This is a genomic window from Synechococcus sp. PCC 7336 (genome assembly GCF_000332275.1).
Taxonomy (GTDB): domain Bacteria; phylum Cyanobacteriota; class Cyanobacteriia; order Thermostichales; family PCC-7336; genus PCC-7336.
In genome coordinates this window covers 3,758,365-3,814,711 of the sequence record NZ_CM001776.1, presented here as the reverse complement: position 1 = coordinate 3,814,711, position 56,347 = coordinate 3,758,365, and the positions used below count along the sequence as shown (strand labels likewise).

The 56,347-nt window shown below is 53.7% G+C and carries 57 protein-coding genes (2 of these 57 running past the window's edge); 29 read left to right on the top strand and 28 right to left on the bottom strand.

The genetic code is table 11. The annotated features are described in order from the left end of the window. The 3 genes from SYN7336_RS18175 to SYN7336_RS18165 all read left to right on the top strand — a co-directional run. On the top strand, positions 1 to 567 hold the final stretch of the coding sequence (locus SYN7336_RS18175; protein ID WP_017327366.1) for a form I ribulose bisphosphate carboxylase large subunit. It extends 864 nt beyond the left edge of the window; 567 of the gene's 1,431 nt are visible here — the last part of the coding sequence; its start codon lies off the left edge, out of view; the stop codon is at positions 565 to 567. Positions 568 to 673: 106 nt separating this feature from the next. After that, a complete protein-coding gene (locus SYN7336_RS26610; protein ID WP_017327365.1) occupies positions 674 to 1,147 on the top strand; it encodes a chaperonin family protein RbcX in 474 nt (157 codons plus the stop codon). A gap of 58 nt (positions 1,148 to 1,205) precedes the next feature. Continuing rightward, the gene (locus SYN7336_RS18165) at positions 1,206 to 1,535 is read left to right on the top strand and encodes a ribulose bisphosphate carboxylase small subunit (RefSeq protein ID WP_017327364.1); all 330 of its coding nucleotides are present in this window, start codon (positions 1,206 to 1,208) and stop codon (positions 1,533 to 1,535) included. Positions 1,536 to 1,757: 222 nt separating this feature from the next. Here SYN7336_RS18165 and SYN7336_RS18160 read toward each other — a convergent pair whose 3' ends face one another. From SYN7336_RS18160 to SYN7336_RS26605, 3 genes are all read right to left on the bottom strand, one after another. Continuing rightward, a complete protein-coding gene (locus tag SYN7336_RS18160) occupies positions 1,758 to 2,213 on the bottom strand; it encodes a carboxymuconolactone decarboxylase family protein (RefSeq protein WP_017327363.1) in 456 nt (151 codons plus the stop codon). A 99-nt stretch (positions 2,214 to 2,312) separates the two neighbouring features. Further along, positions 2,313 to 2,678 (bottom strand): SDR family oxidoreductase, encoded by a 366-nt coding sequence (locus SYN7336_RS18155; protein WP_017327362.1) that lies wholly within the window; start codon positions 2,676 to 2,678, stop codon positions 2,313 to 2,315. 83 nt (positions 2,679 to 2,761) lie between these two features. After that, positions 2,762 to 3,700: an ROK family protein gene (locus SYN7336_RS26605; RefSeq protein WP_017327361.1), complete on the bottom strand. Its 939-nt coding sequence runs from the start codon at positions 3,698 to 3,700 to the stop codon at positions 2,762 to 2,764. A gap of 112 nt (positions 3,701 to 3,812) precedes the next feature. On the opposite strand from SYN7336_RS26605, the gene SYN7336_RS18145 reads away from it, so the two are divergent. Continuing rightward, positions 3,813 to 4,211, top strand: a complete 399-nt coding sequence (locus SYN7336_RS18145; protein WP_017327360.1) for a YkvA family protein — start codon at positions 3,813 to 3,815, stop codon at positions 4,209 to 4,211. A 21-nt stretch (positions 4,212 to 4,232) separates the two neighbouring features. Here SYN7336_RS18145 and SYN7336_RS26600 read toward each other — a convergent pair whose 3' ends face one another. Genes SYN7336_RS26600 through SYN7336_RS18125 form a run of 4 tightly spaced genes read right to left on the bottom strand, consistent with a single transcriptional unit; the run spans position 4,233 to position 6,840 of the window. Then, positions 4,233 to 4,682, bottom strand: coding sequence for a hypothetical protein (locus SYN7336_RS26600; protein ID WP_017327359.1), 450 nt, complete (start codon positions 4,680 to 4,682; stop codon positions 4,233 to 4,235). Between the two features lie 11 nt (positions 4,683 to 4,693). After that, positions 4,694 to 5,092 carry a YtxH domain-containing protein gene (locus SYN7336_RS18135; RefSeq protein ID WP_017327358.1) on the bottom strand — a complete coding sequence of 133 codons (399 nt, stop codon included), beginning with the start codon at positions 5,090 to 5,092 and terminating at the stop codon, positions 4,694 to 4,696. Positions 5,093 to 5,136: 44 nt separating this feature from the next. Then, complete coding sequence (locus SYN7336_RS18130) at positions 5,137 to 5,628, bottom strand: tRNA (cytidine(34)-2'-O)-methyltransferase (RefSeq protein WP_017327357.1); 492 nt, start codon at positions 5,626 to 5,628, stop codon at positions 5,137 to 5,139. Positions 5,629 to 5,661: 33 nt separating this feature from the next. Continuing rightward, entirely contained in the window at positions 5,662 to 6,840 is a 1,179-nt protein-coding gene (locus tag SYN7336_RS18125) for a YihY/virulence factor BrkB family protein (RefSeq protein WP_083885806.1), read from the bottom strand. A gap of 69 nt (positions 6,841 to 6,909) precedes the next feature. On the opposite strand from SYN7336_RS18125, the gene SYN7336_RS26595 reads away from it, so the two are divergent. Further along, a complete protein-coding gene (locus SYN7336_RS26595; protein ID WP_017327354.1) occupies positions 6,910 to 7,590 on the top strand; it encodes a ComF family protein in 681 nt (226 codons plus the stop codon). A gap of 352 nt (positions 7,591 to 7,942) precedes the next feature. Continuing rightward, positions 7,943 to 11,398: an AAA-like domain-containing protein gene (locus SYN7336_RS18110; protein ID WP_017327353.1), complete on the top strand. Its 3,456-nt coding sequence runs from the start codon at positions 7,943 to 7,945 to the stop codon at positions 11,396 to 11,398. On the opposite strand, the gene SYN7336_RS18105 is transcribed toward SYN7336_RS18110, so the two are convergent. From SYN7336_RS18105 to lspA, 5 genes are all read right to left on the bottom strand, one after another. After that, on the bottom strand, positions 11,395 to 12,756 hold the full coding sequence (locus tag SYN7336_RS18105) for an AAA-like domain-containing protein (protein WP_017327352.1): 1,362 nt from the start codon (positions 12,754 to 12,756) through the stop codon (positions 11,395 to 11,397). The genes SYN7336_RS18110 and SYN7336_RS18105 overlap by 4 nt on opposite strands. Before the next feature lie 173 nt (positions 12,757 to 12,929). After that, the gene (gene smpB / locus SYN7336_RS18100) at positions 12,930 to 13,394 is read right to left on the bottom strand and encodes an SsrA-binding protein SmpB (RefSeq protein ID WP_017327351.1); all 465 of its coding nucleotides are present in this window, start codon (positions 13,392 to 13,394) and stop codon (positions 12,930 to 12,932) included. A gap of 404 nt (positions 13,395 to 13,798) precedes the next feature. Then, complete coding sequence (locus SYN7336_RS18090; protein ID WP_017327349.1) at positions 13,799 to 14,611, bottom strand: PEP-CTERM sorting domain-containing protein; 813 nt, start codon at positions 14,609 to 14,611, stop codon at positions 13,799 to 13,801. A 332-nt stretch (positions 14,612 to 14,943) separates the two neighbouring features. Continuing rightward, positions 14,944 to 15,645 carry a 7-cyano-7-deazaguanine synthase QueC gene (queC, locus tag SYN7336_RS18085; RefSeq protein ID WP_017327348.1) on the bottom strand — a complete coding sequence of 234 codons (702 nt, stop codon included), beginning with the start codon at positions 15,643 to 15,645 and terminating at the stop codon, positions 14,944 to 14,946. Positions 15,646 to 15,682: 37 nt separating this feature from the next. Further along, entirely contained in the window at positions 15,683 to 16,144 is a 462-nt protein-coding gene (gene lspA, locus SYN7336_RS18080; protein WP_017327347.1) for a signal peptidase II, read from the bottom strand. 240 nt (positions 16,145 to 16,384) lie between these two features. On the opposite strand from lspA, the gene SYN7336_RS18075 reads away from it, so the two are divergent. Then, a complete protein-coding gene (locus SYN7336_RS18075) occupies positions 16,385 to 16,735 on the top strand; it encodes a hypothetical protein (RefSeq protein WP_017327346.1) in 351 nt (116 codons plus the stop codon). Between the two features lie 8 nt (positions 16,736 to 16,743). Next, positions 16,744 to 17,109: a hypothetical protein gene (locus SYN7336_RS18070; RefSeq protein WP_156820213.1), complete on the top strand. Its 366-nt coding sequence runs from the start codon at positions 16,744 to 16,746 to the stop codon at positions 17,107 to 17,109. Positions 17,110 to 17,255: 146 nt separating this feature from the next. On the opposite strand, the gene SYN7336_RS18065 is transcribed toward SYN7336_RS18070, so the two are convergent. Beyond that, the gene (locus SYN7336_RS18065; RefSeq protein ID WP_017327344.1) at positions 17,256 to 17,732 is read right to left on the bottom strand and encodes a hypothetical protein; all 477 of its coding nucleotides are present in this window, start codon (positions 17,730 to 17,732) and stop codon (positions 17,256 to 17,258) included. Between the two features lie 89 nt (positions 17,733 to 17,821). On the opposite strand from SYN7336_RS18065, the gene SYN7336_RS18060 reads away from it, so the two are divergent. The 6 genes from SYN7336_RS18060 (at position 17,822) to SYN7336_RS18025 (ending at position 21,450) form a co-directional block, all read left to right on the top strand. Then, complete coding sequence (locus SYN7336_RS18060; RefSeq protein WP_017327343.1) at positions 17,822 to 18,295, top strand: hypothetical protein; 474 nt, start codon at positions 17,822 to 17,824, stop codon at positions 18,293 to 18,295. A gap of 58 nt (positions 18,296 to 18,353) precedes the next feature. Further along, positions 18,354 to 18,983, top strand: coding sequence for a hypothetical protein (locus tag SYN7336_RS18055; RefSeq protein ID WP_156820211.1), 630 nt, complete (start codon positions 18,354 to 18,356; stop codon positions 18,981 to 18,983). A 249-nt stretch (positions 18,984 to 19,232) separates the two neighbouring features. Next, positions 19,233 to 19,697: a helix-turn-helix domain-containing protein gene (locus SYN7336_RS18045; RefSeq protein ID WP_017327340.1), complete on the top strand. Its 465-nt coding sequence runs from the start codon at positions 19,233 to 19,235 to the stop codon at positions 19,695 to 19,697. A 168-nt stretch (positions 19,698 to 19,865) separates the two neighbouring features. Then, complete coding sequence (locus SYN7336_RS18040) at positions 19,866 to 20,171, top strand: hypothetical protein (RefSeq protein WP_017327339.1); 306 nt, start codon at positions 19,866 to 19,868, stop codon at positions 20,169 to 20,171. A gap of 176 nt (positions 20,172 to 20,347) precedes the next feature. After that, entirely contained in the window at positions 20,348 to 20,857 is a 510-nt protein-coding gene (locus SYN7336_RS18030; protein ID WP_017327337.1) for a Dps family protein, read from the top strand. A gap of 89 nt (positions 20,858 to 20,946) precedes the next feature. After that, positions 20,947 to 21,450 carry a DUF1269 domain-containing protein gene (locus SYN7336_RS18025; protein ID WP_017327336.1) on the top strand — a complete coding sequence of 168 codons (504 nt, stop codon included), beginning with the start codon at positions 20,947 to 20,949 and terminating at the stop codon, positions 21,448 to 21,450. A 440-nt stretch (positions 21,451 to 21,890) separates the two neighbouring features. Here SYN7336_RS18025 and SYN7336_RS31785 read toward each other — a convergent pair whose 3' ends face one another. The 8 genes from SYN7336_RS31785 to SYN7336_RS17990 all read right to left on the bottom strand — a co-directional run bounded on the left by SYN7336_RS31785 (position 21,891) and on the right by SYN7336_RS17990 (position 28,305). Further along, positions 21,891 to 22,328, bottom strand: coding sequence for a hypothetical protein (locus SYN7336_RS31785; RefSeq protein ID WP_026101127.1), 438 nt, complete (start codon positions 22,326 to 22,328; stop codon positions 21,891 to 21,893). Between the two features lie 24 nt (positions 22,329 to 22,352). After that, positions 22,353 to 22,700, bottom strand: a complete 348-nt coding sequence (locus SYN7336_RS18015; protein WP_017327334.1) for a hypothetical protein — start codon at positions 22,698 to 22,700, stop codon at positions 22,353 to 22,355. Positions 22,701 to 22,760: 60 nt separating this feature from the next. After that, positions 22,761 to 22,904 carry a hypothetical protein gene (locus tag SYN7336_RS31155; protein WP_017327333.1) on the bottom strand — a complete coding sequence of 48 codons (144 nt, stop codon included), beginning with the start codon at positions 22,902 to 22,904 and terminating at the stop codon, positions 22,761 to 22,763. A 66-nt stretch (positions 22,905 to 22,970) separates the two neighbouring features. Then, a complete protein-coding gene (gene glgB, locus SYN7336_RS18005) occupies positions 22,971 to 25,253 on the bottom strand; it encodes a 1,4-alpha-glucan branching protein GlgB (RefSeq protein ID WP_017327332.1) in 2,283 nt (760 codons plus the stop codon). A gap of 147 nt (positions 25,254 to 25,400) precedes the next feature. Next, on the bottom strand, positions 25,401 to 25,982 hold the full coding sequence (locus tag SYN7336_RS18000; RefSeq protein ID WP_026101126.1) for an Npun_F5749 family FMN-dependent PPOX-type flavoprotein: 582 nt from the start codon (positions 25,980 to 25,982) through the stop codon (positions 25,401 to 25,403). Then, positions 25,979 to 27,031, bottom strand: a complete 1,053-nt coding sequence (locus SYN7336_RS26590; RefSeq protein WP_156820210.1) for a DMT family transporter — start codon at positions 27,029 to 27,031, stop codon at positions 25,979 to 25,981. The genes SYN7336_RS18000 and SYN7336_RS26590 overlap by 4 nt, the downstream gene beginning before the upstream one ends. Before the next feature lie 141 nt (positions 27,032 to 27,172). Then, positions 27,173 to 27,343: a hypothetical protein gene (locus SYN7336_RS31150; RefSeq protein ID WP_156820209.1), complete on the bottom strand. Its 171-nt coding sequence runs from the start codon at positions 27,341 to 27,343 to the stop codon at positions 27,173 to 27,175. Between the two features lie 194 nt (positions 27,344 to 27,537). Further along, complete coding sequence (locus SYN7336_RS17990) at positions 27,538 to 28,305, bottom strand: proteasome-type protease (protein ID WP_017327329.1); 768 nt, start codon at positions 28,303 to 28,305, stop codon at positions 27,538 to 27,540. Between the two features lie 272 nt (positions 28,306 to 28,577). Between SYN7336_RS17990 and SYN7336_RS17985 the strand changes: the two genes are divergently transcribed. Both SYN7336_RS17985 and SYN7336_RS17980 read left to right on the top strand, forming a co-directional pair. Next, positions 28,578 to 28,883: a nucleotidyltransferase family protein gene (locus tag SYN7336_RS17985; protein WP_017327328.1), complete on the top strand. Its 306-nt coding sequence runs from the start codon at positions 28,578 to 28,580 to the stop codon at positions 28,881 to 28,883. Then, positions 28,873 to 29,259, top strand: a complete 387-nt coding sequence (locus SYN7336_RS17980; RefSeq protein ID WP_017327327.1) for a DUF86 domain-containing protein — start codon at positions 28,873 to 28,875, stop codon at positions 29,257 to 29,259. Before SYN7336_RS17985 ends, SYN7336_RS17980 begins: the two co-directional genes overlap by 11 nt. Positions 29,260 to 29,314: 55 nt before the next feature. Here SYN7336_RS17980 and SYN7336_RS17975 read toward each other — a convergent pair whose 3' ends face one another. Next, positions 29,315 to 29,926 (bottom strand): zinc ribbon domain-containing protein, encoded by a 612-nt coding sequence (locus SYN7336_RS17975; protein ID WP_038027256.1) that lies wholly within the window; start codon positions 29,924 to 29,926, stop codon positions 29,315 to 29,317. Between the two features lie 280 nt (positions 29,927 to 30,206). Beyond that, positions 30,207 to 31,988: an arginine--tRNA ligase gene (gene argS / locus SYN7336_RS17965; RefSeq protein WP_026101124.1), complete on the bottom strand. Its 1,782-nt coding sequence runs from the start codon at positions 31,986 to 31,988 to the stop codon at positions 30,207 to 30,209. Positions 31,989 to 32,362: 374 nt separating this feature from the next. Here argS and SYN7336_RS17960 point away from each other — a divergent pair, with 374 nt between their 5' ends. The 3 genes from SYN7336_RS17960 to SYN7336_RS17950 are packed head-to-tail and all read left to right on the top strand — an operon-like array spanning position 32,363 to position 37,023. Then, a complete protein-coding gene (locus tag SYN7336_RS17960) occupies positions 32,363 to 34,537 on the top strand; it encodes an ATP-binding protein (protein ID WP_017327323.1) in 2,175 nt (724 codons plus the stop codon). Positions 34,538 to 34,540: 3 nt separating this feature from the next. Beyond that, entirely contained in the window at positions 34,541 to 35,899 is a 1,359-nt protein-coding gene (locus SYN7336_RS17955) for a DNA double-strand break repair nuclease NurA (RefSeq protein WP_017327322.1), read from the top strand. Further along, the gene (locus SYN7336_RS17950; RefSeq protein WP_017327321.1) at positions 35,899 to 37,023 is read left to right on the top strand and encodes a DNA methyltransferase; all 1,125 of its coding nucleotides are present in this window, start codon (positions 35,899 to 35,901) and stop codon (positions 37,021 to 37,023) included. The genes SYN7336_RS17955 and SYN7336_RS17950 overlap by 1 nt, the downstream gene beginning before the upstream one ends. Positions 37,024 to 37,114: 91 nt before the next feature. On the opposite strand, the gene SYN7336_RS17945 is transcribed toward SYN7336_RS17950, so the two are convergent. Beyond that, a complete protein-coding gene (locus SYN7336_RS17945; protein ID WP_017327320.1) occupies positions 37,115 to 38,869 on the bottom strand; it encodes a peroxidase family protein in 1,755 nt (584 codons plus the stop codon). Between the two features lie 283 nt (positions 38,870 to 39,152). On the opposite strand from SYN7336_RS17945, the gene SYN7336_RS17940 reads away from it, so the two are divergent. The 9 genes from SYN7336_RS17940 to SYN7336_RS17905 all read left to right on the top strand — a co-directional run bounded on the left by SYN7336_RS17940 (position 39,153) and on the right by SYN7336_RS17905 (position 48,531). Beyond that, the gene (locus tag SYN7336_RS17940) at positions 39,153 to 40,079 is read left to right on the top strand and encodes a hypothetical protein (RefSeq protein WP_026101123.1); all 927 of its coding nucleotides are present in this window, start codon (positions 39,153 to 39,155) and stop codon (positions 40,077 to 40,079) included. Next, on the top strand, positions 40,072 to 40,236 hold the full coding sequence (locus tag SYN7336_RS31145) for a hypothetical protein (protein ID WP_156820208.1): 165 nt from the start codon (positions 40,072 to 40,074) through the stop codon (positions 40,234 to 40,236). Before SYN7336_RS17940 ends, SYN7336_RS31145 begins: the two co-directional genes overlap by 8 nt. A 20-nt stretch (positions 40,237 to 40,256) precedes the next feature. After that, positions 40,257 to 41,813 (top strand): NADH:flavin oxidoreductase, encoded by a 1,557-nt coding sequence (locus SYN7336_RS17935; protein ID WP_017327318.1) that lies wholly within the window; start codon positions 40,257 to 40,259, stop codon positions 41,811 to 41,813. A gap of 72 nt (positions 41,814 to 41,885) precedes the next feature. Then, entirely contained in the window at positions 41,886 to 43,310 is a 1,425-nt protein-coding gene (locus SYN7336_RS17930) for a c-type cytochrome (protein ID WP_017327317.1), read from the top strand. Positions 43,311 to 43,397: 87 nt separating this feature from the next. Beyond that, complete coding sequence (locus SYN7336_RS17925; RefSeq protein WP_017327316.1) at positions 43,398 to 44,840, top strand: hypothetical protein; 1,443 nt, start codon at positions 43,398 to 43,400, stop codon at positions 44,838 to 44,840. A gap of 57 nt (positions 44,841 to 44,897) precedes the next feature. Continuing rightward, positions 44,898 to 45,344 (top strand): hypothetical protein, encoded by a 447-nt coding sequence (locus SYN7336_RS17920; RefSeq protein WP_017327315.1) that lies wholly within the window; start codon positions 44,898 to 44,900, stop codon positions 45,342 to 45,344. Between the two features lie 83 nt (positions 45,345 to 45,427). Then, positions 45,428 to 47,080 (top strand): lipoxygenase family protein, encoded by a 1,653-nt coding sequence (locus SYN7336_RS17915; RefSeq protein ID WP_017327314.1) that lies wholly within the window; start codon positions 45,428 to 45,430, stop codon positions 47,078 to 47,080. A gap of 16 nt (positions 47,081 to 47,096) precedes the next feature. Next, entirely contained in the window at positions 47,097 to 47,522 is a 426-nt protein-coding gene (locus SYN7336_RS26585) for an SRPBCC domain-containing protein (protein WP_017327313.1), read from the top strand. After that, on the top strand, positions 47,515 to 48,531 hold the full coding sequence (locus tag SYN7336_RS17905; RefSeq protein WP_017327312.1) for a trans-acting enoyl reductase family protein: 1,017 nt from the start codon (positions 47,515 to 47,517) through the stop codon (positions 48,529 to 48,531). The genes SYN7336_RS26585 and SYN7336_RS17905 overlap by 8 nt, the downstream gene beginning before the upstream one ends. 241 nt (positions 48,532 to 48,772) lie before the next feature. Here SYN7336_RS17905 and SYN7336_RS17900 read toward each other — a convergent pair whose 3' ends face one another. Genes SYN7336_RS17900 through SYN7336_RS17885 form a run of 4 tightly spaced genes read right to left on the bottom strand, consistent with a single transcriptional unit; the run spans position 48,773 to position 53,989 of the window. Next, positions 48,773 to 50,494, bottom strand: coding sequence for an Hsp70 family protein (locus tag SYN7336_RS17900; RefSeq protein ID WP_017327311.1), 1,722 nt, complete (start codon positions 50,492 to 50,494; stop codon positions 48,773 to 48,775). A 48-nt stretch (positions 50,495 to 50,542) separates the two neighbouring features. Continuing rightward, entirely contained in the window at positions 50,543 to 51,085 is a 543-nt protein-coding gene (locus tag SYN7336_RS26580; protein ID WP_038026090.1) for a nucleotide exchange factor GrpE, read from the bottom strand. Positions 51,086 to 51,133: 48 nt separating this feature from the next. Next, complete coding sequence (locus SYN7336_RS17890) at positions 51,134 to 51,427, bottom strand: DnaJ domain-containing protein (protein ID WP_026101121.1); 294 nt, start codon at positions 51,425 to 51,427, stop codon at positions 51,134 to 51,136. A gap of 36 nt (positions 51,428 to 51,463) precedes the next feature. Beyond that, the gene (locus tag SYN7336_RS17885; protein ID WP_017327309.1) at positions 51,464 to 53,989 is read right to left on the bottom strand and encodes a tetratricopeptide repeat protein; all 2,526 of its coding nucleotides are present in this window, start codon (positions 53,987 to 53,989) and stop codon (positions 51,464 to 51,466) included. 314 nt (positions 53,990 to 54,303) lie between these two features. Between SYN7336_RS17885 and bchH the strand changes: the two genes are divergently transcribed. Beyond that, positions 54,304 to 56,347, top strand: the 5' portion of a protein-coding gene (gene bchH / locus SYN7336_RS17880; RefSeq protein ID WP_017327308.1) for a magnesium chelatase subunit H. It continues 1,742 nt past the right edge of the window; only the first 2,044 of its 3,786 coding nucleotides appear in the window; the start codon lies at positions 54,304 to 54,306; its stop codon lies beyond the right edge, outside the window.

Genomic DNA, 56,347 nt, shown 5'->3' with positions numbered 1-56,347 from the left:
GGCCTGTTGCTGCACATCCACCGCGCCATGCACGCGGTCGTCGATCGCCAACGCAACCACGGTATGCACTTCCGCGTTCTGGCTAAGTGCTTGCGCATGTCTGGTGGCGACCACATCCACACCGGTACGGTTGTGGGTAAGTTAGAAGGCGATCGCGAATCCACCTTGGGCTTCATCGACCTGCTGCGCGAAGACTACGTCGAGCGCGACCTCTCCCGTGGCATTTACTTCACCCAAGACTGGGTATCTATGGGTGGTGTGATGGCTGTTGCTTCCGGCGGTATCCACGTCTGGCACATGCCTGCGCTGGTTGACATCTTTGGCGATGACTCCGTACTGCAATTTGGTGGCGGGACCTTGGGTCACCCCTGGGGTAACGCTCCTGGTGCAACCGCCAACCGTGTTGCTCTAGAAGCTTGCGTCCAAGCTCGTAACGAAGGTCGCGACCTCATGCGCGAGGGCGGCGACATCATCCGCGAAGCGGCTAAGTGGTCTCCCGAACTGGCCGCTGCCTGCGAGCTGTGGAAAGAAATCAAGTTCGAATTCGAGACGATGGACAAGCTGTAAAGCCAATGCCAGCGCGCGGCGACCGAGGTTTTTCTCGGCCCGCAACCAGGTTCGGAGGGGGGCTTTCTGCTTTTCCACTGCGGCGTAGAAGCGACCGCATTGACCGATGGATCGCAAACACATCGCGAAAAAGACAGCCGAAGTTATCATCAGCTATCTGACCTATCAAGCAATGCGGACGGTTCGAGAGCAACTGCGCGAGGTCCATCCCGTCAAGGCGGTATGGCTCGGCCAGTTTTCTTCCCAAGGCAAGCTGCAAGACGGCGAAGCCTATTTGGAGGAACTCGTGGCCGAAGACCGCGAAATTGCTCTGCGCATTATGACAGTGCGACAGCATTTGGCGGATGAAATTGTCGAATTCTTGCCCGAAATGGTAAGCCTCGGCATTCAGCAGGCCAATATGGACCGTCGCCGCCGCTTGCTCGAACGCATGACACAAGTGCAGCCTGTCGATGAGGTGGCACACGAGGAAGAGCGCGTCCCAGCTCAACCGGAACCAGAACTCCAGTCTGGCTTGGAGACCTCTTCCCCAGCAGACGGCCCAACCGACCCCACCAGCCCCGAAGCTGACGGCGACTAATGCCCGCAGCACCACAATCTTCTGAAGACGGCCCTTTTCATTACTAAGGATCTAAACCATGCAAACTCTGCCTAAAGAGCGTCGCTACGAGACGATGTCTTACCTGCCTCCTCTGAGCGATGCTCAGATCGAGCGTCAAATTGCTTACTACCTAGACCAAGGGTTCATCCCTGCGATTGAATTTGACGAAGTTGCCGACCCCGCCACCTACTTCTGGACTCTGTGGAAGCTGCCCTTGTTCGGCGCTAGCTCCACCCGCGAAGTTCTGCAGGAAGTCAACAACTGCCGCAACGAGTACCGCAACTGCTTCATCCGCGTTGTGGCGTTCGACAACATCAAGCAGTGTCAAGTGGCTAGCTTTATTGTGAACAAGCCCTCTGGTTTCTAAAACCGACGGGCTGCTCGAACGAATTTCGGAGCGGCGATCGGCGATCGCCCTCGCGAGTGCTAGACTCGCAAGCCCTCAGATGTGCTGGAGAAGCAAGGTTGACCGACTTCTCCAGCACATTTTTATGGCCTGCTGTCGATTAGAGAAGACCCTTTCGACAATCAGGCCCGTGTACTCTCTGACATTAGAAAGTCAGCCCACACTTCTGTTAGTCGATTATGGTTAAGGTTTGACAAGATATCGACTGGGAATGGCAATCCGATTCCAAGCATTGATAACAACTCCAAGCCATTCAACTGCTGAGATTTCTTCATCTGAAAGCACTGCGGAAGCATCGGCGTAGATGGATTCGGGAACTTGACCTTCTCCGATCGAGGTCACCGCCTCGATGAGTGCCAGCGAAGCGCGCTCCTTATCACTGAAGTACTGTGATTCGCGCCATGCTGGCAATAAACTGATGCGGTCGTAGCTCTCGCCACTGGACAAAGCGTCCCGTGTGTGTAGTCTGATGCAATAAGCGCACTGATTCAGCTGAGATGCGCGGAGGCGCAGTAGATGTGATAAACCTTCAGAGACTCCCGCAGATGCTACGAGATCGCTTGCAAGGCGATCGAGCTGAACGACGGTCTGATATAACTCCGGTGCGGTCTTTCCCAGATTGATACGGCTTGCCTGCATAGCGACTCCTTTACGTGCCATCCGACTGACGCTTGAGCTCAATACAGCGGAGTGAAGCGAGCTGTCCGCTGCGGTGCCTTGTAGGGCGACATAAAACCATCAAAACGCACTTTTCACGACACCACCATCCACACGCAAGACCGCACCAGTTGTTGCTGATGCGAGTGGGCTAGCGATGTAAGTGACCAGTGAAGCTACCTCCTCTGGTGTAGCAAAGCGCTGTATAAGCGATGTCGGACGCACCTCATCAAAAAATACCTTCTCATACTCTTCAAACGATTTCCCCTCTTCGCCCGCAAGAGCGCCAACAAAGTCGACAATTCCACGAGACTTCGTTGGACCCGGAAGTACGCTGTTTACTGTGATGGCGGTACCTTCCCGAGCAAGTGTTGTGGCAATTGCTTGTCCGATACCAGCCGTACTTCCGGTGACCAGCGCCAATTTGTTCGTTAAATTGAGATCCATGTTCTACCTCGTACTGTCTGTTAGCTCCCAACAATCAATTTGTAACCTAAATGCGTGAATTCCCTTTTGCATAAGGGCCTGGGCTAAATACCAGAAAATATTTTTGCGCCAGCCAAGCCCGCTGACTGTGGGTTCCACAGATCGAACGCCAACCTCGCTGCTCCTACACAGCCCGCTCGATTCCCCAACTGGGCAGGCACGACTTTGAGATTGACGCGCGAGCTGGGCAAGACGCGCCGCTCGATTTCGGCGATCGCCGCTGGCAAAAACAAATCCGCGCACTTCGAGATCCCCCCTCCAATCGCAATCACCTCGGGGGTCAAAACGTAAATCAGACTGCTCAGACCGATACCCAGATCTTTGCCGATCTCTGTCCAATGGGCGATCGCCTGCTCGTCCCCAGCCCGTGCTTTTCGATCCAACTCGTGACCTCCCATGCCCGTCCGCCGCCGAATCGCCGTTGCCGATACATATTGTTCTAGCGAGCCGCGATTGCCACTGTTGCACTCTGGCCCATCGGGATGAACTGCAATCAGTCCCAATTCCCCCCCCGCCCCATGCGGTCCTGTAAACAATTGACCATCTACCACCACGGCACCGCCAACGCCCGTCCCCAGGGTCAGCAGCATAAAGAGGCGACTGTTGCGCCCCGCCCCCAACCAAGCCTCTCCCAGTCCCGCACAATTGGCGTCATTGGCCAGCTTCACGGGTCGATCCACCAGAGATTCTAAGCGATCGGCGAGGGGCACATCGGTCCAGCCGTGTAAATTAATCGCCACTAGGGCCTTGCGCCCTGCCACATCTGTCGGTCCCGGTACGCCGATCCCAACTGCGACCGCCCTGCGATCGGGATCGAGAACTGCGACGATCTCGGCCATTTGCTCGATGACTACTTCCGGCGCAGCAGGCTGTGCCGTTTCCAGCTTTTGCCATGCTAAACAAGTACCATCGACATTAAACCGTCCCGCCTTGATATGGGTACCTCCCACATCGATGGCAATAACTTCAGCGCGATCGCCCACAATAGTCCCTCTGTCTGCCCAGCTCGGATAATCTCGTCCCCAGCCTGCCCGCAGCGATCGTAGCGCGGATAATCGGTTTGATGCTGTTAGAGCTTGATGCTGTTAGAGCTTGATGCTGCCAGAATGGATCTCGAATCGCATTTGCGATCGCCCCCTCGTTCCATTGGCTGGCATGAACATCTCCCCTCCCCCCCTCTATCGCTGGTTTCGTCAAGGATTGCGCAATCCCGCCACTCGCTCGTGGGTGGTGGCTGGCGTCCTCATTTATTTGATTAGCCCCATCGACATCATTCCGTCGTTTTTCCCCGGCGTTGGAGAAATTGACGATGTGGTATTGCTGGGCTTACTCCTCTCCGAATTAGCACAGATCTGGTTGGGCCATTGGTTTGCCCCGCCTGCGGAGATGGATGCCGCTGCCCCTGCTGGGGCAACTGGACCGCAGCCAACTGGAGCCGATAAGCCTCCCAACCAAGCGGTGGTGGATGTGGATGCTGTGGCGGTAGAAGATTGAGGCTGGATGCAATTGTTCGATCTAGGGGCGATCGAGTTGACGCGGGCCCGCGTCGGAATTCGATCTTGGCGAGTCTTGCGACGTCAGGGCTCGCTCTCCCCTATCGCGTTCCTCCAGAAAGACTTTCCAACCCGCCCGCACCCCTGCAACCACACTGCGGGCTGCGACCCCAGCATCGCGAGCCTGAGTGCGAGTACCCTCAAGACCGTCATCCACGCGCTTGACAATCCGACCGGCACTTTTCACGCCATCGTCCACACTGTCGGCAATATCGCTCACTTCCAAACTGGTCAGCCGCAGAGCCTCTAGGGTAGGGGGCAGATCCCGTTGCAGCAGGTTGAAGAATTGTTTGACACTGCGGGCAGCTTCGGCCAATTCTTTGGCGGCGGGGACTAAAGCAACAAAGATAGCTAATATGCCGGCAGCCACCAGACCGACTGACAGACCCAACCAAAATACCGGATCGCTCATGACGTTCGGCCCTACGGTGCAACGGACGGAGAAGATGGGGAGGCACTCTCGCGATCGCCTTCAGCGGCAGCGATTTGGGGCTGAAATGGCGCGTCGTCCTCCAGGGATAAAGCCTGTTTTTTGAGTTCTTTTTGCTTTTGCAGCATGGTTTCTTTACCCACCGCCACCGCATCCTGAAGGCGATCGAAGGTATCGTCGAGACTGTGCTGGGCCGAATCGAGCAACTTTTCAGTTTGGTACTGCACGCTGGTTTTCAAGTCTTGAGCCACATCCGGCAGGGCTTGGGCCGTTTTTTTGAGAAAGCGGCGGGTGTCCCGACCGCTGCGGGGGGCCACCAACAGGCCAATTGCCGTTCCCACTGCCGTTCCCAACACGAGACCGCCGAGAAAGGCTCCCGCTCGATTTCCCATAGCCAATGCTCCTTCCTTTGCCCCGTATCTGCGATCGCTCGCTTCTATTGTATGTTGCTTCCACGACTGTACCCGCTTCTGTCTACTCGACACTCCAGTTGCTGTTGGCGCAGGGCTTCGAACAAGGCGATCGCCACACTGCTGCCTAGGTTGAGGCTGCGGACGGGGCCGCTGAGGGGAATGCGTACAGTGGGATAGCGAGCTAACAGTTCGGCGGGCAAGCCGCGACTTTCGCTGCCAAACACCAACCAATCGTCCGGTGTATAAGCAATATCCGTATAGCTGCGATCGCCGCGAACGGAGAAACACCAACAGCGACCGGCAGATTTTGCCTGCTGGAATGCCTCCCAAGAGGAGTGGCGGTGCAGATCGACCGCAGGCCAATAATCTAAGCCGGCTCGCTTGAGCTGGCGATCGCTCAATTGAAATCCCAACGGGTCGATTAAATGTAACGGCGTCTGCGTGGCGGCACAAGTGCGGGCCACATTGCCCGTATTGGGGGGAATTTCTGGGGCGACTAAGACGACCTGAACCACCGCTAGATCTCCTCGGGAGACTGTCAGAACAATTTAGGCTTGAGGGCGATCGGGCGATCGGGCAGGAGGCTCTGCCGGCGGAGGAGAAGATTCCCCGTGCGATGGCAGAGAGAGCCTCGGTCGCTCGGCTGGCAGGAGCGACTGTTCCGTTTGCTCTGCTTGCCTCTTTTGCTCTCGGTGGCGCAACCGCAAGATGTGAATGGCGGCATTCACCTCCGCCCCCAATAAAATGCCGAACGCACTCAAGTAGAGCCACAGCAGTAAAACGATTGCGCCACCAATACTGCCGTAAATGGCCTCGTAACGCCCGAAGTTGCGCACGTAAATGCGAAAGAAGGAGGATACCACCAGCCAGATTGCTCCTCCTGCGATCGCCCCCGGCCAGACGGGGGCAAGTGCCGGTTGCTGCGACGGACCCAAGCGATAGATGAACGCCAGAGCCAAGACAATACTCCCCATCGACAGCGGCCAAATGCTTAATTGCCCCCAACCCACTAATAGCTGACTCCAGCCCGCCTGCGAGGCTCCCCAATCCAAGACCGATCGCCCGATTAAGACCAAAAATGAGGCGCTCAATAACAAACCCATCGTACCGATGAAAATCCCCACTGCCAGCAGTCGATTCAGCCACCAAGGGCGGCGTCGATGCAGCGGCACGCCATAGGAGTTATTGAGGGCGCGAATGACCGGAGCCAAAAAGGCTGACGCCACCCACAGCAGTGTCACAATACCGATCGAGAATACTTGCCGATCGGCCCCATCCGCGAGCTCCTCTAGCCCGCGATTGAGCACACTGGCGACATCGCCGGGAACCACCTGCTGCAAGGTTGTTACCATCAAGGTCAGGACTGGCCGAGAAGTGGCTAACCGACCGATCGCCGCCACCACCAGCAAGAGAATGGGAAATAGAGACAGCATGCCGTTGAAGGCCATTTCTGAGGCAGAGGATGAAATTTGGTTGCCGATCGCCTGTTTCGTCACCTGACGCACCAACTCGTAAACCCACTGCACCCCCTGCCATGCCAGTCCCCAGAACTTCTCGACTAGCGGCTGAGCCCCATCTAGCTGTTCGCGAGCGCGTTGCAGGAGAATCTCGAACTTCAGCCTGAATGTCATATCTCTACCGAAATCCTCGGCTGAATAGCAGATCCGATCGCCCTGACGATATCGACCGATGAGTGCGGAGGAGAGCGGTGGATTAGAAAGCCCCATGTCTCTGGGACTGCAATCGGGCAGCAGTTACACTGCGATCGCATCAGTTGCCTCGAAAAAATTTTATCAATGACCTGGCTCGATTGGTTGTTTGCCCCCACTTGTCCCCTCTGTCAGCGCCCGACTGCCAGCGGTGCGGGCTGTTTCTGTCGCGACTGTGCTGCCCAGCTCCACCCCATTCGCCAATCCGACTGGGTTCGGACTGCTCTCAACGGCAGCCCCGCTCCGCTGCCGGTCTTCGGCTGGGGTCTCTATCGAGGCCCGATACAGCGGATGCTGCGCAGTTTGAAATACGACTGCCATCCCGAAGTTGGCGATACTTTAGGCCAATGGCTCGGGCTGCGCTGGCAACACAACTCCCCGTTTCAGCATTCCCCATCTGAACGTCCATACACCGTTGTGCCTATCCCTCTCCATCGAGAGCGGCGTCAGGAGCGGGGTTTCAATCAAGCGGAGGTGGTGAGCCGCGCTTTTTGCGAAGTGACGGGCGATCGCCATCGTCCCCGGCTGTTGCGCCGCGTTCGAGCGACCACTCCCCAATACGGTCTCTCTGCTGCCGAGCGCAGTGGCAATCTCGTTGGGGCGTTTGTGGCGACCGAGGCAGCCAGTGGCGATCGCTCTCCCATTTTGTTGGTGGACGATATTTTTACCACGGGTTCGACGTTGGCTGTGGCTCGCCAAGTGTTGCAGCAGCGGGGGTGGAGGGTGGCTGCTGCGGTTGTTGTTGCTTGTGCTGCGCTCGATACTTAAGCGTCCTCACTCCGGCCCCTCTCCCTGGGGAGAGGGGAGAAAAAGCCTTTAATCCTTGCCCTTGGAGATGCTGTTGTCGAACCTGAGTTCGATGACTCTGCATTGCCCTCACCCCCGGCCCCTCTCCCAAGTTTGGGAGAGGGGAGAAGCAGCCTCAAACCTGCAATCTACCGTTCTATTCCCCTTCCCCCAATTTTGGGGGAAGGGGTTAGGGGATGGGGGCCAGTCCCTTGTCGAACTCACGTTGTCGAAGGCGAGTGCCCAAAGGCCATTCAATCTGGAGAGGAAAGGCGATCGCCCGCCGCTCCTAGCCCCCTGAGATACGCTAAAAAGACGCTCGCGAATTTCTGCAATGCCAACGCGGACCTATGACTATCAAGTGGGTGGCAGCCTGCCCGCCGACGCCCCCACCTACGTGCGGCGGCAAGCGGACGATCGCCTCTACGCCAAACTCAAAGCGGGCGAGTTTTGCTACGTGCTCAACTCCCGCCAAATGGGAAAATCCAGCCTGCGCGTACGCACCATGCAGCGGCTGCAGCAAGAAGGAGTCGCCTGTGCGGCGATCGAACTCACCCAAATTGGCAGCCAGCAAATCACTCCCGAAACTTGGTACGCTGGATTTATTCGCAACTTAGTCTTCAGTTTCGGCCTCGGCGATCGCTTCAACCTGCGCAGTTGGTGGCGAGATCTGAACCTGATTTCCCCCGTCCAGCGCTTCAGCGAATTCCTCGAAACCGTTTTATTAAAAGAAGTCAACTCCAATATTGTTATCTTTATCGATGAAATTGACAGCCTATTGCGCCTCGACTTTAAAGACGACTTTTTTGCCGCCCTGCGCGCCTGCTACAATCGGCGATCGCAACAGGCCGCCTTCCAACGACTCTCGTTTGTCCTCCTCGGCGTCGCCACACCCTCCAGCCTGATTCAAGATAAATCTCGCACCCCCTTCAATATTGGTTCGGCGATCGAACTCTCCGGCTTTCAAGCCTACGAAACTCGACCCCTAGCCATCGGCCTAGCCCGCAAAACCGATCGTCCCGATCGCGTCCTCAATGCCATTTTGGAATGGACCGGCGGACAGCCGTTTTTAACCCAAAAAATCTGTCAGGCGATCGCCGATTCCCCCGCCCCTTTGCCGTCAGAACCAGCGGCGATCGTCATTTGGCTAGAACAATTTATCGGCCAAAGCATCCTGCTCAATTGGGAATCGCGAGACGAACCCGAACACCTGCGCACCATTCGCAATCGCCTGCTGCAAAACGAACAGCGGGTAGGCCGATTGTTGGGAGTCTATCGGCGCATTTTGAAACAGGGCAGCATTCGCTCGGACGGCAGTGCCGAACAGGTGGAACTGCGCCTGTCCGGCTTAGTAGTGAAGCGATTGGGCGAGTTGGTGGCCTACAATCGCATCTATCGCGAAGTGTTCAACCTGAATTGGGTAAACGAAGTCCTGTCCAACTCGCGTCCGCCCTTTTATGTCGATGCCCTCAATCACTGGCTGCAGGAGGAACGAAGCGATCGCACCCCATTCCTCCTCGGAGAACAGCTCGCGGCAGCGCAACAGTGGGCTGCAGGCAAGCAGTTGAGCGATGACGACTATCAATTTTTGGCTGCCAGCCAGCAGGCAGATGCTGCGGCAATTTTGACCAGGGCGCAGCACAGAGCCCGCAAGACCACCTATCTCGGTCTGGGCATCCTCGCGGTACTGGCCGTAGCCGCTGGGCTGACGATCCGGGTGACTGGCAAGACCATCCAGCAGGCGCAACAAATTACCAGCATCGAACGGGATACGCGGCAGGCGCTGCAGCAGTACGAATTCAAACAGTTGGAGTCATTGGTGCTGGCGGTGGGCGCGGGCCGCGCAGTGCAGGTGCTCAGTCGCGATCGCTACCCCAACCCGGACTATCCCACCCTGACTCCCCTACTGGCGCTGCAGCAAATCTTAGATGCCATTCGCGAACAAAATCGCATCCACGCCCACCAGGGGTCGGTGCGAGCGGTCAGCATCTCGCCGGACGGTCGCACCATTGCCACCGCCGGACAGGACGGCTTTGCTCGCCTCTGGAATGTGACGGGTCAATTGCAGCGGGAACTGGAGGGCCATCGCGAGTCGGTGGTGGATATCAGCTTTAGCCCCAACGGACGCTATGTGGCGACGGCCTCCACTGACGGTGCAGCGATTGTCTGGGACATCGAGGGGAATGCGGTGGCGGTCATGCCCCACGAGGCCCCCCTCAAAGGGGTCAGTTTTAGCCCCGACAGCGATGCGATCGCCACCGTTTCCAGCAAAGGCACCCTGCATCTTTGGAACTTAGACGGCACCCCCACTTTAAACATTCAGCCCTACAACGAACCCTTCGAAGACGTAGAATTCAGCCCCGACGGACAATATTTGGCTACAGCAGTTGGCAATCGAGCGCAGTTGTGGGATCTCGACGGTCGCCAAAAAGTTGTCTTCGCGGGCCACAGCGATCGCATCTCTCGACTCGCCTTTAGCCCCGATGGCCAAACCTTAGCCACCGTCTCCGACGACAGCAATATTCGCCTCTGGACTCGGCAGGGCCAGCCCCTGCGAGTCCTCAGGGGCCATCGGCTATCGGTGTTCGGCATCAGCTTCAGCCCTGACGGCCAAACTCTCGCGTCCGCCTCTGCCGATCGCACCGTCCGTCTTTGGAGCACTGACGGCGAATTCCTCGATAGCTTCCGCACCCACCAGGATTGGGTGCGCGATGTCACCTTCAGCCCCAACGGACGCTACGCTATCTCCGCCTCTGACGATCGCACCGTCCGTCTTTGGAATCTGCAGCAAAAAGGCCCGATCCATACCTTAGAGCACCCCAATAGCGTCTTGGGACTGGATTTCATGCCTGACGGCAGACAACTGGCTACATCCAGTAGCGATGGCGCAGTGCGAGTCTGGACGATGGACGGCAGGCTGGTGGTAGAGGCAGGCCGCCATTCCGAACCGGTGTGGGATGTCAGTTTGAGTGCGAGTGGCGATCGGATTGCAGCGGCTTCGGGCGATCGGACCGCGCAGCTGTGGGATCGGAATGGCAATCTGCTGGCGGTGTTGAGGGGACATCGGGGGGAAGTGTACGGGGTCAGCATCGATCCGCTCGAACGCTATGTTGCCACGGGAGCCCGCGATGGGACGGCGCGATTGTGGGATATGCGGGGCAGATTTGTGCGGGAGTTCAGCGGTCACAGCAATGCCGTTTGGGGGGTGGCGTTTAGCCCAGACGGACGCTTGCTAGCCACCGCATCCGTCGATCGCACGGTGCGCATTTGGACGTTGGAGGGTCGGGAGGTGGCTGAATTCATCGGCCACCAAGGACGAGTTTGGGAAGTGGAATTCAGTCCGAATGGACGACAAATCGCCACGGTTTCTGATGATGGCACCGCAAAATTATGGGACGTGCAGGGAAATCTGCTGACAACCTTCGAGGGACATTTGGGCGCGGTGCGAGGCGTTGACTTTAGCCCGGACGGCCAGCATGTGGCGACGGCTTCGGAAGACGGCACCATTCGCATGTGGGATTTGCGAGGCCGCCAGGTGGCTGAGTTTCACCATTTTGACAGTCGCATCTTTGCGGTCAGTTTTAGCCCCGACGGTCGCTTTTTAGCCTCTGCCTCAGAAGATGCCGCCGTCAGGCTGTGGGCCTTAGAAGATTTAAAGTTATCGACACTCCTCGATCTGAGTTGCAATTGGCTAGAGCTCTATCTCAACAATCCCACCGCGACTTTATTGCCTGAAGAACGTCAGCTCTGCAGCCCCGCCCCAGCTCGTTCCAGCCTGTTGGCTCGCTAACGGTTGTCCGCCAGCGTCCGAAAGTAGTCTCGATAGAGATTGCAGCGAGGCACGACGCGATTGTCTCGATATTCGATCGCCCCCATACTGTGGAGCTTGTAGGTGACGATGGGGTTGAGGGACACGGGATCGGAGGAATTGACAACTGTTTCTAGAGCCTGTAGAAGTTCCGCATTATCCTGTAGAGCCACCCACAATCGCCGCAGGTGGTCGCTGTAGATTCCCGGTTCGGCGCAAGCATCTTGCAAGAGGCGATCGAGGGGAATCTGTTTGGTGCTCGATTCCTGCAGGGCCAACCGCACGAGATAGGGATGCCCCCCCACCATTGCTTGTAGGGCATCAATGTCGGCGGAGTCGAGATCGAGCTGTTGCAGTTTGGCGATCGCCGCGATCTGTTGGCGATCGAATTCGGGTAGCTCGATGGGAATGCCGGTATTGAAGGGGGATTGATTGTAGTCGAGGGGAATATAGGCTTCAGTGGAATGGGAGAGAATGAGGCGTAAATTTTGCCAGATTTGTGCAATCCGCCCCTTCTCGTGCCAACTGCGCAATAACCCGAAAAAATCATCAATAATTTCCCGTTGGGGAAAGATTCGATCGACATTGTCCAGAGCGAGCACGAGGGGGCGATCGAGCTGCGAGAGTAAATATTCTTCAAAATAGGCCGTGCAGTTATCGTTACTGCCAAAAATTTCCGAGTCCCAATAGTCATTCAGGCGGTTGGGCAATTTCAATCGCCGACTGACTGCGGCACAAAGCCAGCGCAGCAGCCGTTCCAGATCGGCCACAATCGATGTATCGATACTGTGCAAGTCGAGATAAACGGTCGAATATTCCCGCTCTTCAGCGTAGGCCAATAACGTATAGACCAAAGAGGTTTTCCCCATCAAGCGGGGAGCCTTAATCCGAATGAGCGAGCCGGACTTCACGACTGACTTAAAGCCCAACGCTTCCACATTCTCGCGCCTGACATAAAAAGGCGACTGAGGGGGAACGGGGCCTTCTACAAAGGTCTCTTCAGCGTCGATCTCGTCGGCGTCCAGAATCCCAGAGGACTGCCCGATCGCCGTCTGGCGTTTTAAGCGCGATCGCCGCAACGCCTCGCTAAAGCTAACCTTACTGACCTTCTCTCCCAGCGCTTTCGATAACTTCTTCCATAACGGATTGCCAATATCGCGATTGAGATAGCCCGCACCGTAATTGTATAGCTGCGCCATCTCGTCGTAGGTGAGCTTGTCCCATGCCCCGCGCAAGACCTTCACTTCCAGATCGGTCAGGTGTTTCGCAGTCTGTTCGAATACGATCCGATCGGCAAACCCGCACGCATCCTCCCAAGTGAATTCAGACTGTTCGGCCATATTGCCTAAAGGACTCGCAGATCAATGCAGATCGATAATGTACCCATCCGGTCGTTCAATGCCTTAAAGGTGCTGTGCCCGAGCGGTGTGACATCTGGAGACATGCCCCTAGGCGATCTCCTTCACGCTCTATCCGAAATTCTAGCTCCAATTCCTCGGACATCGGGGTGAACTCATACTCTCTCTTTGAGTGCCCGCTGAGTCTCCCGCTTCACCTGCTTTTCTTTGAGCGACTGGCGTTTGTCGTAGAGCTTCTTACCTCGCGCAACTGCCATATGAATTTTGATCCAGCCATTGCTCAAAACCAGTCGCAGCGGCACGAGGGTCAACCCTTTTTGCTGCAGTGCCGCGGCAATCTTGTTGATTTCCTTTTTGTGCAGCAGCAGCTTTCTCCGCCGCGTGGGGTCGTGATTGAAGCTGCGACTGGCGGTTTCGTGCGGGGCAATGTGCATGTTGAGCAGCCAAGCTTCTCCATCCCGTACTAGCGCAAAGGCATCCTGCAAGTTCACCCGTCCGCTGCGGATCGACTTCACCTCCGTTCCCATCAGCTCCAGCCCCGCTTCGTAAGTGTCTAGCAGCTCGTACTCGAACCGAGAGCGGCGGTTGTCCACCAGAGTTTTGTAATTTTTCAGACTCATACGAAAGGCATTCCCGCTTGGACGTAATGGGCGTAACGACTATTATCGCCGTCGATCGATGGTTCCAGGCAGCCACTCGATCGCAAAAAGACGCGAGTTCGACAAGGGACTGGCCCCATCCCCTAACCCCTTCCCCCAAACTTGATGCTGCTGGCGAAATTCATATTCCGAAACATTGGCCATTTGTCTAGATGCCTGTGGCCCCCTTCCCCTAACCCCTACCCCCAACTTTGGGGGCAGGGGAACAAGGCCCCGTAAGGATTTTCGGCTGTTTCTCCCCTCTCCCAAATTTGGGAGAGGGGCCGGGGGTGAGGGCAATGCAGAGTCATCGAACTCAGGTCAAACAAGGTTCTTGCCGGAGGAAAGCAAGAACCTCGAGTTGATGGCTCGATCGCGTTGCCGCTCTAATGAGTCGATGGGCGATCGCCGTCGTTAGCTTGGCTTCTCTTGCGCTTGAGGATATAACTACCTCCTAAAGCCGCCAGAGAGCCCAAAACTGTTGTAGGTTCTGGAATTTGCGTACCGACAAACAAGAAGTCAGAAGCTCTGCGGGGCTGGTTGTGACTCGTTCCCACCCCATTGTTCTCGTGGGTCAACCAGCCGCGCCCGACAAAAACATCTTGGGGTGTCGAACCTAAGCGGTGGCCATCTGCCGCGAAGATAAAGCTGGTGCCGTCAGATTTGAGAAATTCTCGGAGTAAGAAGATGTCGTTGGCGAAAAAGTCATCATTGCCATCGCCATCGAAGTCAAAGTCTTCCACGAGGGTGAGCGAACCTGTATGCGTGGGTGGCCCCGGATCGACCTTTATCCCCTGGGCGACATCTACGATGCCAGTGCTGTAAGTAATCAGAAGGTCAAATAATGCTTCGTCAGGGCGCTGATTGCTCGGGTCTGGGGCGCTGTTTCCCAGATCGAGTCCGCCTCTAACTGTGCCCTCAATTGTGATGCTGGAGCCATCGTATGTCAGGAAAACGCCAGGATCGAAGCTGAACGTGAAGACATCACTTGCATCATCCGTGAGCAGTCCGTCAAGCCGCAATCCGTAGGTAGGGGGCGCGGCACCGCCAAAGGGATGATCCTTCAAGCGATATTGGCCAACCTCTAGGCCCACTCCTGCCAGAGAAGCAGTTGCAGAGCCAGCCAAAAGGCCGAGGCTGAGGATGACTGTCTTGGCGGCGAATAAAAACGATCGATCGGTAATACGTTCCCGAATCATTGCCTGCTTAACCTTAAATGTAAATGTTCTAACTGAACCAACCTGTCGGGGGATAACTGTAACGAACCTCAGTAGAAATACGTAGTCTACATCCAAGTATTAAGATAGACATTACCGGGCCGGCCTGTCTCGATCGCGTAATAATACGTAAATAACTCAACTCTCAAGGGGATTTGAACGCTACTATTTACATATTTATGGAGTGCTTAGGGCGTCAGCTCAGTACTATTACGAGTTCCCCTGGGGCTCGGTCGATACTTACCGCAGCATGTTGCCCGTACTGAGGAATCGCCGAAGACAGCGCCATTGACCGCTATATTGACACCGCCGCCTTAGATCGGAATTGCATAGGGAATCGGATCGGTGCGACCGAGATTTTCAAAAGCCGCTCGGCGCAAGAGACAGGAATCGCATTCGCCGCAAGCTGCCGATCCTCCCGCATAGCAGCTCCAGGTCAGCTCCCACAGCACCCCCAGGCGATCGCCCAACTCGATAATTTCAGTTTTTTTCAACTCGATTAGGGGGGTGTGAATCGAGATCGGGTTTCCTTCGCGACCCTGTTTAGTGCCCAAATTGAAGACCGATTGCATGGCTTCGATATAGTCCGGGCGACAGTCGGGGTAGCCGGAATAGTCGAGGGCATTCATGCCCGCATAGACTCGCTCGGCTCCGATCGCCTCAGCGTAACTGAGGGCAAAACTCAAAAAAATGGTGTTGCGGGCGGGAACGTAGGTCGGGGGAATGCGCTCGGCCATTGCGGCAGGCGATCGCCCTTTCGGTAGGTCGAGATTGTCCGTAAGTGCCGAGCCGCCCCACTGACGCAAGCTAAACTCCATCACCTGGTGGGGAATCGTGTGGGAGCGAGAACGGTTGAGGGCTTGAATAATCGTGCGGGCGGCTTCTAGTTCGCGGCGATGGCGTTGCTGGTAGTCAAACGAGAGGGGGTAACAGTCACAGCCATCGGCGATCGCTCGGTACAACACCGTGGTGGAATCTAAACCACCTGAAAACAACACCACAGCTTTGACGGACATAGGGCGAATACACGAGAGCTTTGCTTGCCCATCTTAGTCACTCTCGTTCGGGTTTGGCAGAGGCAAACGTACCGACAATCAGACAGGCAACCCCAATGTTGATGGCCACATCCGCCACATTAAAGATAGGAAAGTCAATCGGCACAAAGTCGAGAAAATCCACCACAGCGCCTGACATAAAGCGATCGACCCCGTTTCCGATCGCCCCTGCCAGAATGCAACCGTAGCCCAATTGCTCCCAACGGCGCATGGGTTGTCCGAAGAGGGCCATTGCCACCAGTACGAGTGCCACCACCAGCGAGATCCATTTCAAAAAGCCCCCCGACTCTCGAAACAAACTCCAGGCTGCCCCAGTATTTTCGATGTAGGTGAAGCGAAACAGCCCCGGGATGGCGGGCAAACTCTGGCCCAACTCCATTGTGTTCGCCACCCACAGCTTGGTGAATCGATCGATCGCAATACCCACCAGCGCTGCCACCCAAAAACCAGCGTTTTTCATATCGTGCCTTTAATCGATCCCTCTCATTGTGCAGGCTGGCGGCGCACCTCCTCATACCCGAGCGCTGTTTTTGGGCGGGGGGGGGATTGTGGCAAACCGATTGCAGCTCAGCGCAGTTATGACTTCCGTTAGGCTGTTTTTTTTGTACAGGCAGTAGCGGCCTTCTGTGCGGGGTTGAATATAGAGCTGTTTGGCCCCCGAACCCTATGCTTGGCTCATAGTTGTTTCGGAGCTCAATCAATGGCTTTTAAATCCATTGCGCTTGGTACAATCGCGACCCTGGGATTGGCGGCGGCTGCCTCTGCTGATGTGGTCCAAACCAACACTGCTATTCAGCAATCCGATCAGTTTCAATTTGCCGAGGGAGTGGGCGAGGTTATTCAGAACAGCACTAACGTACAGCAGCTAGGCCAGCGGTCTGCAGTCGGTCGTCGCGGTCGTCGCAGCCGCAGCGATATCTCAATCCAGCAGACCAACACGGGCGTGCAACAAAGCGTTCAGTCCCAAGAGGCCCTGAGTGGCCGTCGCATTCGCCAGAACAGCATCAACGTTAACGATCTGATTCAAGACAGCCTCGGCGGTTTCGAATAGGAGGCAGCATGAATCGATTGACCCTTTGGGGAATGGTGCTGGCGGTGGGAAGTAGCGCGATCGCGATTGCCCCCGCTCGGGCGGGCGGCAACCTGGATATTTCCCCCAGCGTTCAAAATGCCGTCAGCGTTCAAAATGCCCAGCAAATTCAGTTGGGATTCGGCGTGGATAACCAAGAGGCGATCCTGATCCAAGAGCAAAGTCAAGCTCAGACGAGAGCAGGTCGGGGCAGACAACCTAGTACGCCCCAGAGTCCGCGCCATCGCAGAGACATTCCGATCGATCGCGATATCCGCGTCGCTCCGAGTGTGCAAAACGCAACGAACGTGCAAAACGCGCAACAGCTCCAATTCGCTCTACCGGGCTTGCCCTGACTGGCTCGCTAGTTGGATGAAGGGGAAGGGCCTTCCCCTCCCCTTCACTTCCGAGAAGTTTGAGAACACTGAAGCGGCGTATCAGTTCTTGCGAGAACTCAGCCCAAGGAACGATCGTGCTCAAAGCAACGGCACTCGGTCTCGCCCTAATCTTGGCGACAGCCACTGGCATTGACGCTCGACCGGCTCGAAGTTGGCGTCAAAGCATCGCGAATCAAACGCAATCGGCGGTCCGAGCGGGCGATCGCGCTCGGGTTGAGGAGCTCTCCAAAGCCATGCTGTCGGAACCGCTGCTCAGCTCGAAACAGATGGCGAGCGTCGGTAGAAGGCGCAGAGGCAGGCGTCGGCGGAGTCAGCCCGTCATCATCAACCAAACCCAGTCTGCCGTTCAAGTCGCCGACCAGACCCAGTCTGGGGGTGGCGGTGGCGGAAGCCAAAATAACAGCTTGGGCCAAGGCATCAATCAGGTTCAGACGGTCAATATCAATGTCAGAAGGCGGCAGCCCATTATCATCAATCAAACGCAAACTGCCGTCCAAGTGGGCAATCAATCTCAGCTTGGCGGCGGCGGATCCCAAAGCACCCAAAACAATAATTTGGGCCAAGGCATCAGTCAAAGCCAAACAGTGAATGTCAATAACATATCGGGCGGTCGCCGGGGTCGCAGAGAAGGCGATCTCCAGGGGCGCGGCCGCGACCGGAGAAATCGGTGATGGCGATTGAAAGAGCGCAGCTTTTGAGTCGCCGAGGGAGTCATCCTCCCTGCTTGGGAAAGCTGGACAAAGTATCGGACTATTACGTGGAGAACGAACTCATGTGGCAATGTGTGAGAGTAGGGGCCCTGGGGATGGCGATCGCCTTTGCGACTGCCCCTGCAGCGATCGCAGGTAAAATTGTCATCCCCGTGCAGCAAACTCAATCTGCCGTACAGGTGGGGGATCTAGAGCAGCAGGCGGGAGGTGGCAATGGTTCCACTAGCCAAACAGGGATTTTGGAACAACAAATCGACCAAACGCAAATTCTCAACATTAACGTCCCCGACGACTTCCGGGGCAATATCCGGGTTCAGCCGGAGAGTGGCAGTCGCGGGGGGCGCAGCGGTCGCGGAGGTGGCCGTCGCGGCAACGGAGCCGATCCCTGCTTGCGGGGGAACGGTCGCCAAATTGGTTTGGACTGTGGCTTTTAAGACGAATGAATCGGCAGAGAGATCTGTCTGAGCCTTTGCCCTTGTTTGGAGAACAATGATGGCAACTAAAACAATCTGGACGCTTCTGCGAACGGGAACCCTCGGAGCTGCCCTCGCGGCGGTTTGCGGGGGAGCAGTTCTTGCTGGGGTGATTATCCAAACGGGGCCAGATGGCTCTGTGAGCGTGGTGACCGACAGCGTTCGGGTTTTTAGCGGCGGTGGAGACTCCCAAGTGCTTCTGGACGGACAAAGTTTTCCATCGGGCTTTACCTCTCAGTCTTCGACAAGTTCGCAGTCTTCTTTTAGCTCGTCTCAGAGTAGCCAATCCACCTCCCGCACGGCGATCGCGATCGAGCGCAGCAGCTTGAGTCGCGATGACTACGTTCTGCTTTTGGAGGGGGCTAGCGGTACGGTGACAGCCAACGGTCAGGCGATCGCGACGCTCGATGGCGATTCTGCACAAATTCTCCTCGATCCCTACTTGTCCAGAACTAGCAATACCATTTCGATTTCTGGCTCCGGTCCTGCCAACGTGCGGACGGCTCTGGTGAGAGCTGATGCAGGTAGTCGTCCCAACTTGGATCGTTTCGGTCGGGTGAGTGGAGGGGAGAGTCTGTATTCGGGCCAGCAACAATCCAATTCCGGCTTTGGTAGTTGGAGGGTGGATATGGAGATCGATCTGTACTGAAAAAGCGTCTCAACAGGTGCAGTGGTGGGGTTCGGCGATGTCGAATTCAGGCCGCATGAAAGAACAATCAAATTCGAGATGTAGAGGGGTCGCCAATATCTCGATACAGTCTCGAATGGGTGAATGGTCGGTAGATCTGGTGAGAAGTTTGCCAATATCGCTCTTTGCGATCGAGCTCGAACAACAGACTAATAACTTTTTGAATGCAACTTTTCGGTATGCTGTTGATACCGATTTCCATTTCCCAATATGACAGGCAAGCTCAAACTCGATATTGCAGAATCTGTCGAAGAACTCAAATCGCTGATGTATCTCCAGAAAATGGTGGGGACTCACGCGAGAATCCACGCTCTTTATCTTCTCAAGTTAGGCGTGGTTAAAACTGTTGGCGATGTCGCGCTCCTATTGGGTCGCGATCGCATTACGATTCAGCGCTGGTTGAAGCTCTATCGCGATGGCGGCCTAGAGGCCCTCTTAACCGTCAAGCACAGCCCGGGAAGAAAGCCGGCGATTCCAGCAGACATCTTGGTGCAACTCGGGCGCGTACTCGATCCGCCCCGACAGCTCGACACTTACGCAGAGGTGCGGGGCTGGCTCAAGCAGGAATTCAATCTCGATGTCTCGTATAAAGTGGTTCGCGACACGGTGCGCAATCGTTTGAGCATTGACCTCAAAACCGAAGCTGGCACATCGTCAGCAGGCGATCGCCATTAATGTTCGCGACCCCCTGCCACCCATCGCAACAGGGGAGATCGTTCGAGAATTCTGCCCAATCTACAATCCATGTGTTGCATTATTTTAGTTATATGCTATGATATGAATGTGATTGACCGATACCGCAATCCAAACACGGTCAATTTTGAGTAGTTATAAGGAGACATTATGCAGTCTCAAACAACTTTAAGTCGCGAACAGCTAAACGAAGCAGAAATCCGTGCAGAACTCGATAGGTTTGACGATCGAATTGCAGATCTGAAAGATAAGTTTGCTCTTGCTGGAGGAGAAGCGAAAGCCGAATACGAGCGTTTACTTCAATCTTTGTACGAACGGCGCAACTCAGTTCAGAACAAATTGCAAGAATTGCAAACCAGCACTGAATCGGCCAGACGCGAAATTTCTTCTGGTTTAGAAAGGGCTTGGCAAGACTTACAGACTGCCTTCGAACGGGCATATGCCAGCTTTAGCTAGTCGACCGGTATTTGGGGCTTGCGAGCATAGTTTGCAGTTTTGCTGGAATGTCTTCCTTGACTAGCTCGATGGCTAGTTCGAGGTCCAAACTCAGCACTGCAATCCCCTAAATTGCCGAGCCTCCCAACCGAATCAGTTAAGTCATTCGGTCTGTTGAAAAATACTGGAGATCATCTATGTTAGTTGAGAATTTAAGCGTACCGACTCGCACGAAGTTAGATGTCGAGATCGGTATCCGAGATGAAGATCGGCAGGCGATCGCCGAAGGGCTATCCCAATTATTAGCCGATACCTATACGCTTTATCTAATGACCCACAACTTCCATTGGAATGTCACGGGTCCATCCTTTGAAGGCTTGCATGCCCGCTTCGAAACGCAATATTTAGAGCTGGCTGAGGCCATCGACCGAATAGCCGAACGCATTCGTGCGCTGGGGTTGTATGCTCCCGGCTCGTATTCAGAGTTTTCTCGTTTGACCTCGATCCCTCCAGTAAGTGGCGTCCCCGTTACGGAAGAAATGATTCGCCTTCTCGTGGATGCACAGGAAACTGTAGTGCGTACCGCAAGATCGCTCCTGCCTCGGTTAGAAGACTGTAAAGACCAGCCGACTTTGGACCTTGTCTCCGAACGGATTGGAGTCCACGAGAAAAATGCCTGGATGTTGAGAAGTTTAATTGTTTTCTAAAGACGGATGTGGCATGGAATCTGCGATCGCTACTCGAGTGGCGATCGTGCTATCCAGCTATTGATTGAATGACTTAAGGAGACAACTATATGAGTGAGCTCATTGCAGTCACATTCGAAGACAAGTTTAAGGCTGAAGAAGTCCGTTTGGCCTTAGAGAAAATGCAAAAGCAGCATCTGCTCGATCTTGAAGATGCTGTAGTGGTCGTGAAGAATCGAGACGGCAAAATCAACCTGAAGCAATCTTATAACTTGGTCGCCGCAGGAATGGCTAGAGGTAGTTTGTGGGGCCTCGCCATCGGCCTACTGTTATTCAATCCTATTCTCGGTGTTGCAACAGGTACAGCTTTTGGAGCAATATCGGGGGCTGTTGCAGATATTGGCATCGATGATGACTTTATCAAAGAACTCAGTAAAACATTAGAGCCGGAAACCTCTGCATTATTTGTTTTGGTTAGAAAGGCTACGCCAGATAAAGTCCTCGAAGAGTTAAAACCCTTTCAAGGAAAAATTCTTCAAACCTCACTATCGAAAGAGGATGAAGCGAAGCTAGAGGCTGCTTTGAATGAGGCCGAGCCTGTGGCTACAGCATAACTTCGGTCACGTTCTCGGTCTGTAAGTTCATGCCAAACTAAAAAGCGATCGAGCCAGCGTTCTGCCAACAGCTTTAGATCCCGTCGAAAATCCTCTGGAAATGCTTGGGGTATGGCTATGTGCTGGCACCTATGAAGATGGGGCTCTGCAACTACCCGAGCTGTGTGATTTTCAGTCATTTGCCCGACGGTATGCTCTCGCCACTTCACACGATTCGAGACAGGGTCTTTAAAGATCGTTTTAAACCCCATCCAGATTGAGATCTGGAGTTTTCAGGCATTGCACTCGGCCCCCTTGTATCTTGGAAGAGAGCAGTAGACCGCTAGCCCGCTAAAAACTCACCGAAAACCGCGAGGATTGAGGCGCGATCGCCTGCAGAATGGCAGAAACGCTACCCCGAAAACGAAATCAGCTCTCAGCTCATTACAAAAAAGGGTCCATCACTCTATAAAAACGCCTTTAAAAGGCTCAATCGGTAAATCAGGATTGACCTGGATAATGGATGTTTCAGCTTGTTCAACAATCGTATTGCCCAGATGAGTATGCAGCATTGCCTCGAACATCGACTCTTCCTCTGCAACCCGTTCGTAGTGCAATATCACATGAAAGCGCCTCTCTTTCACTTCTCCAGAGGGCGATCGCTCGACTTCTAGCGCATTAATATTCTGCTCTGTTACCGCCTCCATTCGAAATGTTCGAGCCATACTTTCTAGCGCAATGGCGATTGCATGCTTTGGACTCTGACCGTGAAACCTATTTGTCTGGGCAGCTTCTCGATCGAGCAATGACGTCGCTTCACAGATGTAACTTCCGTTTACTTGCGGGATAACATTGATAGCAATGTTGCCAGAATATGATGCAGGTGAAGATTGAGGCATTGCTTCGTTCCCAAGTTGGTTTCTTTAAGATTTAATCAGAGTTCTATCCTCTCTAGAAGCCGAATCCGCAACAGGTATCAATTCGAGCTCCTCTTGAGGATTTGGATTTCTTGGGCGGGGTCTGGGCAACTCCACCGGTTCGGTTTCATAAGCCGCCAGATTGAACGTCGGAGGCCGCTCCTCCAACCCCGCCAACCAAGCTCCATCCACCAGCGGTCCCCTATAACGCTCCTCCCAATCCAACAACATCAACTCCGCCCGCTCGGCAAACGCAGACACCAACTGAGTCAGTGCCTCACCAGCCACGACCATCTGCTGAGCGCGAGGCATCCCCACCAACGTCCGGTCCAGACGACCGAGCAACCCACTCACCGACCTCTCCTCCGGCAGGCGCGCTGCTAAATAAAGGCCATGTCGACCGATCTATTATCCTCACATCTTATAGGCGGCCAAAGAATAAATAGAGGCAGCCACTAGCAAGGCAGCACAGGCCAACAATCCCACTTGGGCACTCACCACTTTTATCAGCACAATGCCAATGGCCACGGGAGCCAAAAATAAGATAGGGGTTATCATCTCGACCTCACGGATTTAAAGGAAGACACAGAGCTAGACACGAACTGCACGGTAGCGGTAAAGGCATTATGCATCAGCCAATTGTGGCAAGTCTCCAGGCTTGAGGAGCGTCATTGACAGAGGAGGAAGGCACAACTCAATCGAATAAGGCTGCTCGTGATAGGCCCACCCATCGGAATGTTTGCCCCCTAAGTTGCCTTCGCCCGACCCCCAAAATTCGATCGCATCTGAGTTCAAAAGTTCGCGATAGAAGCGATGCTCGGGCACGCCAATACGATAGTTTCTGCGAATTTCGGGAGAGAAATTGCACACCGCCACTAAATAATTACTGGAATCTTTAGCGCGACGGATAAAAGACACCACACCAGAGGTGTCGTTACAGTCAATCCACTGGAATCCCGACGGGTCGAAGTCATTATCGTGTAGGGCGGGTTCTTGCTTGTAGAGCTGGTTCAAAGCGGCTATATAGTCCTTCAGTTTGGCATGGGGTTCGAACTGCAATAGCTCCCAACTGAGGTCATCCCATACATTCCACTCGTTCCACTGGCCGAACTCCATACTCATAAACAGCGTTTTCTTGCCGGGATGAGCGTACATGAATCCGTACAGACAGCGCATGCTGGCAAACTTACCCCATTCGTCTCCCGTGACTTTGCCGATGATGTTGCTCTTGCCGTGGACGATCTCGTCGTGGGACAGCGCCAGCATATAGTTCTCGCTGTAGACGTACATAATCGAGAACGTAACTAAGTTCTGGTTGAACTGGCGGAACCAAGGATCCATGCTGAAGTAATCCAGCATGTCGTGCATCCAACCCATATTCCATTTGAGGTTGAAGCCCAAGCCGCCGACGTGGGTGGGCCAGGTGACCATCGGCCAAGCGGTGGACTCTTCCGCGATAGAGAGTGTGCCGGGGAAGTAGTCGAAGATGACGTAGTTGAGGTTTTTGAGGAAGTCGATCGCCTCGATATTTTCCCGACCGCCATAATCATTGGCAACCCACTCGCCATCCTCGCGATCGTAGTCCATATAAAGCATTGACGCGACTGCATCTACCCGAATGCCGTCGATGTGGTATTTGTCGAACCAGAATACCGCATTGGCAATTAGGTAGTTGCGCACTTCGTTGCGGCTGTAGTTAAAGATGAGGGTGCCCCAGCCCTTATGTTCGCCCTTGCGAGGGTCTTCGTGCTCGTAGAGGTGCGTGCCGTCAAAATGGGCCAAACCGTGGCCGTCTTTGGGGAAGTGGCCGGGTACCCAGTCCACAATCACGCCGATGTTGTTTTGGTGGCAGCGATCGATGAAATACATCAGATCTTGGGGGGAGCCGTAGCGGGAGGTGGCGGCGTAGTGGCCGATCGCCTGGTAGCCCCAAGAGCCGTCAAACGGATGCTCGGCAACGGGCAATAGCTCGATATGGGTGAAGTCCAATTCTTTAACGTAAGGAATGAGCTTGTCCGCAAGTTCGCGATAAGAGAGAAAGCGGGTGTTGTCTTTGTAGTCGATCGAGGCCAATTCAGTGCTGCCATCGTTGGCTTCGAGGGGAACATCGGCGGATTGATGCATCCACGAGCCCAGATGCATCTCGTACACAGAAATCGGTTGTTTGAGCGGGTCGCTGGTTTGACGGTGTTTCATCCAGTCTTCGTCCGACCAGGTGTAATCGTTGAGGTTGGTGACGATCGAGCCGGTTTTGGGTCGAGGTTCTTGCCGGAATCCGTAGGGATCGGATTTTTCTAGAATGTGGCCCGCTTGATTTTTGAGTTCAAATTTGTAGACGGTGCCGAGCGCCAATCCCGGAATAAACAGTTGCCAGACACCGCTATTACCCAGCATCTGCATTTGGTGCTGGCGTCCGTCCCATTGGTTGAAGTCGCCCAAAACACTGACATTGCGGGCATTGGGAGCCCAAACGGCAAAGTTAACGCCAGCCACGCCTTCTACTTCGGCGGGATGGGCACCTAACTTCTCGTAGACGCGGTGGTGGTTGCCTTCGCGGAACAGATAGATGTCTAGCTCGGAGAGACGAGGAGTACGGTAGCGATAGGGGTCGAAGAGGGTTTCGATTTTGCCCGCCCGCTTCACTTTGAATTGATAGTCGGGCAGGTTTTGACCCGGTGCAAACTGATGTTCGAAGTAACTGTCGAGGTGCTCCGACTGCATGGGATAGGTGGTTTGGGTGGAGCGATCGATCAGCTCGACTGTTTCCGCATTCGGAAAAATGGCGCGGACCACCCAGCGACTGAGGCCATTATCGTCCAGTTTGTGCGGCCCTAAGTAGTCGAAGGGGCTGGCGTATTGGTTGTAAACGAGATGTTCGATTTGCTCGGAGGACAGGGTCGCAGGCATATGGGTGTTCCGTCGGTTAATTCGATCCAGGGGAGGTGGGGGATATCCTGGGTCCCCTTTAAGGCAATGTCAGATTCAGGAATATTATCGGCGATCTCGGTCGTTCGCGCCGAACTCGGCTGGAGCAATCCGGTAGAACCCCCCAGCTTACGGATTGACCGATTGCTCGATCCAACCGCTGTCTGTGCGCATCAGCAGGGAGCGATTTTGAGGGTCTCCCAGCAGTTCTAGGCGATCGACTTCCTCTGCACGGAATAACAGCAGCACAAATGTCTCGGGAGGTACGGGAGACTGCTCGGGAAGAGTCTCTAGAAAGGCGATCGCCGGCTCGCGAGCTGCTTTAGGCTGGGGCCAGTACCACAACAGCTTGGCGCGCTCGGAGAGTTGGCTCCAGAGTGCGTAGCGAGCATTTTGCCGGCGATCGTCTTCTGTATCGGCGGTGACGGTCTCGATCGCCCCCGCGAGGCGAAATTGCTCGCGGGTTTTATCGAAGTACCAGCAAATGGCTGCATGGGGATTGTGCTGCAACTGCTCGATTTTTTCACTGCGGCGATCGGTGGCCAGTTGGATAAGGTCTGTTTCTGGCAAAAAGCCCCGGAAAACAACCGTGCGGTTGTGGGGGCGGCTTTCGGCATCGACCGTTGCTAGCTGTAAAAACCGAGCCGCTCTACTGCTGCGATTGCGGCGGATGGCTGCCTGCAGCAAGGATTTCCACGGGGAAACCGTCAACGACCGACCTCAACCGGTTCGCGCACCAGTTCGGACTCCTCGATCGCGATCGCCTCCACCTGCCGGATCGCCTCCACCTGCCGGATCGGTTCCCCCCAAGCCTGCAAGCGCTCCATCAATTCGTCCCGCTGGTGAATGCAGTACACGCTGCCAAGCGTCAAGATCGCGCCCCACCACTGCACAACGGTTAACTGCTCGTGCAAAAAGATGCCGCCCAAGACCAGTGCAAAAACGGGTGTCAGAAATGTGAGCGAGCTGAGTTGAGTCAGGTTCTCGCGGGAGGCGCTGTAGAAAAACAGGGCGTAGGCCAATGCGCTGGTGAAGGCGGCGATATAGACCACTGCCAACCAACCTGCGGGCGCGAGCAAATCCCATTGGTGGCTTTCGGTTGCCGCAGATCGAACAATCAGGGGAACGCTGCCGATGACCATGTGCCAGCCGGTCGCCACAATCGGGTCGACGTGTTTGCAAATTTGCCGCATCATCACGGTGGCGATCGCCATCGACAGTGCTGCCAGCAACATCAAAATGGTGCCGGTCGAAACCGTCACGTCGGTCCACACTAAGCCCTCGGAACCCCACTCGGGCGAAAGGCCAATGGTTGTAATGCCGCAGACTCCTGCGAGCATCGCCAGCCAGCCCAACCATCCCAGCCGCTCTCGGTAAAATACTGCTGCCATCATGGCAACCGCAATCGGCTGAGTATCGATCAAAACTGACCCCAAGCCCGCCTCGGTCTCTTGCAAGCCTTCCACTAGCAAGCCTTCGAAAAGCGAACCATCAATCAGGCCAAAGGCAATCACCCACAGCCACGCCGTCCAACCGCGCGGCACCAGCGATCGCTTCTCGAACCCCAACCACTGCTGCGCCACCCACATCGCCACAAGCACGAGGATGCCCGCAGGCAACAGCCGCATGGTGGCAATAAACATCGGTGAAGCTGCAGCTAGCGGTCCTTTCATCACCACCATGCCCGATCCCCACAAGACAAACGGCATCAATGGAATCGAGCGTTGCCAGAGGGGAGTATGGGCAGAGTGCAAGTACATACGCAGGGAAAAATAATTAACTTATATATATGTTAAGCAATATTGCCTGAGCTTGGCAAAAAAGTTCTCAATCAAATGGCGGGCCTTTGTAGAGATGCTTGTCATACTAACAAGGGGACTGGCGATTGGACCTGGGAGGAATCACCGCAGCACACTTGGCTGACAAGCGCTGACGCACAGGCTCATCGGCATCGTACGTCTATCGGCTAAGAGCGCCTCCACACCATCACCCAGTAGCTCCAGCAAAACATCGGAGCCATCTAGATCGCAGCACTGTCCTGCCGTCAGGTCAAAGGCCGTTGGGTTCCTCAAATGGCTGGGTCGCTCTCATGCCCCTCACGTCCTGGCAGAAAGTCTTTTATCTTCTCCCACCGATCGTCTCTGAGTGCGTAGCGACGCATCCTACACCTCGTTTTAGGCTATTGATGACACAGTTGCCTAACCGATGACAGTTCCTAAGTATATCTTCTTAAAGGCTACAACGGATCGAGACATTGATTGCTGTGCTAATCAATTAAAATTTCATCTTCCAGCCCGTTCTCTTCCGCTTGCCATTCGATATCTGGCATTGCCTCAAAAGCTTGGCGCAGAGACTGCTCCCATAGCTTGCGGATTTTGGCCAAATAGGGATCGCCAAGACGTAATTGCAACGTATGATCGAGCTCTAGGCTATCATTTCTATACAGGATCAAATTAATGGGAGGGCCAACAGAAATATTGGATTTCATCGTCGAGTCAATTGATAGCAACGCGCATTTTGCCAGGTCGCTAAGGGAGGTTTCATAAGTCACAGTGCGATCGAGGATCGGTTTCCCATATTTGGTTTCTCCAAGTTGTAAAAAGGGTGTCTCCATAGTTGCCTGAATGAAGTTCCCCTGAGAATAGATCAAATAGAGTTGTGGCTCTTCCCCTTTAATTTGTCCTCCAAGTAAAAAGCTACAACTATAATCAATATTATCTTTCTCCAACCAATCTCGATCTTTGCTTTGAACTTCTCGAATTTTTTCCCCGGTATAGGCGGCGACATCAAACATATTGGAAAAGGTGTGCAGATTGATTTCTGTCCGATCGCGAATATCTCGCTTTAGACGGGTCATCACCCCTTGGGTGATTGAAAGATTGCCGGATACGCAAATAACAAGAACTCTTTCTCCAGGCAGGGATAAATCAAAAATCTTTTTATATGCCGATATATAATCTGTGCCTGCATTGGTGCGAGAGTCGCTGGCCATCACAATGCCAAAGCGATTAATGATCCCTAGGCAGTAAGTCATGTGTAATTTGAAACTCCTGAGATCCGAAACCTCTTGCACAAATGGAGCTCAGCCCCTGCTGTCGAACTGCCGAACAGCATTCTGAGCTATCCTGAGAGCTAAGTATACCAATCAGTTCAGCAATTTCAGCACTCCCATCTCAGCATTGATGCAGGAGATCCATTGTATTCCCCAATGCCTTCTAACTGCGCGGCTAGTAGAGTCGATCTCTGTTGTGCTGCTAGTTGAGTTATTCGGCCCTCTACAGTGATTAAACAGACGTACCCCCAGTTATGTCAGCTACTTCCTCCTACCGACAAACCATTCTCACTCGCCTACGGGATCGTCTAGATACCATCCACAGCTACGGCGTAACCTCCCTTTCCCTGTTTGGCTCTGCCTCTCGCGACGAAGCCACAGAAATCAGCGATTTAGATTTTCTCGTGGAATTTGAAGGCAATACTACCTTCGATCGCTACATGGACTTAAAATTCTTCCTCGAAGACCTCTTCAACAGACCCGTCGATCTCGTGACTAAGAGATCGCTCAAACCCCAAATCCGTGCCATTGTGCTAGAGGAAGCAATTGATGTCACGTAACCTCACCCTATACCTCGACGATATCCTTACCAGTATTGCTAAAATCGACCGCTATACCGCCAACGCGACCCGAGAAAGCTTAACCTCAGACGAACTCACCTTCGATGCCGTCATGTATAATCTCCAAATCATTGGAGAGGCGGTCAAAAATATTCCTATTGATATCCGCGATCGCTATCCCCAGATTGAATGGCGTAAAATCGCCGGATTGCGAGACATCGTTGCTCGTGCATACTTCAGCATCGACGACGAAATCATTTGGGATGTGATTTGCAACAAGCTCCCAGACCTCCACCGCCAAGTCGAAAACTTGAAATCAGAACTTCCTCAGTCCAAGTCAGTAGATGCTCAGCTAGGGAGGTCTCAGTGTATCTGAGTGAGAGAGAATTATCAATCAATAGCTCGCTGAGCCTTGATGGGTTGCCATACCGTTAGTCTAGGCGATGTCCGCAATTGGAGCAAAAGCGATCGCCGGACTTCAGACTACTGCCGCACTGCGAACAAAATTTTCGACCTGCCTTTGTTTGAGAGGCTCCTAGCGCCGAGTGACCCATACTCATTTCCATATCTCCCATCCGCATTTGCATTGGATTGGCTTGCATTTCCATATCTCCCATTTTCATGGGCTGTATAGGTTTCATAGGCTGCATGGGCTGCATGGGCTGCATGGGGGGCATAGGCTGCATGGGCGGGACTTGTGCGGCGTTTTGGCCTTGCTGTTGTTGGCTCGCTACGGCTGCAGTCTGTTGTAATGGCAAGCTGCGAGCGTTCTGGAGGGACGGGGCATAGTGCATCGCACTCAAACTACTGCCCTGTAACTGGATGAAGTGTTGGCCGATTTCCGAATCAATTTTCAGGATGAAGCTACTCCCGAGCTGAAATAGTGTGGGAGGATTGGTCCACGCTCCAGTTGCCAATCCGCTGCTAGCCTGTTGCTGCTGTCCGGGCGCAGTACTCATCATCGTGACAACAGTTTGGGAACCGCGATTCTCGATCGCTACCCGCTGCCCCGTTCCTAAGTCGCACGAATACGCCGTTGCCATTTCCCTTCCCACAAGTTGAGCTTTATCTTTCTAGCGCGATCGGGAGTTGTCCGGGCTGCGACCGTAATAAATCTTGTACCGTTTACTCGCCTTAGACCGCTCCCCGCCCCGAGGGAGATGCCAGAGTACAATGAAGCTTCCTAACAAACTGCGAGGATTTCGTTATGAACGAAAAGAACTATTCATGGAAAGGCAGCCCGAATGCTGGCAAAGTACTACTCGTCCTCGCATTGCTGGGGTTTGCCAGCTTTCTGTTAGTGGGCTTTTTCAGCGGCTAGCCCTACATCGAAGTGGGGGCGCTAATGGCCAAGATGCCTTCGAGCAGGTTGAACAATACCTGACGGGTCGCCTCCACTACCGCTAAGCGAGCCTCAGCCAGTTCGGGAGTTTCTGCCAGCACACTGCCCAAAATTCGGCAGCGATCGTAGAACTTGTGAAAGTCGGTCGCGATCGCCTCCGTCAAGCGAATCACTTTATGGGTGGCGCGATCGTCCGCTGCCCGCTGCAAGCCTTCCGGTAGTGTCAGCAGTGACATCAGCAGTGTGCGCTCTTCCGGTTCGGTAAAGATTAACTCCCCCTCCCGAGTGAGAATATTAGCGGGATTGGGTATCTCTAATCCGGCTTCTGCCGCCATGCGCAGCAAAGAGCAGCAGCGGGTGTGGGCGTACTGCACGTAAAAGACGGGGTTGTCGTTGGTTTGTTTGACGGCTAAGTCCAGATCGAAATTGATTTGCGAATCGGCGGAGTTACTGAGCAAAAACCAGCGAGTCGCATCGACACCGACGCCAATGTCTTCGTCCTCTACCAAATCGTTGAGCGTGACGAAGTTGCCGCTGCGCTTGGACATTTTGACTTCTTCTCGCTCGCCAGTTTCGGGATTGGTGCGGAACAGCTTCACAAATTGGCCGAGTAAGACTTCTAAATGGTCGGGGCTGCACCCGAAGGCTGCGACACTTGCTTTGAGGCGGGAGATATAGCCGTGGTGATCGGCTCCGAGAATGTTGATGAGGCGATCGTAGCCCCGCGCTAATTTGTCGCGATGGTAGGCGATATCAGCTGCGAGGTAGGTGCGCTGGCCGTCCCCTTTTTCAATCACGCGATCTTTGTCGTCGCCAAAGTCTGCTGTTTTAAAATAGACCGCCTCTTCGGCCCCCTCTTTGACAATCTCGTCCTGACGGGCAGCGTGGGCGCGGTAGAGATAGTCTTTCGCTTGCAGTTGCGCCAACGTGCGATCGATTTCGCTTTGGCCCTCTCCATCTAAGGCGTGCAAGCGACGCTCGCTAAACCACTGTTGGAAATCGGTGCCGAGCTGGTGCAAGGTGTCCCGCTGCCACTGCAACAGCTCGGCGTAGGCATAGTCGGTATAGTCTTCGAGGGTTTCCAAGGTTTTGCCGGAGGCTTCCAGCTTTTGAGCCAGCTCAATTAAATAGGTGCCGCGATAGCTGTCGTCGGGCAACTCGACATCTTCCCCCCGCTGCTGCCGCAGCCGCACCTGCAGCGATCGCCCCAAATTCTGCATTTGGCTGCCAGCATCGTTGATGTAATATTCGCAGTCCACCTGATGTCCGGCCCAGTGCAAGAGGTTGGCCAGGGTCGAGCCGATCGCGGCCCAGCGCCCGTGCCCGACGTGTAGGGGACCGGTGGGGTTGGCGGAGACAAATTCGAGCAAGATCTTCTCGGGTTGCTCGCTCGCAGTCTTGCCGTAGTCGTTCCCCAAGTCAAAGATTTGCTGGAGTTGGTTTTGCAGAAAAACGGGTCCCAAGCGGAAGTTGATAAACCCCGGACCGGCCAGGGAGACTTCAATATCTTGTAGGGAAATCTCGGCGGCGATCGCTTCGGCAATTTTGCGGGGGGCCATGCGGCACAGCTTCGCCATGCCTAACGCACAGGGGCTGGCATAGTCGCCATATTGAGTGTCGTTCGGCACCTCCACCGCCACATTCACTAATGCGATCTGCTCGGGTTCTGTCAGCGTCCCCAGTTTTCCAGCCCCACTGGCTCGGGCGATCGCCGCTTTCAGCTCGGTTGCAAGGAGATCTGGAATCGGAGTGGAAGTGGCCATCGCATCCTGCAAAAATCTGCCCTAACCACTCTAGTAGATCCCGAGCCCCGCTGGATGGATGCAGGTCCTAGCTTCGCAAGTTCGTGCGGTTCCCTCTCTAGATCGTGAAATAGAACGCCAACCAGCTCAGAATCTATCTAATTACATGTTCTGGCACCTTAGGCAACCAGAGTGGAGATAACAGACAAAGGCATGCTTAAAGTAGCCTTCTATATAAGCATTACAGGATTATTTTGCGAAAAACTTGCCGATCTAAACACTTAGATTGGGAATTCATGCGGAAATTCCTGTCTGTTCACCCTGTAAAAGGGTGTCATATGGAAAAAATTCGGCTAATAAATGGTTATACATACTCCCCACCCCAATAAACCGTGATGATTCAACAAGACCTACTTGATGGGCAGAGTGATGTTGTATCGCCGCCCTCTGGAATCGAGCGTGTAATAGATGGATACGAGGCAGGCGACACTGAGCGTGAGGCAGCGGAAATACTTGGCATGCTCGTTCAACAGAAGCAGTACGTCGGTGAAGTCTTTTCGTTGGGATATGAAACTGCCCTCGTACAGATCCATGACTCCCATCGGCAGGAAGTCGGTGGCATTCCAGGGTTAAGTTTTCTTGTGGCCACAAGAATCGTACCAGGTGAGACTTTTGATTACAGCAAAGAGGATAGCTCGGTTCTCTTATTGCGTGTGATGGATGCTGCACCATTACCAAATGATGACGAAGCAACAAGGGTGCGTGTACAAGCTGCGCGGCAAGTTGCTGGCCCAGGGGAAGAACATTGGGATGATTCTAGCGTGATGGATCATCATACTGCAGGGCTCCTGAGCTTTGCTGGCGTTCGGTGTCGTGTAATTGGGACGTTCTACCTTCGCCCTCCCAAGAACGAAATAAATGAACATAGATTAAAACTCTGCTTCGGGGCCGATCTCTCGAACTATTACCCTAATCGGGGCCTGAAGGTGTATAAGCCAAATGATGAGGCACTCCAACAGATCGTGAACTACCGCGATGGTGGCGCAACTACTGGCGTTGGTATTGGTGAGGTTCGTTATGCTTCTACGAATCGCGCATTTCAGGGCGTTCGCGATGTACGGGTGACGATTGTACCGGAAGATTTACTGGGACAGAAGAGCGCACTGTTCGGAATGACTCGAACAGGCAAGTCGAACACGACGAAGATTATTGCGAAGGCGGTCTTTGACCTCCGCTACAGCACGCACGTACCAAGACGTGTGGGTCAAATTATCTTCGATCCTAACGGAGAATACGCAAACGCCAATGCTCAAGACTCAGGTGGCGAAGCACCAAACGCTCTTAAGAACGTGTGGCGTGCGCACGAAGACGGCATTGCAGACGATGTCATTACCTATGGTATCCTCCCGCACCCTAACGATCCTGACAGACGGTACATGCTTCTCAATTTCCATGTTGAGGAAAATCTGCCCATTGGGAAAGAGATTATCGATAACGTTCTTCCGGCAAGAGATTCAAAGTACATCCAGAATTTCCAGCAAGTTCGTATGCAGCCGCTAGAGCCTGGAGCAGACTGGGGGGATCGGACTCGTTACTCCCGACGAGTGTTGGCGTACCGAACGCTGTTGGAAAAAGCTGGGCTGAATGCGCCTCCGAGCACTCGTCCAAGCACGCGTGGTCCAGGAAACAGGTCACTTTTCAACAAGGAGCTGATTAATGCTTTGACGAATAGCGGAGAACCTGAGTTTGTTGCAGCTGCGAGTGCCTTCAGTGCTAACGAGCCAGGGTGGAGCCGCTTGGCAATCGCATTCGCAGCGCTTTACCAATTCATGAGTACCAAAGCCTATAAGGATTTTGAGAATGACTATATTCAGAACTCCTCGTCAGGTGAGGCTTGGGCTGATGGAGACCTTCGAGCCATCCTGGAGATGATCGCTCGCCCAAACGGCGCTCAACTTATTGGACAGGCTCGCTCACAGCACACACCAGAAACATCAAGCGACTACGCGGATGATATCTACGATGCGCTAGCTGACGGAAAACTTATCGTCGTCGATCAATCGAGTGGAGACGAAGTAGTAAACGATGCTTCGGCTCGACGAATTGTACAGCGCATTTTCGACTGCAATAAAGAGGCTTTTCGCCAAGGGCGGCCGAATGAGGATATACCGAATATCCTCATTTATGCAGAGGAAGCCCACAACCTTCTGCCATCTGATCGAGAGACCGATTACCGCGACATCTGGGTTCGCACAGCAAAGGAGGGCGCAAAGTACAATCTCGGCTTGATTTATGTCACGCAGGAGGTATCGAGTATTCAAAAGAATATTCTGAAGAACACCTCGAACTGGTTCATCGGCCATCTTAACAACACTGATGAAACGCGCGAGTTGCGAAAGTTCTACGACTTTGCTGACTTTGAAGGTTCGATCCTCCGTGCCCAAGACAAAGGCTTCCTTCGCGTCAAGACAATTTCGAACCCTTTCGTGGTCCCGGTACAGGTGCGAGAATTTATGCTCCAGCTTGTTAAGCCGGAAACCTCTTCCTCTCAGAACTCAGAAGGAGCTTAGCCGATGCCCTACAAAGGAGAATTTGCTGGATATAAGCCACTAGCTCGGATTGCGAATAGCGATCGCGTTCAGAGTATCGTTAGACGGTGTAAGAAACGGGTGTCAGATGGAGAACAGGTAGATGTAAAACCACTCATTGCCGACGTAAAGCCGAGCGGATGGTTACCCGATCTTCTCCTTGCCGTAGACGGTAGCTATCACCAACTACCTGTTGAGAATGGATATCCAGGGGCCGAACTAGCCTACATTACGGTTGCTTCAGTTATTTTAGACGTCAAGAAGCAGCGCGAACTAGACCGGAGCCGTCCAGTAAACCCTCTGGCATCGCGCAGAACGGAAGAGCCAGGTAGTATCGACTGCGCGCTTCCTGGTTGCAATGTCGTTGTAGACAGTGAGCCAACACCCAAAGCATCTTTCCGCCGCGTGTTCTTTGAGTCGATCCTTGAAAAGCGCCCGCTTTCAGACGGAGAAACGCTACTTGAAACCTACGAGGCCCTTTTGGCTTATAAACCCAGCGAGCGCCCTCAACAGTGTCCCTATGATGATTGTCCGACTGATGCCACCTATGCTCCTTCATCAGGAGATACCCACTGCAAATGCGAACAACAAAGGATTTGGTACTCCACCGATGCCCTACGCATTCATGAAGGGCTGAATCCAAATGGGTCAAGCGGAGCAATGTTTGCAGAGGCAATGCAGGTCTGGGAGAGGGTGTGGGCTGTTAATTTCCTTCGATGGATAGAGCGTAAACCCCGGCGCTTTCGGCTGCTCAGAAACCTCGGTATCGTTCTGGATGGGCCACTTGCGGTTTTTGGGCATCCTGCTTGGCTCAGTCGCGCCATCTATCAGGAATTGAAGCGGATTAATGGGGCTGCGCGGCAAGTGATTGGCAAGGATCTATTGCTTGTCGGTGTAGAGAAAAGTGGCGCATTCGTAGATCACTACGAAGTTCTGGATGCTCCTGTGAGCCGTGTGAATGGGAAAAGGCGCTTCGAGCCTCAGACGGCAGTACTCCTCACAAATGAATACATCCGAAATCATATAGCGCTCGGCGACAAGCCGTTTGGTCAGGACACGTATTTCGGACGCAAGCTCTTCTACAAAACGGCCTCAGGCGCTCGAATCGTTGCCTCGCTTCCCTTCCTGACAGATGCGTCGCGGGATTTATCACGCAGGGATCCAAGTCATTTCCCGCGCCTTGCCGATGCCATGAGTCTTCTCGACGCAACGTTCTCGGCTCGCTTTCCCAATGCGGTCTCTCCACTTATCTCCGCTCATGCCGAGGCTGCGATTCCACTTAACCTAGGCAGAGAAGTACTTGAGCAACTCGCTAAGAGTCTCATGGCGGAAGAGGAAACTTGATGGAGGTCAATATTGATATTCCAAAACGCCGACCGCGTAAATTTCAGACAGCCATAGACCGCTGGGCCGGAGTCGGTCCTTACTACGCGATGTTTCCGCTGGACTTCGCATATGATGTAATCGAAACTTATACGCAGCCTGGTGACCGCATTCTCGATCCATTTGTGGGTCGAGGGTCCAGTATATTCGCCGCTGCAGCAAAGGGACGCACTGGATGCGGGATTGAAATCAACCCCGTGGGGTGGCTATATAGCTCAGTCAAGCTTCATCCAGCAACTCAAGCACGAGTCCTTAAGCGTCTGCGCGAGATCGAATTCGAGAGAATAGATATAGGGCGAGCAAACTTACCTACATTCTTCGAGTGGGCCTATTCCCCTGCCGTGTTGCGCTTCTTACTGGCTGCTCGCGAGAGTCTGCGATGGAGAGCTCGTGAGAGCAAGGTAGATCGCACGTTAATGGCGTTTATCCTTGTTTCCCTCCACGGTAGGCGTTCTTCATCACTATCGAATCAGATGCGGGATAGTAAAGCGATGGCTCCTGATTATTCTGTGCGGTGGTGGGCTGAGCGCGGAATGGGACCACCTGATGTGGATCCAGTTGCTTTTTTAGAGCAGCGGATCGTTTGGCGATACAAGAAGGGCAGACCAGAACTTGTGGGAGATGTTCTGCTTGGAGACAGTGTTCGTCTGCTCAGTTCGAATTACCAGTGGCGAGCAATTACAGAACCCTTCGATCTCTTGTTCACATCGCCACCCTATTATGGTGTCACCAATTACCATTGCGACCAATGGCTACGACTATGGATGCTTGGTCAGCGCCCCTCGCCAAAACGTCGAGGGGGTAGATGGCAGAGGAAATTCGAGTCGCAGTCAGACTACCGCGAACTTCTGGCTAGCGTGTTCGGTGGAGCAGCCAAGCGCATGAGCGATGATTCTATGGTTATAGTCCGTACTGATGCCCGTAAGTTTACGCTCTCTGCCACTATCGAAGCACTGCAGATAGCCTTTCCGTATAAAGAGCTGCGAGAAGAAAAACGCCCAGTGAAAGGCCAGACCCAGACAGCCTTATATGGCGACACATCGAAGAAACCAGGAGAAGTAGACCTCGTTATGACTCCTAAATGATTCCGTGTCATCAAATAACCTTGTTCACTCCAAAAAATGCATATCCCTCTCCTTAAGGAAAGAAGAGGGTGGTAAATCTTTGCTGTTGAGATTACGCAGCCCGCTTCCAGGGGGCGAAGGCATTCTCCACCCCTTCAAGACAGGGGGCGAGGGCCGGATAGTGGCGCTCGAGCACGTCCAGCATACTGGTCTTATCGATCCACTCCAATCCCAACTGGGTGTAGACCTCCGCCGTGTAGTCTTTGGTGAAGAAGCGATCGCTCTTCAAGCGGCGCGACGCCATCAAAATAAAGATGCGAAAGGCAGTGTCGCTGAAGCCAAAGCCATCCGGCAGATCTTCCGCAAACATGCCCACCATCAGATCGATGCTATCGATGTCGTTGTTGTACAACTCCTTAAGCTCGCTGGCCCAAGTGGGATTGCTGGTGATTTCATCAAAGGATTTCACTTTGCCGCGACCCAGTAACTCGCGGAAGCGGTTGTATCGCGGTACGCCGCGCTCGCGATCGCGCAAAATATCGACTGCAGCCAGGTCGAACACTTCGCCATTATCCTTCGCGAACTGCTGCAAAAACTTGGGATAGTTGTGCAGAGTGATGGCTCCCGGATAGGCAGTACCAAACGAGTAAAACAGATCGTCCATGCCCACCTGTTCCACCACAGCTCGAGCACGATTGCCGGAGATCTCGAAAAAGTTTTTTTGGAGGACAGTACGATCGCCATCTAAAGAACGGAAATCATAGTCATCGGGAATCAAGGGGTGCAGGCGATAAACGGAGACAAACTCCTCAGTCAAGTAATAAGGGGCACCGAATTGGTCGGTGGAGGAACCGATAATGCCGCTGAGGGCCTCGCTATCGCCAATGCGGCCGATGAAGTTTTTGAATTTTTGACCGAGCAATCCATACCAGTTGGCATTCAAAGCTGCCACAGTGGCTGGATGCGGCAAAATGGCCGGAGTCCATTCGACAGTGTGGATCTTGGCCATCAGGGCAGCATTAATCAGGCGAGCTTTGTCGAACAGCTCGTCGTCGCTCATGTTGGAATATTTCTGCTTGAGGCGATCGCAAATGGTATTGTGCTCTTTGACAAACAGCGTGTGCAAAAGGCTCAGACCGATCCAGTAGTTGTCATTAAACCCGGTCGAATCGATGCCCAGCTCGGGATCGAGCGGCAGCAGGCCATTGTCCTCGATCGTTAGCTTGCCATCCACGTGGGAGCGCAGTTTTTCAACCGTCTCGCGATCGCTGCCGTAGATTTGGGAACCATCCCACCAGTGGGTCACTTCATTGATAAAGCTGGGCGGGTTCGAAGTGTCGTTCGGATCTCGGGATTCATCTTCTAAGGTTTTCTTAATTGCAAGGGGCCGATGCTCCTGCGGCCACGGATCGTCTTCCTCCAAAGGAATTTCGACTTTATTATTGGGCTGGTTGTCGCCGTGGGACATCCAATCGTGGTTTTGAAACTGAATCCACGGGGCAGCCAGTAAGTTGACAATGGTTGCCGGCACAAACTCCTCTCGCGTCATCAGCTTGCGGCTCAACACGCGCGGATTGGGGGTCAGCAGCTTGTCTTTATCGGGAAACGCATCGGCCAGCGGTACGTTGCGACCGAAGCGCGTTCCTGCCATGCCCATTTCTGGACTGTCTGGATCGTTGTAACTGCCATCGGGCGTGCGGGCCTTTAAATGCCCCTTGCCATTCGTCGCCGCAGGCTTGGGGAGTTTGTCGCGATCGGGAAACTGAGAGGTGTCGTGTAAGTTGTCTCGACGCAAATTATTGCGAAACTCTCGTAACTTCAGCAGAGCAAACAAAAGTGGCTGTTGGTGCCAGGGGCGTTTAGCCATAATTAAAAATCATCCTAGAGCGCAACCGAGATGAAGCAGAATCTAAAAACGAATCAACCAAAGATGCGATCGAGTCAATGCCAATAACTCGATCTGGGCAACCTTCAATGACTTGATCGGTTTGTGGGTCAATGATATCCTACAAATATTGTGAAAACTGACCTGCAGTTTACAAAACTTTTGCAGATTAAGCTTTAGTCATTGCTTGGCAATGCAGGAGGGCCTTACCAACTGTAAAGACTTTTTTAGTAAGATTTCAAGAACCTTAAAATAAAAGAAAATTATGTCCGGCCTTCTAGAAAGAATGCAGCAATATCTGCAGAATCCGGTGCAATTCGATCCTCTGCCCTCGGACTATCAGTCGTGGAGTGCGCAGAAGAAACAAGAATTTTTGTGGCAGGAGAGGATTCTTCCGTCTCAGTATTCTTCCTTGCCTCCATTGGAAAAAATTGACATTCCCGGTCTGTTTTTCACGGCGTTGAGCAAGAAAATGGACCTGCAGGCGGATGAAGCCCCCAAAAACTGGAAAAAGGCAATTCACGCCCACGGTGCTGTTGCTAAAGTTAAGTTTGTGGCCGCCAGTGGGAATCCTTTTACCGGTGTCTTTTCAGGAGCAGACTACGGCTTAATCAGACTCTCCGTCACGCGCGATCCGTCCGATCGCCCCTTTGCCCCGGGCCTAGCCCTCAAGCTGTTTGTGGATCGCAAGCACTCGGAAAACTTTTCCGCGCTGGTGTCGCTGACCGGTCAAGGGGATAACCACAATATCTTGGCGAATGAATTCTCCACCATTGTTCCAGTTGTGAATGAGATTGGTCCTCGACTGATCAACCTCATTTTTAGAAGGGTGACCCGCTATCCTACCAAGTTATACGTCCGAGATCTGGCGGAGGTCGATCGCTTTGGACAAACGGTTGCTCAGCCGATCTATCCCAGAGAACTCTTTCTCGTGCCCAACCCCGCGATCGCCTTTCCAAAAGAATCCGGTCGAGACTTTAGAAACGACTTGGCAACCCTCGCCCCCGATACGCTGTTATTTACCGTGCATGCTGTCGATCCGCGAGAGGTAGGTGACAGCGAAGGAAACTCAGACGAGTATCGCAACAAGGCAAAACCCATTGGAGAGTTGCTCTCGACTTCAAAATTCGTATCTTCATTTTATGGAGACTATCGGCTATTCTTCCGCCATCAACGTTTCAAAGATGAATAAACGGCAATCTCCAAATCGCACCCTATTGTCAGTGAGGTGGTCCGATCGCTATTTCTTTATACTGGAGCGAGCTGAGGCGGTCTCGGCGATCGCCTGCCATATCGCAATTTTAGAGACTTCTGGAGGTCAGTACGGACCGCAATCCTTACCGTTTTAATTGAATAAGGATAACGAATGATGAGCAACAGCAAGACTGTTTTGGATCCGATTGAGTTTCGCCATCTTACGGTTAAAAATCGTGTCTTTCGCTCCAGCGTAACGGGTCGATGGGATAACTACGACGGCTCGGGGAACCAAGCTCGCGTCAATTGGGAAAACAAATTTGCCAAAGGGGGCGTGGGGGCGATTATCTCTTCCTACGTCCCCGTTTCGATCGAAGGTCGCATTACCCCCCAGGTGTCTACGATTCACGCAGATCGCTTGATTCCCTTCTGGAAGACAATTGGCGAAACCGTCCGCCAACACGGTTGCAAATACATCATTCAACTCAGTCACTCGGGTCGCCAGCGCGACATTGAAGGTGTGGAGAATACCACCATCGATCCCAGATCGAAAGCCATTCAGCCCAAACCTGCCCCCAGCACGACCGGGCAGGCGGATCAGATTAATGGGTTGCCAGCCAATCTGATGAGCTTGGCTGAGGTAGAGAACATTGTGCGGGACTTTGCCAGTGCTGCAGGGCGCGCGAAAGAGGCAGGGCTGGATGGGATCGAGTTACACAGCTCCCACGGCTATTTGATCAACCAGTTTCTCAGTGCCGGCATCAACCGCCGCACCGATAAATACGGCGGCGACCTCAAGGGTCGCTATCAGTTCCTCAAAGAAATTGTTGGGGCCGTTCGCAATGTGGTGGGTTCCGACTTCCACTTTCAAGCCAAAATCAGCATCCGCGAATACAACAACATTATTCCCCCCTGGGGGCATGCTGGAAACTCCGTCGATGACAGCCTGCAGATCTGTCAATGGCTGGAAGAAGACGGCATCGATGCCATTCACGTCTCCCGAGGCAGCACTTTCCCCCATCCACTCTTGCCCTCCGGTCCCTTTCCGTTCGAGATGCTGCGCTACACCTACGACACCATGGTTTCCAGTGGGGGATTCGCCAGCTTCCGCAACTTCCTTCTCTTCCGCTACAGGTTCCTGCGCCCCCTGTTTCAACTGCTGTGGAATCGCTTGCCGAAGAAAGTGGGAAGCAAATACAAACAGCCCTTCAGCGGCAACGAGATTACATCTGACATGCTGGATAAGTTTTTCCAAGAACATGTCTCGGCAGAGGAAGTCAATGCCCTGCTGCAGCGCCACCAGGGGACGGTGTTGCGAGATGCCAAAGCGGTCAAAGAAGTGTTGCAGGAAATTCCCATCATCACTACGGGCGGTTTCCAGCAGGCTTCCTTCATCAACAAAGCCATTCAGGAGGGATACACCGATGCCGTCAGCATGGCCCGCATGTTGGTGGCCAATAACGATCTGGTGAACAACTATTTCGCCAAAGGTCTAGACATTTCCGATCGCCCCTGCACCTACTGCAATGAATGCCTCGGGGCCTATCTGGAATTGCCGGTTGGCTGCCACACCATCGATCGCTTCTATCAGCGTTCTGTGCAAGGACTGAGCCAAGCAGATGCTTGCGAAGCCGCCCAGGAGGCATTAAAGGCCAAAAACGACGAGGTCATGTCAGTGTTCGAGCCCACGGCAAAAGTGTTCGTTCCCAGCCATGCGGATGGGGGGGACTGAGCCGGTTTGTATCTCTAAAACGGATGGACTCACTAGCCATCAGCCTATTCAGACCCCATTGAGGACACCACCTTGCGCAAAATCGGACTCATCATCGGTGCAGTTGCGATCGCCGCCATCCTATACCTCGCCTCGCCGTTTTTATTGGGTAACGGCCCCGTCAAATACGCCGACATTGACGAACATTTTAAATACGGTTCCATCGGCAGCGAAGCGGCGAATGGCATTCCCTACTGGATCTGGAAGGCGATGCCTGCTGTGTTTGCTGACAAACTCCCTGGAGAAGGCTACGAATCCCTCGGTTTTTTATACGAAGAGGGGCACGATCTGCCCATCGGATTTTCCGAGCGCAAGATTACTGGCATCAACCGGGTGGGTCTCAACTGCGCCGTTTGTCATGTGGGCACGGTACGAGACTCTGCGGAGAGTGCTCCCCAACTCATCTCCACCATGCCGGCAAATAATTTGTATTTGCAGGGCTATATTCGGTTTATTTCCGAAGCTGCTCTAGACCCCCGTTTCACAGCGCGAGAAATCATGCCCTATATCGAGGCGATGGGCGCGGATCTGCATCCGGTGCAGAAGTTGCTCTACCGCTATCTCGCCATTCCTCAAACTCGGGATGCGCTGATTTTGCAGGGCAGCCGTTTGAGCTTTTTGAATCGACAACCGGAATGGGGACCGGGTCGGGTGGATACCTTCAGCCCTTATAAGGCGCTCCAGTTCAATTTCCCAATGGATAAGCTGGACGATCGCGAAATTATCGGTACCTCCGACTATCCCCCCATTTGGCACCAGAAACCCCGCGAAGGCTTGCAGTTGCACTGGGATGGCAACAATACCTCAGTAGACGAGCGCAACTTGAGTGCAGCATTGGGGGCTGGCGTTACCCCCACCACCGTCGATCGCGAGGGGATTGGACGGGTGGCAGACTGGCTGTGGGAGCTGTTACCCCCCAAATATCCCTACGAAATCGATGCAGAACTCGCGGCGGCGGGCAAGCCCTTGTTCGAGCAAAACTGCGCCAAGTGCCACGTATTTGGTGGCGAATATGTGGGTACCGTCAACGACATTGGCGAAATTGGCACCGATCGCCACCGACTCGATTCCTACACCTACGAATTGATGTCCAACCAGAACACCCTGTATGCGGGCTATCCCGATCGGTTCAAGTCCTTCCGTAAAACCCACGGCTACGCCAATATGCCGCTAGATGGGGTATGGCTGCGAGCTCCCTATCTGCATAACGGCTCTGTGCCGACGCTGCGGGATTTGTTGGAGAAGCCAGAGAATCGTCCCGCTGTCTACTATCGAGGCAACGACGTTATCGATCGCAACAAACTGGGGTTTGTCTCCACTGTACCGGCAGCAAATGGCAAGACTTTCTTCGAATACGACACGTCAAAACCGGGTAACAGTAACAGCGGTCACCTGTACGGCACCGATCTGTCGCCACAGGAGAAAGATGCTCTCGTGGAATATATGAAAGGACTTTAATTATGAAAGGACTTTAATTATGAAAGGACTTTAATCAAAGGACTGTAGGCGATCGCGCCTAGCTAGGTAATGAGAGGAGATCGGGTTATGGCTATTTTTAGCGGCAAATTCGGTAAAAACTTGACGGCGATCGGTTTGGTGGTGGTTTTATTCCTCGGCACATTAGTGGGGGTTGGGTGGTTTAAATTTCTGCGGGAAGTGCCCACCTTTTACGCATCTCCAGAACAACATTTCAACTATGGATCGATTGGGGCAGAAGCTCGCGATGGTATGCCCTACTGGATGTGGTTGGTGTTGCCCCGCTTGTTCCCCGAATATTTGCCCGGACCGGGGGGCTATGCCTCTTTAGGCATTTCTTGGGAGCCAGGGGAAGAACTGCCGATTGGGTTTTCCAAAAAAGTGATTGGCTTTCCCCGTCAGGGCATTACCTGTGCCGTCTGCCACACCGCCACCTACCGTAACAGCCCCGAGGAAAATCCCACTTTTGTCTACACTGGTCCCTCCAGCCGATTTAACCTGCAGGGATACATCAATTTCCTGAGGAGTTCCGCGCGCGATCCCCGCTTTAATGCCGATTACATTTTGAATAGCAGCAACGGTATTTCCTATGTGGCTGGCCTGTCTTGGCTGGACAAGCAACTCTATCGATTCCTGATTATTCCCATCACCAAAACTATTCTGTTGAACTTCGACGAATCCTTCTCCTGGATGGATGTTCGCCCCGATCAAGGCCCCGGTCGCATTGCCCCCTTTAACCCAGTCAAATTCAGAATTTTAGGGTTGCCGATAGATGACACCATTGGTAACTCCGACATGATGCCGCTGTGGAACGAGCAGCAGCACGAAGGGTTTGCCCTCCATTGGGATGGATTGGAAACGTCGCTGACGGAAACCGCTTTAGAAGGGGCACTCGGGGATGGTGCCACCCAAAAATCTCTCGATGTGGAGGGAATAGCGCGGGTGGAAGACTATATTCGCAAGGTTCCGCCCCCAGCATATCCCTATGCGATCGATACCCAATTGGCAGAGACAGGTAGCTTAATCTTTGAGAATTCCTGTGCCAGTTGTCATGCATTTGGCGGCGAGCGCACCGGCACGGTGATTCCAGTTGAGGAAATTGGCACCGATCGCCACCGACTAGATATGTGGACGCAAGAGGCGGTAGACGCTTACAAGGCCTATTCCGAGGGATATGACTGGGAGTTTACAGAAATTCGCAAGACCAATGGCTACGTGAGTGTTGCGTTAGACGGCTTGTGGTTGCGGTCTCCCTACCTGCACAACGGTTCCGTTCCCTCGCTGGTGGATTTGTTTGAAAGCCCCGAGAATCGTCCCACCGAGTTCTATCGCGGTTACGATGTTTACGATCCCGTCAAGATGGGATTTATCTCCACCGGACCCGAGGCTGAAAAAGCTGGATTTCGATACGACACCAGTCTGCCTGCCAATAGCAATCAGGGGCACGTTTATGGGACAGATTTATCGACTCAGGATAAAACGGCGCTGATCGAATACCTCAAAATGCTGTAGGGGTTTGCTTATCAGCGATCGCGATCGAGAAGCAGTTTCACTTAGGAGTATGGCTTCATGACTGCAAGTTCTAGTTCGGAAAAGATTACCAATCCCTATGCCATTTGGTTTGGTCGAGTGGTGTGGCTTGGCATTATAGCCAATATGTTCTTTGTCATTCCACTGTTTTTCTTTCCGGAGTTTTTGCTGTCGCTGCTGCACATGCAAATTCCAGACCCAATTATCTGGGTGCGGGGTTCTGGCCTGCTACTATTAGAAATCAGCATCCTATATATCCCGGGAGCCCTCGATCCATACCGCTACGAAGCTACTGCCTGGATGTCGGTTTTTGTGACTCGTGGCGGTGGCGCGTCATTCTTCCTAATTGCAGTTCTCTTCTTCGGACAACAATTGGGATTCCTCAGCATTGCAGTCGTCGATTCATTCTTTGGCATTATTGAAGGGATTTTGCTGTATATGGCTATGCAAGATCGACCTCAAACAATCGCAACTGCCGGTTCCTAAGAGAGGAGAATTATCGTTTTAGTTATTTCTTTCTCTTCCCTAGCTTTACTTTTATTGCTTGTCAATCTTTCGAGGAAGTTATCGTGAATACTGCTGTCAGACCTTCATTGCCACAAAAGGATCCTAACTCCAACAAGCGCAATGATTATTTAGAGCGCAACCGAGAGGATTATCAATTCGATCGCAGCCTATTACCCCCTCTCCCCTTCATGCAGAAGGTTCCAAAACGGGAATATTTTTCACCCGAATATACCGCGAAACGGCTCGCCAGTATGGCTAACCTGCCTGCTAATATGCTAGCTGCTAAAGCTAAGCGCTTTCTCGATCCCCTCGATAGCCTGGAAGAATACGAGGAGCTGATTCCTCTGCTATCTAAACCCAATCTGCTGAAGAACTATCGCACTGACGAATTTTTTGGGGAGCAGCGACTGTCGGGAGCCAACGCCATGGCAACGCGCCGACTGGCAAAACTTCCCAGTGATTTTGCTGTGGATAATGCTCTGTTTCAGCAGGTGTTGGAGACCGATGGAACTCTCGACGCAGCCTTAGCTGAAGGTAGACTTTATTTTCTGGAACATCCCTATCTCAATCGCATCAAAGGAGGGGAATCGGAGTACGGTCGCAAATACATGCCCAAAACGCGATCGCTGTTCTATTGGAAAAGTGACGACTCTCCAGTGGGGGGTGCTCTTTTGCCAGTGGCGATCGAACTCAAAAGCGAAGCCACGAATACCCCGATTGTCTATACTCCCAAAGATGCCCCCCTCGATTGGCTGTTTGCCAAACTCTGCGTCCAAGTCGCCGACGCCAACCATCAAGAATTAGGCTCCCACTTTGCCTTCACCCACACCGCCATGGGGCCGTTTGCCATGGTTACTGCTCGGCAATTGGCTGAAAACCATCCCGTGTCGCTGTTATTAGAACCTCACTTCCAGTTCATGCTGTTTGATAACGATTTGGGGCGGGCACAGTTTCTCAACCCCGGCGGTCCAGTCGATCGCTTTTTGGCTGGAACTCTCGAAGAAACCCTTACTTTTGTGGTCGACACCCTCGATCGTTGGAGTATTGATACCTTTGACTTCCCATCGATTATCGAGCGCCAAAACATGGATGACCCAGAGGTGCTGCCCCACTATCCCTTTAGAGATGACGGCATGTTGATTTGGGATGCTGTGAAGGAATTTATTACCAATTACCTCAGCATCTATTACAAAACCCCTGAGGATATTAGGGAGGACTACGAACTACAAAATTGGGCGAAAGAATTAGCAGCATTTGATAGCGGTCGAGTCAAGGGAATGCCCGAAACTATTGAGTCATTGCAGCAGCTGATCGATATCCTGTCTGTCGTGATTTTCACCTGTGCTCCCCTGCATTCTAACTTGAACTTCACTCAATACGAATACATGATCTTCGTTCCCAATATGCCTTACGCCGCATATCATCCGGTACCAGAGCAGAAGGGGATCGATATGGAAACCATTCTGAAGTTTCTACCCCCCTACAAACAAGCGGCCGATCAAGTGTATTGGACGATGGTCTTGACCTCTTACCATCACGACAAGCTAGGCTTTTACGAAGATGATTTTGCCGATCCTCTAGCCCAAGATGCCCTCGTTCAATTCCAGCAAAACCTAGCGGATATCGAACGCAAGATCGAGATTGAAAATCAACATCGTCCGGTCCCCTATCAGTATTTCTTGCCATCTGAAATTATTAACAGCATTAATACTTGATACCCTAGGGGAGAGAATGAAGGAGTATCGCACCGAGATCGCCATCAACGCTTCGGCTGAAAGGGTGTGGAGAGTGCTGACAGATTTCTCGGCATATCCAGAGTGGAATCCTCTTGTTGGCTGGTTGGAGGGAGATCTCCGCCCCGAAGGGAGGATTCAAATGTTCATCAAACCCTTGGATCGTTCCTTCCATGCCACCCTCAAGCGGTTTCAGGAGAATCGAGAGATGACCTGGGTGGGTGTACGGTTTGCCTCTTGGTTCTTGTCAGGCGAGCATTATTATCGCTTGGAGATAACGAGCAGCAACTCAACCCAGCTCCTGCATGGCGAATGTTTCCGAGGCGCGGGCAGCGGATTCATTCGCAAGCCGATGCTGCAAAAGATGGAGGATGCCTTCATCCAGCACAACCAGTTGCTAAAGGAACGGGTCGAAAATGGCTGATGTGCTCATTTATGGTGCCACGGGTTACATGGGGAAGCTGTGTGCTAGGGAGATGGTAAAACAAGGGCTCCGACCCATCTTGGCCGGCCGTCGCGATACCGTTCGGGCCGTTGCGCAGGAATTGGGCTGCCCAGCCTCGGTCTTCAACTTAGAGGATGAGAGTGAAATTGAGCGCCAACTGTCAGGCGTGACTCTGGCGGTCAATCTGGCAGGCCCGTTTCAGCGGACGCAGAAGCCTTTGATCGCAGCCTGTCTGGCTGCCAGATGTCACTATATTGACATTGCGGGCGAAGTCGACGAGATGCGATCGGCATTTACCTTCGGGCCAGAGGCGAAGAGAGCAGGCATTATGCTGATGCCGGGGGCTGGTTTTGGCGTGGTGCCCACCGATATCGCGGCCTATATGGCTAAAGAGCTGCTGCCGAAGGCATCCAAGCTGACGATCCTTTACGCCACAGAAGGGGGAGCTTCGCGCGGCACGCTGAAGACCGTTCTGAAGAATATCAATCAGCCAGGGGTACGGAAGGTTAATGGGGAATGGGTCATTGCGCATCCGGCCGAATCGAGTATGGATTTTGAGGTCGCGGGCAAAACATTTACGGGGGTCTACAATCCCTGGCGCGCTGATTTGTTTACGGCTGGGCTGTCTACAGGCATTGACAACATTCAGACCTACACTGTCTTTCCTGGCTTCATCGTGCAGATGATGCGAGGGCGGCTATTGTGGCTCCGCAATTTAATCTTGAATCAGTTGCTCGGGTTTTTGCCTGAAGGGCCTTCAGAACGGCAATTGCAGCAAGGCAGCACCTATGTCATGGCGATCGCCGCAAACGAGACAGAATCGAGGTCGGTTTCGCTTCGGGGACCGGAAGCCTATTTGTTTACAGCGTTTTGCCTCCGAGAGATAGCGACGAAAATTCTCAACGGGAATTTTGCAGCGGGATTCCAGACGCCGTCCTATTTTGGCAGGGCACTATTGGACAGTCTGGGCACGATCCAATGGGACTGAACGCATTGATGCCGTTGTAGTGCCCCTACCGGCACATCACCAATCGTAAGTTCGGAAACACAGCTCGGGTGGAGGGGCGGCAGCCTGAATAGACAAAAACTCGGGCATTGCTGTGACTCTTTGGAAGGTCGAGGTAGGTGCCATAATAAACATTCACGCTTCCTGCGGGAAACGCCGATAATCCTGTTCGAGAATGTTGACCAGCGATGCTGTATCCGTTGCCAAAATTGGCTCCAAACTATTATTCGGGAGAGGTCTCACGCTCGGCGAGCAGGGTCTTTAATTCTTCTAGCAGTTGCTCCACTCGATCGTCCTCATCCGCCTCCATCGCCTTTTCAACCTTGACGATCGCCGCCTGCAACTTCGCAGCAGCATCCGATTCCAGCCCCTCCAGAGTCCCGTAAGCCTCATCCAGCAGTTCGGCCATTGCCACATCATCCTCATCCAGCTCGAAAAGCGCATCGATCCCGAGTTTGGATTGCTTGAGATCGTGGCTGGACATGCGGCTAGTGGCGGCATTGTTCACCACTAAAGTGTCTTTCTGACCCTTACCCTTTTCAGTCGCCGTCACCGTCAGGATGCCGTTTAAGTCAAAGTCAAAATGCACTTCCACTTGCAGCTCCCCCGCTGGTTTGTTGGGCAAATCTTCCACCATGAACGAGCCTAGGGGCACATTTTCTTTGGCGATCGCGTTCTCCCCCTGAAAGATTTCGATTTCCACCGCTTTCTGGCCGTCTGCCACAGTGGAATACACCTCGGAACGGGAAACGGGGATCACGCTATTGCGCGGAATAATGCTGCTGAATAGCCCCGGCAAGTACCCCATGGGCGTTTCCTCCACCACGGAAATGCCCAGCGAGTGGGGAATCACATCCACCAAAATGGCATCCACCGCTTCGCCGGTCAGCACGCCTGCCTGCAGGGCAGCCCCCAAGGCAACGCACAACTCCGGTTGGATGCTGTCAATCGGGTCTTGGCCCAAATGCTCTGCCACCAATCGCTGTACCAAGGGGATACGGGTGGAGCCCCCCACCAAAATGACGCGATCTAAATCTTCTGCCTTGCACTTGGCGTCTTCTAAAGCGCGATCGATCGCCCCTAGCGTTTCCGAGAGCAACGGCGCAATCAGCTCCTCAAACCGCTCTCGCGAGACCTCGGTTTCTAAGTGAAGCGCCGTCTTGCCCTTACTGGCTAAAAAGGCTTCCCGCACGGTGACAAAAGCATTGCTGCTCAGATCGAGCTTGACTCGCTCTGCCGCCTGCAACAGGCGAGCTTGCGTAGTTGCATCTTCCGGTACTGCCATATTGTGGGTCTGGCGAAACTGGTCGGCCAGGTAAACCTGCAGGCGGCGATCGAAGTCATCCCCTCCCAGGCGATTATTGCCGTGGCTGGCCAAAACCTCTGTAACATCCCCCGCAATTTCCACAATCGACACGTCAAAGGTGCCGCCCCCCAGATCGTATACCAGCACCTGTTCGGTCTCTTCCGCATTCAACTCGTACGTCAGTGCCGCTGCCGTCGGTTCGTTCAGGATCTGCAGCACCTCCAATCCGGCAATCTCTCCGGCATCCTTGGTGGCTTGGCGCTGTGCATCGGTAAAGTAAGCGGGAACTGTAATCACCGCTTGCGCTATCTCTTCTCCCAAGGTCTCTTCAGCTCGCTGTTTGAGAGACTTGAGGATAATGGCGGCAATTTCTTGAGGCAAATACTCGCGATCGCCCAACTTCGAGGTCTGTGCAGTTCCCATCTGCCGCTTGATCGACTTGATCGTGCGTTCGGGGGCAGCGGCATATTGCCGCAAAGCTGTCTGTCCCACCAGCAACTTGCCATTCGCACTCATGCCCACGCAAGAGGGCAAGAGTTCTTCGCCATCCCCATCCGGTATCACCCAGGGCTGGCTGTCCTCCACCACCGCAACGGCGGAATTGGTCGTACCGAGATCGATGCCAACTGCTTTTGCCATGTCGTTAAATTGCTGGATTTGGACTTCTGGACGGGGCAGACAAGCAGGCTAGTTGTCTGCAGAAGCAGATATCGACACAATCACGCGAGCCTCGCGCAAAATGCGATCGTGCCAGCGATAGCCTCGCACCACCTCTTGTAGCACAGTATTCTCGGCAACTGCCTCGCTCTTCTGACGATCTACGGCATACATTGTCTCGGGATCGAATGGCTGTCCCACCACTTCAATCGGGGTTACCTGTCGTTGCTGCAAGACCTCTAGCAGAGTTTGCCGAATCAATTCTGCCCCGTCGCGACCGCTGGCGACAATACTAGCTAAATCCGCAGTTGCCGTCGATGGCGATCGCGGCTGCAGTGCAGGCCAGCGGAGTAGGCGATCGAGCCAGTGTCGCATGACTGTCAGTGGCGATCGGAGCTTAAAAGATTGGGACTGTTGGGTTTCAGGAGGAGCTTGCTCGACAGCAGCAGCCTGCCAGTGCTCGCAGGCGCGATCGAGCTCATCTAAAACCTTAAGGAGATCGACGAACAAGCTTTCCTGTTCGCGACGCAATTGGACCTTTTGAGCGATTATCTCTCGGATAGAGGAGGGCAAGGGTGTTACCGGATAGAAGAAAATTTGAAATTTGGTTTCAATCTTGCATTAGAAGGTGAGTCGTATCAAGTCCTCCAAACTGACCTCTAGCTCGGCGATCGCCCGCTGGCGTATTTGCTCGACCAGTTCGGTATCTATGCTGACCTCAATGGGACGCGGTGCCAAGATATCCAACTGCTGCTGCGGCCCTTTGCGCAGTGCTTCGTAAGCGGCGCGAACGGCCTTGAATTCCTGCGGGTGAGTGTGGGCGGGAAACTCGCGCAGTTTGGCATGATAGGCTCGCTTAATTTCGGCTGGCGTCGCATTGGGGGCAACCCCCAGGCATTCGTAATATTCGTTCATGGAGAATTCCAGGCAATGATGTTATAGGGAGTGAGGTTAAGGCAAAAACCCCCGCTTGCGCTTCTTAGAGCTTTTAGACTTGGACTTGCCGCGCTCGAACGGAATATCTGAGCTTGTCGGTCTCGCATCGAAGTCATCCGGCGGGAAATCTGGATCGCCACCATCATCGAAGCCGAATGCGGGCGGACCATTGGCAAACATCTCCGCCATCTGCGGCAGAATCGCCTCTAGCTCTTCCGGCGAGAGCTTCTGACCCATCATTTGTTCTGCCATCCGCTGAATAATTTTCTCGATATCGAGATCGCCGCTGCCGCCAAACATCGGCAGGTCGGGCATGAAGTCTGTTGCCAGTGCCGTTGCCTGCAGCGCCTCCTCTTCTCGAAACGCCTGCAGGGCAGCAGCATCCTGAAGTTGGCGAGCTAACTCGAAGCCCTCTTCCTTCAATTTTCGGTAAGGTTTGCTGCCCACCCGCCAAGTGGTCGCTTGCGCTAAGAGCAGTAGCGGATTGTGGGCATCTCGATCGAGAGCTGCTTGCAAATACGGTCGCAGGGTTTGAATGCAATCAAACCGGCGGACAATCAATTGCAGTTCGGCCAGTGCGATATCGGGTTGGGGGCTGGAGCTGAGGTATTGTCGCAGTTGGGTTTCCAACTGCTTTAGTTTAGTGCCTTTCATTGCTGCCATGGCCAGATAAACGGGCAGCGCCTCGGGACGTTCGCCTGCTAGGGCTGCAAGGCGATCGAGATACCGATTTTGCAGGGCTGCAATTCCTTTCTGGCGTTTGGCGAATAGATGCAAGCATAAATAAATGGCCTGGAGCGTGGGAATCTGTTCTTCAGGCTCCAGGTCATTTAGCAGGGCATCCCATTCCGAGGCAGCTTCTGTCTGGTTGATTGGGGCGCGATCGCTCTCCCCGTCGTAGTCGACGTCCACCGCTTCGCAAAAGATATCGCAGGCCAGCACGGGAGGTTCTTCGGAGTCGCTGCCCAATATTATCGGCTCGAACAGTGAAAGGCGACCTGTCGAGAGGGCTTCTTGCCAAAAGGGCAGGTCGAGGTCGTATTCGGGATTGATATCGCCGAAGTGCTTGCCGAAGCGACGCTGGGCTTCGCGACGGGCTTGGCGATCGCCCAATTCGTCCCAGCACTTCAGCAAAGCAACGTATACTTCTTCAAACCGGCAACCGCCTTCCAGCGCTCGAGTCAGCAGGGGCGCGGCTTCGGCAAATTTACCTTCTGCCTTAGCCTTCAATCCTTTGCGACCCATCACTTCCGGGGAATCGGGACAGAGTTTCTCCGCCTGCCGCAAGGCTTGAAATGCCTTGTGATACTTGCCCGTAGCCATCAAATTATCGGCAACCCAGCACTGCAGTTTGGCCAAAGTAGGGTTGAGGCGACTCTCGGGCCAATCTTGGGACTGCTGTTTTGCTTGTGCCTTCAGCCACTGCTCGAACTGCTTCAACAAACGCAGGCTGTTCGAGTGAGAGTCATTGCCTTGCTGTACCTGATAGAGATTGGTAGCCAGTTGCGGATCGAAGGGGGGGTCGCTGATGATTTTTTCCCAGAAGAACTCTGCATCCTCAAACTTGCCCTGTTGTAAAGCCAGTTGCCCTGCCTGCAGCATGAACGGGTGAAACAGAGTCTTCAGTTCGGGAAATTGAGGGGGAAGCGAAGCTAATGCCGTACAAGCGTGGGCTGCCTCCAGTGTTTTTCCAGCTTCCAACAGGTTGGCCACTTCCGCGACGAGGGCGGGCTCGAAGGCGGGACTCGACTGGTCGGACATCGGATCGAGCACTTCCAAGACCGAGCGCCTCGTCTGAACGACCTGCAAAATCCGCAATTGCTGAATGGCAGGTTTCTTGCTCAGCGGATCGCCGAAGCGCTTTAAAAAAAGCATAGAAGACTGCAGGCGTAAGGATGCCGCCGCTGCGTCCCAATCCTCCATTTGCTGCTGCGTATAGGCAATCCAGACTGTGGGGCTATCTTCAGGCGTGGCAGGTCGCTTCATTTTGCCGAAGTGGCTCAGAGCTTCCCGGTGCTGCCCGGCTTGCAAAGCTAGTACCCCCCGCGCCCAGTGCAACTGGGGGGCATAAAATCGACCGGATTGCTTTTCGATCGGGGTTTGAACGGTTGCTGCCCCTCCTTGTAAGAGCAGCAGTTTGAGGTAGCAGCCGCAATAGTCCTTCGGCAATTGCTTGCTCTCAAATGCTGTCTGCAGGCAATCGAGGGCCTCTTGCGATCGCTCCAAAGCCAGCAAACACTTCGTCAGCCAGTAATGCCCTTCGCCCGCTAGTCCCAAATCGAGTGCTTGGCGAAAAGAACTCTCCGCTTGCCGGTAATTCGCGCGGGAAAATTCCTGCTGGCCTCGCAGCAGCCAGATCTCAGCTTCAGACGGTTCGATCTCGACATCGGGATAGGATTGCCGGATTTGCTGATATTTCTCTAACGCCTGTCGATACTTCTGCTGCTGGACAAGGGTTTGCAGCTTTTTTAGCTGAACTTCGGGAGATGCCGATCTCCCCGACTCCGGTATGGGTTTGCGGCGGGCCCGACGTTTTGACAAAACCTCTCCTCAGTTGACGCTTGCTGAATCTATCTGAATTGCCTTTGTTGTAGCACTTCTAGGGAGAGAGGCTATCGATGTTAGGAGAACTTACGGGTTGCTTCATTTTGGTTTGCGATAGCGTAACACTTCGAGTAAAGGTCAGATCTCACAACAGACTATATTGGTATGGGTTTGAGGCTTGGTATGGGTTTGAGGCTTTGATGTTGGAACAAAAGTGCAATCCTCGTTCGTTATCCAGTCTTCTCGATCGCCCTTGTAACATTTCGTTAAAGAGCCACTAGGATCGAAGCAGACTCTTCGCACGCGATCCCATGACCCACCGCATCGTCCTCATCGCCGGATTTGAATCCTTTAATGCCGATCTGTATCGTCAGGCGGCTCTGGCGGTGGAGAAGCGCTGTCCCGAGTTAGAGATTTGTGCGTTTAGCGATCGCGATATCGCCGCCAATCCTGCCCGCGTCGAAGCCGCCTTGCAAGGAGCCCGAGCCTTCTTCGGCAGCCTTTTGTTTGACTACGACCAAGTGATGTGGCTGCGGGAACGGCTGCGGGAGATCCCCATTCGTCTGGTGTTTGAGTCGGCCCTGGAACTGATGTCGCTGACCCAATTGGGCAAGTTTGCGATTGGCGAGAAGCCCAAAGGCATGCCCAAGCCGGTCGCGTTTATCCTGAGTAAATTTGGCAACAGTCGCGAAGAGGACAAGCTGGCGGGATATATTAGCTTTTTGAAGGTTGGCCCCAAGTTACTCAAATACGTCCCCGGTCGCAAAGTGCGGGATCTGCGCAATTGGCTGACGATCTACGGTTACTGGAATGCCGGCGGCACCGAGAATGTGGTGTCGCTGTTTGCCTATTTAGGGGAGCAATATCTCGATATTGCAGCAGGGGAGATCGCGCCACCAGTCGAAACCCCCAACTTGGGGCTCCTGCATCCCGAGTTCGAAGGCTATTTTGAGTCCCCCCAAGACTATCTCAATTGGTATCGCCAGCACGTCCCCGCCAGCGGCGATCGCCCCCTCGTAGGCATCTTGCTCTACCGCAAACACGTCATCACCCAACAAGCCTACATCCCCCAACTGATTCGCTATTTTGAAGCGGCCCATCTCATTCCCGTCCCCATTTTCATCAATGGCGTCGAAGGCCACGTCGCCGTGCGGGATTGGCTGACAACCGCCTACGAAACAGAGCAGCGGCTGCGGGGCAATGTGGAAACCCCTTCGCTGAAGCAAGACGCGATTGCAGTGGATGCGATCGTCTCCACCATTGGATTTCCCTTAGTCGGCGGTCCGGCGGGATCGATGGAAGCTGGGCGACAGGTGGAGGTGGCCAAGCGCATTTTGAGCGCGAAGAACGTGCCCTATTTCGTCTCGGCCCCCCTACTCATCCAAGACATTCACTCCTGGACGCGACAGGGAATTGGCGGACTGCAAAGTGTGGTGCTGTATGCCTTGCCGGAGTTGGATGGGGCGATCGATCCAGTGCCTTTGGGGGGATTGGTGGGGGATGAAATTTATTTGGTGCCCGAGCGGGTGAAGCGGCTGACGGGGCGGGTGCGGCGATGGATCGAGCTGCGGCGACAGGAAAAAGGCGATCGCAAAATTGCGATTATTCTCTACGGTTTCCCTCCCGGCTATGGAGCTACCGGTACTGCTGCGCTGCTGAACGTGCCCGAGTCGTTGCTGCAATTGTTGCAGGCGTTGAAGGCACAGGGCTATGACGTCGGCGAGTTGCCGGAGGACGGCGAAGAACTGATCCGACAGGTGCAGCAGGCAGACGAGGCATTTGTGGGTCAGTTGCCAGAGCATTCTAGCCTGGACGAGACCTCTACCACCACCGTAACGGTGCAGCGGCTGGATGGCTGGCTCAATACCATTCAGCGGCGACGGATTGAGAAGCAATGGCAGTCGCTGGCGGGCAGTGGCATTCGCACAATCGGCGATCGCTTTTTGCTCGGCGGTGTCCAGTTGGGCAATGTTTGGATTGGCGTTCAACCTCCCCTCGGGCTGGCAGGCGATCCAATGCGGTTGATGTTCGAGCGAGATCTGACGCCACACCCGCAATATGCAGCCTTTTATAAGTGGTTGCAGGAGGACTTTCGTGCGGATGCTGTAGTGCATTTTGGCATGCACGGCACGGTGGAGTGGCTGCCGGGATCGCCGTTGGGCAACACCGGCTATTCTTGGTCCGATATTTTGTTGGGCAATCTCCCCAATCTCTATATTTATGCTGCCAACAATCCATCCGAGTCGATCTTGGCGAAACGGCGCGGCTACGGCGTTTTGATTTCCCACAACGTGCCCCCCTACGGTCGGGCCGGACTCTACAAAGAATTACTGGCGCTGCGAGATTTGATTGCCG

Excerpts from the sequence above, each read along its gene's own strand:
- SYN7336_RS26610 (WP_017327365.1), top strand. The coding sequence starts at position 674 with ATGGATCGCAAACACATCGCGAAAAAGACAGCCGAAGTTATCATCAGC.
- SYN7336_RS18165 (WP_017327364.1), top strand. The coding sequence starts at position 1,206 with ATGCAAACTCTGCCTAAAGAGCGTCGCTACGAGACGATGTCTTACCTG.
- SYN7336_RS18160 (WP_017327363.1), bottom strand. The coding sequence starts at position 2,213 with ATGCAGGCAAGCCGTATCAATCTGGGAAAGACCGCACCGGAGTTATAT.
- SYN7336_RS18155 (WP_017327362.1), bottom strand. The coding sequence starts at position 2,678 with ATGGATCTCAATTTAACGAACAAATTGGCGCTGGTCACCGGAAGTACG.
- SYN7336_RS18145 (WP_017327360.1), top strand. The coding sequence starts at position 3,813 with ATGCTGCCAGAATGGATCTCGAATCGCATTTGCGATCGCCCCCTCGTT.
- SYN7336_RS26600 (WP_017327359.1), bottom strand. The coding sequence starts at position 4,682 with ATGAGCGATCCGGTATTTTGGTTGGGTCTGTCAGTCGGTCTGGTGGCT.
- SYN7336_RS18135 (WP_017327358.1), bottom strand. The coding sequence starts at position 5,092 with ATGGGAAATCGAGCGGGAGCCTTTCTCGGCGGTCTCGTGTTGGGAACG.
- SYN7336_RS18125 (WP_083885806.1), bottom strand. The coding sequence starts at position 6,840 with ATGGGGCTTTCTAATCCACCGCTCTCCTCCGCACTCATCGGTCGATAT.
- SYN7336_RS26595 (WP_017327354.1), top strand. The coding sequence starts at position 6,910 with ATGACCTGGCTCGATTGGTTGTTTGCCCCCACTTGTCCCCTCTGTCAG.
- SYN7336_RS18110 (WP_017327353.1), top strand. The coding sequence starts at position 7,943 with ATGCCAACGCGGACCTATGACTATCAAGTGGGTGGCAGCCTGCCCGCC.
- SYN7336_RS18105 (WP_017327352.1), bottom strand. The coding sequence starts at position 12,756 with ATGGCCGAACAGTCTGAATTCACTTGGGAGGATGCGTGCGGGTTTGCC.
- smpB (WP_017327351.1), bottom strand. The coding sequence starts at position 13,394 with ATGAGTCTGAAAAATTACAAAACTCTGGTGGACAACCGCCGCTCTCGG.
- SYN7336_RS18090 (WP_017327349.1), bottom strand. The coding sequence starts at position 14,611 with ATGATTCGGGAACGTATTACCGATCGATCGTTTTTATTCGCCGCCAAG.
- queC (WP_017327348.1), bottom strand. The coding sequence starts at position 15,645 with ATGTCCGTCAAAGCTGTGGTGTTGTTTTCAGGTGGTTTAGATTCCACC.
- lspA (WP_017327347.1), bottom strand. The coding sequence starts at position 16,144 with ATGAAAAACGCTGGTTTTTGGGTGGCAGCGCTGGTGGGTATTGCGATC.
- SYN7336_RS18075 (WP_017327346.1), top strand. The coding sequence starts at position 16,385 with ATGGCTTTTAAATCCATTGCGCTTGGTACAATCGCGACCCTGGGATTG.
- SYN7336_RS18070 (WP_156820213.1), top strand. The coding sequence starts at position 16,744 with ATGAATCGATTGACCCTTTGGGGAATGGTGCTGGCGGTGGGAAGTAGC.
- SYN7336_RS18060 (WP_017327343.1), top strand. The coding sequence starts at position 17,822 with ATGGCGATTGAAAGAGCGCAGCTTTTGAGTCGCCGAGGGAGTCATCCT.
- SYN7336_RS18055 (WP_156820211.1), top strand. The coding sequence starts at position 18,354 with ATGGCAACTAAAACAATCTGGACGCTTCTGCGAACGGGAACCCTCGGA.
- SYN7336_RS18045 (WP_017327340.1), top strand. The coding sequence starts at position 19,233 with ATGACAGGCAAGCTCAAACTCGATATTGCAGAATCTGTCGAAGAACTC.
- SYN7336_RS18040 (WP_017327339.1), top strand. The coding sequence starts at position 19,866 with ATGCAGTCTCAAACAACTTTAAGTCGCGAACAGCTAAACGAAGCAGAA.
- SYN7336_RS18030 (WP_017327337.1), top strand. The coding sequence starts at position 20,348 with ATGTTAGTTGAGAATTTAAGCGTACCGACTCGCACGAAGTTAGATGTC.
- SYN7336_RS18025 (WP_017327336.1), top strand. The coding sequence starts at position 20,947 with ATGAGTGAGCTCATTGCAGTCACATTCGAAGACAAGTTTAAGGCTGAA.
- SYN7336_RS31785 (WP_026101127.1), bottom strand. The coding sequence starts at position 22,328 with ATGCCTCAATCTTCACCTGCATCATATTCTGGCAACATTGCTATCAAT.
- SYN7336_RS31155 (WP_017327333.1), bottom strand. The coding sequence starts at position 22,904 with ATGATAACCCCTATCTTATTTTTGGCTCCCGTGGCCATTGGCATTGTG.
- glgB (WP_017327332.1), bottom strand. The coding sequence starts at position 25,253 with ATGCCTGCGACCCTGTCCTCCGAGCAAATCGAACATCTCGTTTACAAC.
- SYN7336_RS26590 (WP_156820210.1), bottom strand. The coding sequence starts at position 27,031 with ATGTACTTGCACTCTGCCCATACTCCCCTCTGGCAACGCTCGATTCCA.
- SYN7336_RS17990 (WP_017327329.1), bottom strand. The coding sequence starts at position 28,305 with ATGACTTACTGCCTAGGGATCATTAATCGCTTTGGCATTGTGATGGCC.
- SYN7336_RS17985 (WP_017327328.1), top strand. The coding sequence starts at position 28,578 with ATGTCAGCTACTTCCTCCTACCGACAAACCATTCTCACTCGCCTACGG.
- SYN7336_RS17980 (WP_017327327.1), top strand. The coding sequence starts at position 28,873 with ATGTCACGTAACCTCACCCTATACCTCGACGATATCCTTACCAGTATT.
- SYN7336_RS17975 (WP_038027256.1), bottom strand. The coding sequence starts at position 29,926 with ATGGCAACGGCGTATTCGTGCGACTTAGGAACGGGGCAGCGGGTAGCG.
- argS (WP_026101124.1), bottom strand. The coding sequence starts at position 31,988 with ATGGCCACTTCCACTCCGATTCCAGATCTCCTTGCAACCGAGCTGAAA.
- SYN7336_RS17960 (WP_017327323.1), top strand. The coding sequence starts at position 32,363 with ATGATTCAACAAGACCTACTTGATGGGCAGAGTGATGTTGTATCGCCG.
- SYN7336_RS17955 (WP_017327322.1), top strand. The coding sequence starts at position 34,541 with ATGCCCTACAAAGGAGAATTTGCTGGATATAAGCCACTAGCTCGGATT.
- SYN7336_RS17950 (WP_017327321.1), top strand. The coding sequence starts at position 35,899 with ATGGAGGTCAATATTGATATTCCAAAACGCCGACCGCGTAAATTTCAG.
- SYN7336_RS17945 (WP_017327320.1), bottom strand. The coding sequence starts at position 38,869 with ATGGCTAAACGCCCCTGGCACCAACAGCCACTTTTGTTTGCTCTGCTG.
- SYN7336_RS17940 (WP_026101123.1), top strand. The coding sequence starts at position 39,153 with ATGTCCGGCCTTCTAGAAAGAATGCAGCAATATCTGCAGAATCCGGTG.
- SYN7336_RS31145 (WP_156820208.1), top strand. The coding sequence starts at position 40,072 with ATGAATAAACGGCAATCTCCAAATCGCACCCTATTGTCAGTGAGGTGG.
- SYN7336_RS17935 (WP_017327318.1), top strand. The coding sequence starts at position 40,257 with ATGAGCAACAGCAAGACTGTTTTGGATCCGATTGAGTTTCGCCATCTT.
- SYN7336_RS17925 (WP_017327316.1), top strand. The coding sequence starts at position 43,398 with ATGGCTATTTTTAGCGGCAAATTCGGTAAAAACTTGACGGCGATCGGT.
- SYN7336_RS17920 (WP_017327315.1), top strand. The coding sequence starts at position 44,898 with ATGACTGCAAGTTCTAGTTCGGAAAAGATTACCAATCCCTATGCCATT.
- SYN7336_RS26585 (WP_017327313.1), top strand. The coding sequence starts at position 47,097 with ATGAAGGAGTATCGCACCGAGATCGCCATCAACGCTTCGGCTGAAAGG.
- SYN7336_RS17905 (WP_017327312.1), top strand. The coding sequence starts at position 47,515 with ATGGCTGATGTGCTCATTTATGGTGCCACGGGTTACATGGGGAAGCTG.
- SYN7336_RS17900 (WP_017327311.1), bottom strand. The coding sequence starts at position 50,494 with ATGGCAAAAGCAGTTGGCATCGATCTCGGTACGACCAATTCCGCCGTT.
- SYN7336_RS17890 (WP_026101121.1), bottom strand. The coding sequence starts at position 51,427 with ATGAACGAATATTACGAATGCCTGGGGGTTGCCCCCAATGCGACGCCA.